Origin of the sequence: Mastigocoleus testarum BC008 (genome assembly GCF_001456025.1) — a bacterium.
GTDB lineage: Bacteria > Cyanobacteriota > Cyanobacteriia > Cyanobacteriales > Nostocaceae > Mastigocoleus > Mastigocoleus testarum.
This window is the reverse complement of sequence record NZ_LMTZ01000149.1, coordinates 1-57,671: the sequence shown is the minus strand read 5'-3', so window position 1 is coordinate 57,671 and position 57,671 is coordinate 1. Positions and strand designations below refer to the sequence as shown.

The following is a 57,671-nucleotide window of genomic DNA, read 5'->3' as shown; positions in this document are numbered from 1 at the left end:
ACTTACTCCCAATTCCCAATTATTAATCTCTAATTGCTACTAAAAATAAAAAGGCCATAAACAAAAAATTAACTATTTAACGTCCTACTAATTTATCACGCAATTTTTTAATTCTATCCCTGAATTTCGCAGCTTCCTCAAATTCTAGGTTTTTTGCCGCTTCTTTCATTTCTGCTTCCAATTTATTAATCAAATCAGGAATATCTTCTAGAGGTAATTCATTAAGATTTTCATCAACAGTTTCTAAATCCTGTAGATTTACTCTGCGGGAAACTTCTAGGAAAGATAAAATAGCATTATTTGATTTTTTAATAATTGGTTGGGGCGTAATATTATTCTCTTGATTATGTTCAGTTTGAATCTTACGGCGACGTTCGGTTTCTTCAATGGCTTTTTTCATGCTATCGGTTAAGCGATCGGCATACATAATAACCTGTCCTCGGATATGACGCGCCGCTCTACCAATGGTTTGAATTAACGAACGTTCGGTACGTAAAAATCCCTCTTTATCTGCATCTAAAATTGCAACAAGAGAAACTTCTGGTAAGTCTAAACCTTCTCGTAATAGGTTAACACCAACTAAAACATCAAAATGGCCTTCCCGTAAGTCTTGAATAATTTCTATTCTTTGGATGGAATTAATCTCTGAATGTAGATACCTAACTCGAATATTTTTCTCTTCTAGATATTCAGTTAAATCTTCTGCCATCCTCTTAGTTAAGGTAGTAATTAATACTCGTTCATCCAGGTCAATCCGGTCTTTAATCTCACCTAATAAATCATCAATTTGACCTTCGGTAGGACGTACAAAAATTTCAGGGTCCACTACACCTGTAGGTCGAATAATTTGTTCGATAACATTACCATCAGATACTTCGATCTCCCAATTCCCTGGAGTTGCAGAAACAAAAATGCACTGATTTACTTTTAACCAGAATTCTTCAGCTTTTAAAGGACGATTATCAGCAGCACTAGGGAGCCGAAAACCATGATCGATTAATACTTTTTTCCGAGCTTGATCGCCATTATACATACCCCGCAATTGGGGAACACTAACATGGGACTCATCTATGACTAATAGCCAATCCTTAGGAAAATAATCAATTAAACACTCTGGTGGTTCTCCCGGTTGTCTTCCAGCTAAGTGTCGGGAATAATTTTCCACTCCATTACAATAACCGACCTCCCGTAACATTTCTAGGTCATAGCGAGTGCGTTGATCGATCCGCTGTGCTTCGAGTAATTTACTGACTTCTTCTAATTGGGCTTTGTGTTGTTTTAATTCAGTTTGAATATTAGTGCAAGCTTCCTCCAAACGGTCTTTGGGAGTGACAAAGTGACGTGCGGGATAGATATTTACTGCTTCTAAACTCTGAAGAATTTCTCCTGTGATTGGATCGACATAACGAATCGCATCAATCTCATCACCAAAAAATTCCACTCGAATAATTCTATCTTCGTATGCTGGTCCAATTTCTAAAACATCCCCGCGAACTCGAAAGCGTCCCCGTCCCATTTCTAGATCGTTACGGTTATATTGAACTGATACCAAACTTCTAATAACTTCGCGTTGGTTTACTTCCATTCCCACCCCAAAGGGAATAGCTGCATTGAGGTATTCTGTTGGCATTCCTAAGCCATAAATACAACTAATTGACGCTACAACAACAACATCTCGACGTTCAAATAAAGAACGGGTTGCAGAATGTCGTAACATATCAATTTCATCATTGATCTGTGCAGTTTTTTCAATATAAGTATCGGTGACGGGAATATAGGCTTCTGGTTGATAATAATCGTAGTAACTGACGAAGTATTCGACGGCATTTTTTGGGAAAAATCCCCGTAATTCATTACAAAGTTGAGCCGCAAGGGTTTTATTGTGAGCTAATACTAAAGTTGGCTTACCAATATTCTCAATTACTCTTGCTACTGTGTGAGTTTTTCCGGTACCAGTAGCTCCTAGCAAAGTTTGAAAACGATTTCCAAAGTTAATACTATCAATAAGTTGGTCTATTGCCTTTGGTTGGTCGCCTGTTGGTTGAAAAGGAGCTTGCAAAGAAAAGTCTACCATCGAATTTCTAAGACGCTTTTAGTTCTTCTCATCGTAACGAATACTGTTACTCTTTAGAGCAAAACTGAATCCTGACTTCTTTCCTATTCTTAACTTTCTAACCTCTGACTCCCTTAAAGCTGATTTTTTCTAAGTGAAGCAATTCATTTAGAATTGGTATCGACAGTCTGAAAATAGTAGAAACAGACAATAATCTTTACAAATATTAATCATTAAGTTTGACTTATGTATCAAACTTGAAGATACTTATATATAGTCAAGGATTTTTAAAGTTAAAATTTAATAAACTAAGTAAAATTTCAATCTTTCAAAATTTTCATTTTCAAAACCTAAGTAAAATTCATTTATCAATTTTGAGGTATTAGCTTATGAGCGTTAGCAGCAATGAAGAAAAAGCAAGTTCTAGGCAAAAACCGACTCAAAATAAGGAAGAATTAAAAGTGGAAGTAGAAAAGAATTCAAGTGAAGCTTTGAATAAAGATGATGAGGGAGGAAAAGCTGCTAACATGTCCGCAAACGAAGAATCTAAGCCCAAAAACGAAGAAAACGGTAAATTAATCGTTGCTGGGACTCGCCCAATTGCTTCGAGCGACCTCGAAGTCGCTGGAACTATGGCCATCGCAGGAGCGCGTCCCATTGGTACTAGTTCCTTGGAAGTAGTAGAAACAGTTAACCTAATGGGAGTTCGTCCAATTGCTGCGAATACCATTCAGGTTGTGGATACAATGAACCTTTCTGGAATTCGTCCAATTGCTGCGAGTAATATCCAATTATCAGAAACCTATTCTGTGATGGGTAACCGACCAATAGCATCAAATGAAATTGATGACAGCTATAACTTAATGGGTTTTCTTGACTAGACTTTTTTTATTGGTTTTTTCAAACCTATGTTCTCAGAAAACCCTTGAACGGTAAATAAATTTTTATTACCCGGTTACTTATTAAAACCGGGTTTTGTTTATTTATGAACGTACTCATTCTCGAACTGGAACTATAGCCAAATAAGTTTAGTCGCAACAGCAATACCAAACAAACTGGTGAGTACAAGCATTTTTTGTTAGCAATTAACAATTGGGAGTTAACCACTATGACACTCTTGTGCTTCGGTGAAGTAAAAGCACTGCCAGTGGAAAATTAATTTTTAATCCTAAGAGTCGTCATTGAAATAAATGAAGAAAAAAGGAAAAAACAAATCTCTTTAACCACTTACTTATTTATCTTGAACTGTAGTTCTGAGTGAAGAATCCTGGTTATCAATGGATGCGGATTATTTATGAATAGAGGGCTAAATTAATTAACTCTCTACTGGTACGCACCGCACACCCCACAGCGATGACTGAAAATTTATTTGTCTTTAATTTCTACAGTGTTTAGTATCTAAATATACATTGCAGACAACTATAAATAGCAATTTCGGCTTTTGAGGGGTGGATAATATATTATTTTACAACACTCCACAGTAAAAAATAAGTAATTTAACTTAAGCAATTCTCTGTTCGCTACTTACAGGATAGTAACTTTTACTTTTTCCTAAGCCTACGAGCAAAACATGAGATTTTTGATAAACCCCTATTTTATGATTCCTCACAACGCTGCAAAAATTTGCTGCATTCATATACGATACCCCGCCGTGGATACATAAGAACCTGGCACAAGATCCCCTATAAATTTTTCACTCTTGGTTGCAGTTTTTAGAGAAATGATAGGTCATAGGCTAACTTCCAGGTTCTTTTTGGATTTCTCCCTTAATATTCTCCAAGTCAGTGTAAAAATCAGCTACTCTGATCAAACTTTCACTTGTCATAGAAGATAAGCTAACTACCTCAACATGAACACCCTGATACGTGATGTTATCTACTACATAAGTTAAGTCACCGTCTCCACTCAGCAATATCAAAGTATCGCAGTATCTAGCAAAGTTCATCATATCTATGGCAATCTCTACATCAAGATTTGCCTTCTTAGAACCATCAGGAAACTGGACAAGTTCTTTGGTTACAACCCGATAACCGTTACGACTCATCCACAACAAAAAACCTTGTTGTTTTTCATTGGTCCTATCTACGCCAGTATAAAAATAAGCTCTCAACAGATGGCGTTCTCTGGTCAAACAACGTAGTAGTTTAGTGTAATCAATTTCTAAACCAAGATGCATTGCCGCATAAAATAGGTTAGCGCCATCAATAAAAATCGCTACTCTTTGACGCAGTCTTGAGTCCTCAGGATAACCTAAACCCGGAGCTGGAGCCGGCATCATGTTAGGACTAGTTGTAATCTCCGGCTTTTCAATGACTTTTAACATTGGTTGTTCCAAACGTTGCTCAGTGTCCAACTTTTCGGATGGTTGGCTATCATTCTGAGGTCGTGGAAGTAGTTGCATAATAATTTACGACTCCTCAGTACATCATTGTCATTTTAAGTAAAGTAGCAAAAGTTGCTCTAATCGAAAATAAGTGATTAGAGACAACTTTGGAAGGACTGTCATCTACACAAAATAATAAATTCATTAAGTTAAGTGAAAGAGATAAACCAAAAGCTTATTGGCTAAAATGTTTCGTCTTTCTTGCTTGTATTTACTCAAGTCCCCGTTCACCATAAGGTACATCTTTATTAACCGTAAGGTGCATTTTGGAAGAATTTGCTTAAAATCTAGAAAGATCTAATTCGAATTCTCCAAATCTGGATTGTTTTAACATTCGAACTAATAAAGCCCAATATTAACCCAGCTAGAAGGAATTAACTAGCCAGCAAGAATGATGGTAGATAATTATTCAAAAAATTAATATTTTTTTATTTTTTACATTTTTGCCCCACGAAATGACCATAAAATTCAAAATGCTTTACAAAAGTTAAATCAAATTAATATTTTGTCATGTATATTTAATCAAACTTTCACCGCCTAAGCATGTAAGTAAGGGTACATGAGAAAAGAATTTTAGGATACCAAGGTGTTTTTAACATTTTTCATGACGAGTAATTTCGTAGATTTTAACCGTTGTCCTTAAATAAAGGCACCAGTACTTGAAAAAAAAGATGATTTCTAAATTTTTGTACTTAAGACTTACAGTTTAATTTTATTTCAGTGAATGGGCTGGAATTTGTTGGAAACAGCCACATTGTACCTATTCATCTCCTGCACCTTACTACACAATTTCTGCTTCTCCAGCAAAAATATGAGGTTTGATTTAGAGAGTTGACGTAAGTCTTGATATTTCCAAGGAACATAAATCAGTAGCAGTTAAAACAAAAGATAATCTTGTTAGCTTTACGCGAACGTACGTGACTATACGGCATGGACGTTGTTGAGTTGCATCTAACTAGGAACTATTTCTGTAGCAAATCACCTATAGAAATCGGGTTACAAAAAACAGTCATCAAAAACTGAATTTTTCCGAGATTGTGTGATTCCTTTGTCTATGACCAAGCGTTAACACATATCTGGTTGTAAACATTGCAATCTGCTCTCGAAATAAATACAGGTGCAAGTGCGAGGAAAGGCTTACCTTTAAAAAGAACAGAGTTTAGAACGACTATTGATATTAATTATAAGTAGGTCTTCTTTATTCTGCCTTTCTTCGCTCAATTTATCACATGAAATGGCTTTAAGTATTAAAAACAAAGTTCCTAAATACGGTGCAACTACTAGAGGAATGATTTTTTGCGTTTCAACTTGAATTAGCAAAATAATTGTTAGAGAAGAACGATATCAAAAATTTTATTTTAGTGAAAAAAGTAAATTAACACAATTAATTGATATTTTCTTCCAAAACGATTAATCACTATATAGTTTGACTAATAATCGATGTCTTATATCAAGATAAATATGTATTTGTAATAATTCAGTTAAATATAGCATTTAATAATCATAATTTATTCCGTAAAGTTGTACATTTCAGGCTGTGAATTTTCATATCCTCCTAAATCCCCCCAAATCCCCCTTGTTAAGGTAAACTTCAGGTTCTATTCTCAAGTAGTAATAAAAAGAATAATTGATAAAATCTAATGTTATTCATATTGAGACAAGTTAATTCTTAAACAGGCCGGTAAAATTATCACCTTATGACTTGAGTAAACAGCCCGATTAAAATTATGTCATTAAAATTGACTAACACTCAATTAGTCGGCTTTATTGGATACTTGCTTAAATAACCCCGAATAAATTTTATAGATAAATATAAGTACTCTTTAAATGGCACTACAGTTAGGTGATATGATTTTGTTTCTGAATTCGCTTTTATTCTATTATTCTTAACTGAGAACGAATATTGTAAGTATTTTCTAAAAAAGTGGCTAATCAAGTTTAGTAAATATATTGATTAAGTATGCAAAAGTAAAATATTCACAAAAAAGTGCTTTGTTTTGTAAACATATGTTAATTTTAGAGACTGTTGGTATTACAGGATAAAATATCAACCACAGATTTTCTGTAAATGCAAATATAAAAATGATAACTTATGTTTGAATTTTTTTGAGTTTTATTATATTGAATATACTTCACTATATTAAATAGATTTATTATTTTTGGATTAGACTAATATTTAGAGCGTGATACCTTAAATCTAAAAAATATTTTTATAGTTTATTTGCTAGTTTTTCACAAAATAACGAGCTACAGCTCATAAAAGATAAAAGTGATACTCCGAATGAAAAGTATAGAGAACAACATAGTATTAGGCTCGTCAGAAGGGGTTATTCCCTCATCTCCTCCTGGATTCAAATCTGGATTTATTGGAATTATTGGTCGTCCAAATGTTGGTAAATCAACTTTGATGAATCAATTGGTAGGGCAAAAAATTGCGATTACATCTCCAGTTGCCCAAACAACACGTAATCGCCTTCGTGGCATATTAACTACACCTGAAGCGCAACTGATATTTGTAGATACTCCAGGAATCCATAAGCCCCATCACCAGTTGGGAAAAGTTCTGGTACAAAATGCCAAAATAGCGATTGAATCTGTTGATGTTGTTTTATTTGTCGTTGATGCAGCAGCTTCCTGTGGTACAGGAGATCGTTATATCGGAGAATTACTAAGTCGCAGCACGACGTCGGTAATTTTAGGGTTAAATAAGATTGACAAACAAGAACCGGATTTATCTTCCCAACAGGATGAAAGTTATTATAGTTTGGCGCGCTCGCAAGAATGGCAGACCACTAAATTTTCAGCTAAAACTGGAGTAGGACTTCCGGAACTACAAAATTTATTAATACAAAACATAGAGCCAGGACCACTTTATTATCCACCCGATTTAGTGACCGATCAACCAGAGCGTTTTATTATGGGTGAATTAATTCGCGAGCAAATATTATCATTGACGCGTGAAGAAATTCCTCACTCGGTTGCGATCGCAATTGAAAAAGTTGAGGAAACACCAACGATTACTAGCGTCCTCGCAACTATTAACGTGGAACGTGATTCCCAGAAAGGCATACTCATTGGTAAGGGTGGTAATATGCTTAAGGCTATTGGGAGCGCCGCTCGAGAACAGATTCAAAAGTTAATTGCAGGTAAAGTATATTTAGAACTATTTGTAAAAGTACAACCTAAGTGGCGTCAGTCTCGGATTCGCTTAGCAGAATTAGGATATCGTGTTGAAGAGTAGAAGTTTTCATAATCAATGAATTAATTCCCAACCCCAAATCATCACTGGGGGTGGGAATTTTTATATCACCTAAAATTATGTTTTTCGAGCGACAGTAGATGAAATTTACTGTCGGATTTTCTTAATTTATATCCGACTGACGGGTTTTATTTAGCGCGGAGACTACGGCAGTTTACCAGCTAATAGGTACGGAATAAATTTGCTGGAACTTGGAGTGAAATACTTGTAAATATAGGATTTTGGATTCTTAATTCTGTTATATGGTTTGCATATAGTTTGTACGAAGATGTAATTTATTTTGACTATAAAGGTATCACATATCAAGCCTCTGGAAGATTTTTGCAAGCATAAATTCATCTAGAATTATTATTATATTTTGCTCGTGTAAAAACATTTTATGAAAAAAGTTTGGCAATTTAGTTTAAATTGAGAGCAATATAAGATAGCTGTAGTTCCCATACATAAATTAAAGATTCTGTAAAGTATTTCACAAAATGACTATTACATTGCAAAATCTGACAACAGATACACCAAATTAACGGAGTTGATGCCAACTTAACCTGGGGAAAAATCTGTGAAATTTTCAAATTCTACTAAATTCTTCTTTTAGGAAAGTTTTGCATAACTCGTAATTAAAATTTAGCGTAAATAATTATACTTAAAAACATAATACCAACAAACGTCTGAAAACTAACTTCAAAAACATTGGTTTTTAACTAACATTTATTTTTATTACCAACTGGATATTAATGAATATGCAAAATCCAAAACTTGAAATGAATGGGAGGTATAAGTCGTTACTTCCTCTGTCTTTATCAGTAGCAGCTAAGATATCAAATAATCTTCGTTTATCTTTGGCTAATTTGCCACCATTAATTAAGCGTGAAACTTTGTTTGCTAATCCAGATAAATTAAATCTACAAATTTCACCGGATGGTAAATATATAACATACATGGCACCGGATAAAAATAATTTACTGCAAGTATGGATTAGGAATATTGATAAACCAAACGATCAAATTTTAACTACCAATAAAAAATATTGCATTCGAAGTTATTTATGGAGTTATAATTACGAGCAAATAATTTATAGTCAAGATGTAAATAATAATGGAAATTTCCAGATTTTTGCGCTAAATATCAAGACTAGAAAAATTACAAATTTAACTCCCAAAAAAAATGTCCAGGCACGAATAATTGCTTTAGATCGTAAATTTCCCTATCAATTATTAGTAGGTCTAAATATTAGGGATAAACGTAAACATGATGTTTATCAAGTTAACCTCAAAACAGGTAAAACAACCTTGAGGGTGAAAAATACTGGTAACTTCATTCACACAATTGCGGATGCGGAGTTTAAAGTACGTGCGGCGATAGGAATGACTCCCGATGGTGGCTCAACTTTATCGATTAAAGATAACTATCAAAAACCCTGGAAAGTCATTCGTAGTTGGGGTCCAGATGAGAGCGGTACAGCCTTAGGATTTTCCGAGAATGGGAAAGTACTTTATATTTTAGGTAATCACAATGCTGAAACAATTAGACTTTCGGCATTGAACTTGAAAACCAGGAAAGAAAGTATTATTGCTCAAAATTTACAATACGACGTTAATGCTACTTTTATTCACCCAACAAAGCGATACGTCCAGGCTGTTGGATTTTATAAAGATAAATTGCAATGGCAAGTATTAGACAAAAGTATTACTGCTGATTTTCAGGCTCTATCAAAAATTCACGGCGGTGAGTTTCGCATACTCGACCGCGACCTTGCAGACAAAATATGGTTGGTAGCTTATAACGCAGATAATGGACCAACACATTATTATAAATACAACCGAGTTACTAAAAAAAGTCAGCGGTTGTTTAGCAATAAGCCCGCTCTAGAAAATGTCAAACTTGCACAAATGCAACCAATATCCTATCGGTCCCGCGATGGGCTCAGGATTCGTGGTTATCTGACAACACCCGTTGGAATTTCACCAAATAAACTACCTACAGTATTGCTAGTCCACGGAGGACCGTGGATTCGAGATACCTGGGGTTACAATCCCATGGTGCAATGGTTGGCAAATCGTGGCTATGCAGTTTTACAAATTAACTTCCGGGGTTCTACTGGATACGGGAAAAAATTTCTCAATGCTGGTAACAGAGAATGGGGAAGAAAAATGCATGAAGATTTGATTGATGGAGTGAACTGGACAATTCTTCAGGGTATTGCAGATCCAAAAAAAGTCGCAATCATGGGTGGTTCTTATGGTGGTTATGCAACTTTAGTTGGCTTAACATTCACACCCAACGTGTTTGCTGCTGGTGTTGATATGGTTGGTCCTAGTAATTTGCTGACTTTAATGGAAAGTATTCCTGCTGAATGGAATATGGTCAAAGCCAGATTCTACTATCGTGTAGGTAATTTAGAAAAAGAAGCGGATTTACTCAAATCTCGTTCACCATTATTTTTTGTCAACCGTATCCAAGCTCCATTGCTGATTGCACAAGGTGCTAAGGATCCAAGAGTTAAACAGGTAGAAAGCGAACAAATTGTTGTTGCGATGCGAAATGCTAATAAGAATGTTGAATATATTCTCTATCCTGATGAAGGACACGGTTTTACGCGTCCTCAAAATCGACTGCATTTCTATGCAAAGGTTGAAGAGTTCTTGGGGAAGTATTTAGGCGGAAGAATTGAACCAATGACCAATACGTCAGGACATTCTGGAATTATTAAGTAATATTCTTGAAAGTCAACTATAAATCACCGAAACAGAAACGGTTGGAGATAATAAAAAGTTTGATTTAGGAACTTAACAAATCCAAAAACATCGACCTACAGTGGTACAAAATTCAATATGATATTTAACATCATAATTAAGTACTTCTCACAGTGAAAACTTCTCCCTTTCCAAGGAAGTACAACATTACAGAAAATTTGGCTGCCTACTTTTTTATGGCACCAACTATTCTAATACTAGGAATTTTTGTAGTGTTGCCGATTGTATTTGCTGTTTTTCTTTCCTTGCATAATGTAAAATTACTGGGCAGTATTGAGTATCAGTTTGTTGGCGTTCGTAACTTTACTCAACTTGTTGATGATGAACGAATTTGGATCGCCCTAAAAAATACAGCAGAGTATGTTGTCATTGTTGTCCCCGCACAAACAATTTTGGCAGTCATTTTAGCTGTTACCCTTAATTCTGGGATTCGCGGTAAAAACTGGTGGCGCATTCTTTACTTTTTACCCACAGTGACTTCTTCCGCTGTACTGACTCTCATCTTCATGTGGATTTATAACACCAATGGCTTATTAAATGATTTGCTTACTGCTTTAGGACTACCCACTTACAACTGGTTAGGCGATCCTGGCGTAGCCCTCAAAGCCATCATGATGATGAATATTTGGTCAACTGCTCCTTTCTATATGGTTATTTACCTAGCAGCATTACAAGATATACCTAGGACATTATATGAAGCTGCAGAATTAGATGGTGCTAATTGGTGGGAAAAGTTTATTCATATCACTATTCCCGTGCTCAAGCCAGTGACATTTTTTGTGGTGGCGATCGGTATCATCGGTACTTTCCAATTATTTGACCAATCTTATATTTTTTCTGGTGGTACGGGTGGTCCTAACAATGCCACATTAACAATAGTTTTATTAATATACCAAGCTGTATTTCGTCACTTGCAAATGGGGTACGCTGCAGCGATCGCTTTCTTATTAGCGATATTAATCATCATAGTTACTTTATTTGGGAGACGGTTATTCGGAGGTGAAGGCGTGTGATTAAGCGTCTGAGTATTTCCTGGGTACAGATAATACTTTATTTAGTATTGGCTCTATATGCAATTCTCACCCTCATTCCTTTTTTGTGGGCATTTTCTGCTTCCTTTAAACCCCTGTCGGAAATAGTTGGTGGGGAACCCAATTTTTTCCCAAAACACTTCACTCTCAATAATTACAAACAAATTTTTCTCCAAGAACCTTTATTTTTTCGTTGGCTACTAAACAGCGTAATTATAGCTATTAGTATTACAGTTTCTAATTTACTCTTCAACTCAATGGCTGGTTATGCCCTAGCTCGACTGAGTTTTACTGGAAGACGTTTTTGGTTTCTGCTAATTTTGGCAGTTTTAGCGGTACCAGTCCAGGTAACATTAATTCCTACTTTCTTGATTTTAAAAGCCTTTGGCTGGCTTAATTCCTATCAGGGGATGATTGTTCCAGGGATGGTCAATGCTACTTTTATTTTTATGATGCGACAATTTTTTGTGAATTTTCCTCGGGAATTAGAAGAAGCTGCAGCACTTGATGGCTTGACAACCTTCGGAATTTTTCGCCACATAGTTCTTCCCCTCGCCAAACCCGCATTAGCAGCCCAAGCAATTTTTGTTTTTATGAATAGCTGGAATAATTTTTTATTACCTGTGGTGATTCTGTTCGACCCTGAAATGTTTACCCTACCTTTGGGGCTTAACACTTTCAAAGGTCAATATATCAGCTATTGGAATTACATCATGGCGGCTTCAATGGTATTCACATTACCGGTTTTAATAATCTATAGCTTTTTCAATCGGTATTTTATTCAAAGTGTAAAATTTACAGGTGGTAAAGGTTAAAATAAGACGCAAATTACTGAGAGAAAAAAGTAACTTAAAAGCAAAGCAATAAGAAAAATACTGTTAATCTAAGTTTTTTTACTCTCCCTTACCTCCCCATCACAGATACTTAAGACAAGATATCCTGGTAGTTTGGGCAACAAATTGCACTATTCACGTGATAATTGTATAAAAGCAGCTTAATCTGAATTAATCAGTTAATAAAGAATCAGTCATCGATCGATTAGCAGTTAACAAGAATAGTTAACACTCAAAAGATTAAGTCTCGCTGGTATTCATTGCTGTGTTGAGAGTCGAAATCCTTAAGGGGAAATATGTTTAGAAAACTAGTTGGCATTTTTGTAGCTACTTTATTATTAACATTTCAGTTTTGCCTGGGTAGTGCAACAGCAGTAGAATTAGATACAGCTACACGCACGGTACCTTTAAATGATAAGGGTGATGATGTTGTCCTAAGTCTGAAACAGATTAAAGAAGGTAAGCGGTTGTTCAGATTCGCTTGTGCCGATTGTCATCTTGGTGGTGTAACCAAAACTAACCAGAACGTTGGGCTAGATCCAGAAACTCTGGCTTTAGCTACACCTGCTCGGAACAACATTGAAGGGCTTGTGGATTATATGAAAAATCCCACTACCTATGATGGTGAAATTGAAATTTCTGAATTGCACCCCAGTATGAAAAGTGCAGATATTTTCACAGAAATGAGAAACCTAAATGAAGAAGACTTTGAAGCAATCGCAGGTTACATCCTTTTGCAACCTAAGGTTGTTGGTAAAAGATGGGGTGGTGGCAAAATATACTTCTAGGTTTACAAAGGTCAAAGTACATTTATAAACTTTTTTGATTAAGCCTAGGTATATTCAATAAAGCAGCAGGAGGTAATATCTTAACACAGATTTACATTCTTCTGCTTTTCTATTTGGGGTTTCTGTTAGCGGCTAGTGGCTAACGGTTAGCCCGGCGTGACGTTAGTCAGAGGCTCTGCCGACGCCCTTCTGCTCCAGCGTAAAGTATTTATATTTATTGAGTTTAGTCAAAAGCTTCTTCAACGACATCTTACTCTAAAGCGATACCTCAACTGCCAGGTTGTGAACTTACCGCTATGTTCTGACTTTTGAACCCCGATCCCCGAGCATCCACTCCCAATTCCACGAGTTTAGGATCGCGATCTCAGCTTCACAATTGTAGGCAATCATTAAAAAAAAATTTCTATCTATGACAAAGCGTCATATTTTGGTCAATTTTATTTACAATGAATGATATTGAAAAATTTAAATTTTTCCACCCTGCTTCCAAGAGTTAGGATTTCAACACTTCCGAGAGGTTTTATGAAATTATTTGCAGCAAATCTACAACGTATTGGTTTAGCTATTTGTGCTATCTTCTTCTTTGTCAGCAGCTTTGTTGTATTCGTAGATAGTGCTGCAGCCGAAACATACACAATCAAGCTTGGCAATGACAAAGGAATGTTGGCATTTGAACCTTCCAAACTAACAGTCAAGCCTGGTGACACCATCAAGTGGGTAAATAATAAAGTTCCTCCCCACAATGTGGTTTTTGACAAAACCCAAAACCCTGCGAAAAGTGCCGATCTAGCAAAAGAACTTTCTCATAAGCAATTACTAATGAGCCCAGGTCAAGAATTTGAAACTACTATACCTGCTGATGCTCCTGCTGGCGAATACACTTTTTACTGCGAACCCCATCGCGGTGCTGGTATGGTTGGTAAGGTCGTAGTTGAAGGTTAACAGTTATTAATGCTTACTTCTTGACCTTAGTGGTAACTTGTTTAGTCCAACAGAAATAATTTTTGTTTGCACGTAATAGGATTGGGATATTCGATACCTCATCTCCGATTTAAGTGCATACAAAAAAATTTGGTAAGTGGTTCCGAATTCTATTTTTTATAATGCTTTACCCTAACGGTACGGATAATAAAGAGATGGATTTGGAACCACCACATGACTAACTAATCAAACTTAATAATCGAACCCTATGACCTGAGATTATTGAAAATCTGAGGTTTTTGTTTTTATTTGTCTTTGCTCTCGTAGTTTGCGAAGCCGCAAAATCAAATTTCTCTGGTTTTCTTTGGAAGAAGATGAGACTTGGGTACGGTTTTCTAAATTACCTTTACTATTCTCTGGAATAATTAGTGAACGCTGAGATAAAAACCCCGGCTGAGAAGTTTGATTATAAGAAGTTTGATTATTTCCAGGATTATCAGTAGCTTTGTCTGTTCTAACTACCGATTGAATAACAATTGGTGATGAAGATAATTTTTCTGTGTTAGTAATTCTGCTACCAGGGACTGCACCACTTGGTGAAGGACTAACTTTTAAACCCCGTTGGTCTTTAATAGCACGCAAACGTTCGCGGAGATTTAGGGTGTCACTAGGTTCGAAAACAGCATTAAAAGAAAAATACTTAGGTTTTCCAGTTGCCTTGATTGGATTTTTCTGGAAGTAGTTTTTGAAGTAGTCTCTGATAGCAACTTTGAGATTAGATGATACTGATTTGTCTAATAACTCAAAGTAATTAATTTTACCATCACCATCAACAACTAAACCTCCCTTAACATTGGTAGCCTTTTCACCTGTTGGTAAGTCAAGACTGGGTTGCAGTGGAACCGCTTGCATTTGAATGTTGGGAGTAATCTGTTTTGCCCTAGCAATAAGTTCGGGTTCAGTAATGACTTTCTTCCGAGATGGAGACTTAACTTTGACCTGGGCTGTTTGAACGTTATTTACCTGTGGTGAATTTGTTACTCCCGTAACCAATCTTGTTCCAGAAGTCAGAGGATTAGTATTATTTGTGACATTAAATCCCCTTGACGAGTCATTTAAAACTTGGTTACCCCGAGGTAAAGCACTAACAGAAGTAACATCCCCAGAAACCGGAATTGGTTTTCCTGGTAACCCAGCAGGCATTGCAGCTGGATTTACCTTAGGTAAACTAGCTTGTAAATCTTTTTGAGTGTTATTCCTAGTATTAGTTCCAGTGGCTACTTTTGCTCTTAGCTTCTGATTCGCTCCAGCATTGGAATTCTTAACAGGATCCTCAAAATTAAGTTCCGGTCTACTAGCACTCCAAGATTTTTTAGCTCCAAACCTATCTTCTGGACGTATACGAAAGGGATTACTTTGTCTTGTTTTAACTTGCCGATTTTTGGGTAGTGGATCTATTCCCAATTCACTTCGTGATACAGGCAAAGGTGGCATGATTTGATTCGAAGCAACTGGAGGTGTTACCAATGGAGGAGGAGCTAATCTTGGTAACGGAGTGGCTTTTGTTGCAAATTCAGGCAATTGGACAGCCGTTTGGATATTGGGCTGTAGATTAGGCGTTACGTTTGTCGAATTTGTTTGAGGAATACGTTGCCGATCGGCTTGGTCGAGTTCAACAAGTCCAACAGTTTTCGGAATTTTGACTTCTTTGGTTTTTTTTGTCTCTACCGGCATTAAGGGCAGCAGAAAAGCAATGACACCATGAATACCAACGGATGCTAGTGCCGCTATCCCTACAGGTTGACTAAAAAAATCTGGTATGGTTTTCAGCAATGAGACGTAAGACATAGTAACTTGTTTTCGTTCACTCGGCTCTATGGAAATTGTGTAATTTTATTGTCTAAAGTTCTTAATTATTTCCAACAATGGCTGAGGAGGAGCACCCCTCTACAAATAATAACTTCTTATAAAGATACTGAAAACAGAACACGTTTAAGAGTATTTTGGTCGTTATTTTATTAGTTTAATTTATATACTACTGGGATTCAGTCTACATGGATGTGATTTTGCTTTCAAAATCATGAATCTTAAAAATATCCAGATTGTAATTGCACAATCAAAATTGAAAAATAAGGTAATTTCAAGTTACTTAAATTGGTTAAGTCGGGATGCAATACCATTTCCTCTGAAGTTGCTTTTTCTACTATGAAGCTTGATTTTAGCAGGTCGTGTTGTTGCAAAATCTTCCAAACTTTAGCGTATACAGAGCTAACTTTCATCAGTACAACAACCTCAGCCCACTCCAATGCAGTTTCAAAATCGCTCATTGAATAGATGGCTGGTAAAACTGCTAATTTTTCATCTTTGACTGTGAGAGGTATACCTAATACAGCAGCAGCAGCCATTGGAGAACAAACTCCTGGTATCACCACAACTGTTACATCAGGATAGAGTCTTCTCAATGTTTGCGCTAAGTATGTAAATGTACTGTAGAAACTGACATCCCCAACACAGGCAAAAACCACATCTAGACCAGTTTTTAAACATTCGTAAACAAGTTTTGCTGCTTCTTCCCAAGCATTTAATAGGATTTGTTCGTCTTGGATATAGGGGAAGTTCAGAGGTAACAGTATTTGTTCTGGTTGCAACCATTGACTAATAATTTTTTCCGCGATTCCGGGTTTGCCTTGTAAACCAGAAGGAAATGCTACCACTGGAGAATTTCGTAAAATTCGTAATCCTTTAACAGTAATTAATTCTGGATCGCCGGTTCCTACGCTCAGACCGTAAAAATTGCCTATTGGCATTGGCACACGTTAGTAAAATTAACCTATAAGTTTATATTCTTAATAAAGAAATACAAAAAATAATACAAAAAAATCAAGCTTTCAAAATAAGACTGCAATGCCACTACCAACAGTTATTTTGCCGGGATATTTTGAGTCTGCCAAATCCTACCAAAAATTAGAACAATCCCTCAAAGAAATAGGTTTCCCTGCTGTAACTGTGCCCTTGGGAAGAAGGGACTGGATACCGACACTGGGAGGAAGATCTTTCATTAATATTCTCCAAAAATTAGATCAAACGGTCAAAAATGTCCTTTTTGAATTTAATGTTCCCCAGATTAATTTAATCGGCCATTCCGCAGGAGGATGGATATCCCGAATTTATTTAGGAGAATTGCCTTACTCCGGAAGAGGTAATGACAAATCTTTACTATGCAATGGGCATAAACTGGTTGCAAATCTAATTACTTTAGGTACACCCCATTTTAGTCAAGAACGCTGGACGCGCCGGACTATTGATTTTGTTAATCAAAACTACCCTGGAGCATTTTATAAGGATGTAAATTACATTTGTGTGGCGGGGAAAACAGTTTTTGGTAATAAAAAGTTAGGTAGTTGGTTAGCTTATAACAGTTATTTATTAACTTGCGGCAAAGGAAATACGTGGGGTGATGGCATCACCCCCATTGAAGCAGCCCATTTAGAAGGCGCTCAAAATATTGTGATTGAAGATGTTCGCCATTCCCCCAAAAGCCCGCAAAGGTGGTATGGCTCCCCAGATATACTTAGTACCTGGGCTAATTATCTAAGTTAAGTTATCCTGTTTACATTCTGAAACATTTCTTAACGATTATTAGTTAAAATTGTAATAAAACTATAATTTTTTTGGTAAGGAAGCTTCAGTAATGCAAATCAATCAATTCGATTGGGTTATTAGGAGAATTGCAACAATTTTATCGGTCGTAGTCTTAACTTTGAGTTTAATCGCTGCTTTTAGTGGTATTTTGCTATCTTTTTACTACGAACCAACCGCAGGTGGGGCATATACATCATTGGAGGCGATAACTCTCCAAGTTCCTTATGGTTGGTTTTTTCGTAAAATTCACAGCTTGGCTGGGAATGGAATAATAGCGATCGCTTTAATACAAATCGTGGTGATGTTTTTAGGTAGACAATTTCGCCGTAGTTGGTTGGGTGCATGGATTAGTGGTATTCTCTTAGCTCTTACGGCAATTGGGCTTTCCTGGACAGCAATTATTTTGGCTTGGACCCAGGAAGGATACTGGAGATTTAATATTGAGCTCGGTACAATTCAGGCGATTCCCCTGGTTGGAGTTTGGTTAAAAAACATTCTTACTGGCGGTGGAGCAATTAATTCAGTAACAATACAACACCTTTACACTATCCATAGTTATCTCCTCTCTGTAGGTGTAGTTGTGCTGGCTGTAGTTCACCTATCAAGTTTGATTTGGCAAGAAAAACAAATGAGGGCCAAAAATGGAGTTTCAGTAGAAGAACGAGAAAGATTAAATCAGGCTGTTGATGTATCGCTAGCTGAAAGTTGAGATAGCTTTGCCAGTGGAAATTCTTCTACTTCAGGTAGTTTGTCTAAAGATAGACGATTTGATTGAGTTCCTCCGGAAAGACGCTTAAGTAAAGTTGGTCTGGGATCGTGTAGCAGATAAATAATCCGATCACCAATCTGCCATTGCTGGGAGGCGGGCATAACCATAAGATGTTTTTCTCGCTCTATAAGTAGGGGTACTAAGTCCCCTCCTTCCACCAAGCCTTTGAGAGATTCTTTTTGGTTTTCAATATCCGATTGGCTAAGTGTAGTAGTTAGCAATTTTACTTGTCCATTATTTAGGTATTCATTCCATCGCTTAATTGCCAAGTCGGATACAAATGCTTGATTGACCTTCTGACTATTATTTGCAGGAACTTTAGCGGTAGGATCTCTCGGATAAACAGCCAAAACCCTTGGAGGATCGAATTCTTCTGCTGCTCTTTGTGCCAAGACAAAATTGACTTCACCATTATTGGTCGCAGCCAAAAAAGTTCCTATCGATCCCAGACCCGCTCCTTCTAATACTTCTACATCAAATGCACTGCTAGCAATGACCTGAATGTTTCGATCTTGGGCTTGTTCGCAGGACTCCGGGTTGGTGTCAATCATTACGACTTTTTCTCCCCGCTCTTGGAAGAAGCGGGCAATTAACATACTCAAGGGGTTACAGCCAACAATTACAACTCCCGTAGCTTCTTTAGAAGTGATTTGTAAACAATTAGCTAACCAACCTGCTGTTAGTCCTTGACAAACTACCGTTACGATAATTGTCAAAAACACCAAAGCTTTAATGGCATCACCACCGTTGATACCATGCTGAGTTAGCAAAATTGCAAACAAAGAAGCAACAGAGGCTGAAACAATTCCCCTTGGTGCGATCCAACTTAAAAATAGTTTTTGTCGCCAATTAAAATTGCTATTCCAAGTACATAGCAAAATATTTATCGGGCGCACGATAAACATTAGTGCTAAAACACTAAATAAACTACCCCATCCTAAGGCTAATAGACTGTCAATTGATAGATCTGCGGCTAGTAATATAAACAGCACAGATACACTTAGTATGGTTAATTGACCTTTAAATTGACGTAGTTGGCGCTCTTCAGGGACTGAAGAATTGGCAAATACAATCCCTGCAACTACGGTGGTCATTAGTCCAGATTCGCTGCGAATATTTTGGGATAGCGCAAATAGACCCCATAATCCTGCCAGCACTAGTAGGTTTTTTAACTCGAAGGAGAGGAAATTCGCACGCTTGAAAACTAAGCTCATGACCCAACCACCAACACCACCAATTACTGCTCCTACTCCCAAACGCAGTAACAAACCAATGGCGGCGTTAATTGGACCAGCATCACTGTTCAAAATTGTGTCGAGGACGACAACGGCAAGAATAGCCCCAACAGGGTCAATTAAAACTCCTTCTCCTTCCAGTATTGCTGCTACTTGTCGGTCAACTTTTATATGTTTGAGTAAGGGAGTTACTACTGTAGGTCCAGTTACTACAACTAGGGAGGCATATAGGAAAGCGATTGGCCAAGGGAACTCACTTAGCCAGTGTGCGGCCATGCTACCCCCGAGCAGTGTCACCAGAGTCCCTAAAGTTACCAGTAATTGCAAGGTTGTAGAAACTTTACCCAACTCACGCAGGTCTAAATCTAATCCACCCTCAAACAAAATAATCGCTGTGGCAAGGGCAACAATTACCTCTAAGCCAGTTCCTAGCGTTTGAGGATGTAGTAGCCCAATGCCATCAGAGCCAAGCAAAATGCCAAAGAACAATAAGAATACAATGCCAGGCAATTTAAGATAGGCAGCAAGCACTTGAGCACTAATGCCCGCGACGATGGTTATCACCATCTGCAAAGTGATTTCAAAAGATTCTTCCATATTCGAGATTTTGAGCCATATATTTCAAAATCTTTTGTTAAGAATAGTAAAGACTAACTGCACTGGCTGCAATACTATACCCTTGCTAGACGGGGAAATACAGATAGTTTTTATACTCATGTTTAGGGAAATAAACAAAATTTTACCCCCTTTGTCAAACGTTAGGCAGAAATATTTGCCCATTAGGATTTAATTTCCCATCGATTGTACATAAGCTCTAATCCTTGATATACGGCAATTAAATGTAATCTGTTTTGACGTTTTCATTTAACATATACATCTATTTTAATTTAGTAACACTAAAGGTTTCCTATAGTATACTTTTGTCTTGCGTTGAATTGTCTTAAAGATTAGCCGGGTCTCAAAGTCTATATACTTATAAATGATGTCAAATCAACTTTGGCAGAAGTTAAAATTGGCGAATGTAAAACCTAGAGCTTGAGGCAATATTCCCCTAGTTACTGACTGTATCCTCACTTCTGTTTTTCAAAGGTAATATGAGACATTTTTAATCAACAGGTTGATATTCCTTTCTTGACATAATACTAGGATACTCCTTTGAAGTTGAGGATTTTGTATTTTGAGCCGCTCAAAAATTTGCTCAAAACTGTTGACACAAATAAGAAACTCCGCTAAATTATTAAAAGTCTGAGGCACGCGCCCCATCGCGCCCCCATCGTCTAGAGGCCTAGGACACCTCCCTTTCACGGAGGTAACAGGGATTCGAATTCCCTTGGGGGTATACAAAGACAAATGACAAGATTATAAAAGCTGTAACCTAGTTTATTGGGTTACAGCTTTTATATTTTGTTAGGCTAGTAAAAATTTAAAATCCTCAGGAATTTATCGGAAATTTAAAACACCATAAACGTAATAGCAAACCTTACTGTTTTATTTGATGTTTTAGTTTAAATCTAAAGCTTCCGTAGACCTTGTTTAAAGTTAAACTATTAGTTTTTAATCTCTTGCTATTTTTTAAAGAGATTTCATTCTAAATATGTATTTACTAATAATTTAAAATATAAGTTTAATTTATTAGTTTGATTTTATATAGTTATTGGTTTTAAAAATCTGTAAATCAAGCATAAAAATGCTCTTTAAGGTAGAGAAGTATTGACTTTCTCTACCTGAATCATAGCAAATTTTAAGCGTAGCTAAATAGGTTTTCTGTGCGTTGGCGAACAGCTAGCAAATTTGAACGTAAGTCATCACTCATTCGACGTTCAATTAATCCCACTGGCATTGTTAGTCTGGGTAAGATTTCGATGGTGTAGCACAGACTTGTTGCAACTTCCCCTTCCAAATAAATCGGTGCTAGCAGCCAACAGCCGCAGAAAACTTTGAAATCTCCTTCAACCATCTCGAAACAAATCTTGTCAGGAAAATATTCTTCCAGATCGAGAACAACTCGTGCCGAGAAATTCATCCGTAATAATTGCCCAGAACCTATTTGTTCCAATCGAATACCCCCCGTAGGATGTGGTAAAAGGCGACTTTTTACAAGGTTAGGGACGAACTGAGTCAAAGCCTCATAATCTGTAAGTACTTTCCAGACCTGTTCTATCGGGCGGAGAATGTGGATATTAGCGCTAATGCGTCGTTGTCGCTCAGAAATTTTTTCAACTTTGACATCAACAGCTTCTGAATTAACCGCGTCTGCAGTCAAATTCTCCTGATTTGTATTGCTGTTGCTAAAAGCGGAAAAATTGATTTTTTTAGGCGCGTAATGTTTTTCAGTTACTTTCATTTGGTGGTTCAGTTTCCTCAGCAAATTGTGGCAAAGTCAAAGTAAAACAAATTTTGCTTAATTCGGAGTTGGGAATTTCAGAACTGTCAACAGCGATCGTTCCATTAAGATGCTGTACATAAGATTTTACCAACGCCAATCCTAAACCAGTACCGGGAGTCCACCGACCTTTACCCCGACGGAATTTATCAAAAATATATGTGGCTTCTTCTTGAGATATACCCCTACCAACATTAATGATTTTAATCGATATTTTATCTGTGGAGTCGGAAATTTGGTGTTCTGCTTGCAATTCTACTTTTGTATCAGGTTCGGAATATTTACAAACATTTGATAGTAATTCAGTAAGAATACGCTCAAAACTTTCTATTTCCGTTTGCAGTTCAAGTGAATCTGCTGGTAATTCAAATAAAATTTCTAATCCTTTATCTGAGAGCTTTTTCTTAAAACGTTCTGTAATATCTTGAATTTTAGTATTTAAATCAATGCTTTCTAATTGGGGACGCTCTTGATGGGTTTCTAGTTTTTGCAGCGTGAGCAGATCGTTAATCAAGTCAATTTCTTTAGTACATTCTTCTTCAAGAATATTTAAGTATCTTGCTTGACGTTCAGGATCTATTCCCTTTTGACGTAGATTACGCAACGCCATCCGCATATTCGTCAAAGGATAACGTAGGCGATCGCTCATATTGCTGAGAAATTCATCTTTAAGCTCGTTGAGTTCTGCTAACTGTTTTACGTATTGGCGAGTTCTTTCATACAATTTAGCTTGAACTTCTAAACTACCCTGTAATTTATCGGTACGTTCATCTACTAAAGCTCGAACCTGTCTTAAAGTTTGATTTTGGATGATCGCGTTACTTAATTGAGCACATACCATTTCCACCATATTTAATTCAGCAGGCTTCCAACAGCGGGCTACAGACTGTTGTAGCGCCATAAATCCTAAGACTCTCCCTTGACTTTCCAAAGGAACTAAAAGCAATGCTGGTAAGACATCTAATGCAAACACTGGTGCAATTCCAGATGTGTCACCACGGCGACGATCAGAATTATTATTAATGACTACTGCTTTTCCAGAATCAGAAAAAGCACGCCGGGATAAACCACAATCTTTTAGCCAGTAAGAGCCATCTTCGGCAGATTCTGACTGTTCGATGACAATATTGTCTAGGTTTTTTGACCATTTACCGACTATTCTCGCTTTGGCTTTAGGAATATTTTCCTTGGAACGATTCCAGCGAAATAAGGGGTTAGTATATTTTAACGATATCAATAAACCACGATCTGCTTCCAATGCTTCAGCAGTAGCTGCTATCGCAGATTGGAGCATTTGATTTAGCTCCAGGTTGCTGCGACTCAGAATTGTTAACTGCTGAATTAAACTTTGATGAAGAGCACAAGTTTCCACATACTTTTTCTGGGAAGCAATCAACTGGATTTGCGCTACTTGTGAAAAAGCGATCGCACATGATGATTCAATCGCCCTGAGCAGTTCTTTTTCTGAGTCTTTCCACTCATAGGGCTGGGATTTAATCAAAAAGACTACACCGTCAATTTTTCCGCCAAATCTTGTGGGAATTACCAGTACCGATTTGATTGGTAAGGGTAAATGCCCGTGAGCGATTGCCAAAGTATTATTAATTGAATTAATGTCTTCAATTTTTGGCGGTTCAGATGCAAATACTAACTCATGTTTTTCCCATTGGTCGCTGGATAATATTTCGTTTGCTTGTGGTAAATCTAAGTCTTTAGGGGCACACCAATTTGCTGTAATTGTCTCTCCCGTACTTCCATTAGTAACTGTAACCAAGCAGCAACAATCGACTTTAAAAGCCAAGCCTAATAACTCGGCAATCTCTTGCAGCATCTCTTCTGGAGTTGGGCTATTGGCAATACTTTGATTAATTTTTTGTGCTAACTGGTGGGCATCATATTGCTCATGCAGCATCAGCTTAACCCGGTACTTGTGTTGTCGATCTATATCTAATTCATCAGAGTATTGCGGCAAGGACGATAAACGCTTTTTTCTTCCTGGTACACTCTTGGATAATGACCCCATTTTATTTGTTCCCGACTCCTGGAATTTCCGTAATCCTTGATCGCTTTGTCTGCACCCTGATGAACTCATATATTTCTGAGCAATATCTCTCACTTGTTATAGCTCTTTTATGTTTCAGATGACCAAATAATTTGGCTACATAATCTGAATAATTTTTAACATGTTGTATAAACACGTTCATACTGAGTAAAAGTACTAACCCATGCTTATACCTAAGAAGCTACAAGGGAAAAATTTAAATTAGGTTAGAAAGATGATGAATTTACCACTTCCTAACTTTGATTCAGAATATCCTTTGAGTAAATCTACATAAACCGTAAATACTCTATAATTCAGACCAAGATACGCCAAAAAGAATCCGCGTTAACACTGATGAATTTAAATAAATATGATACTTTTAGTTTTGGTTTTATTTTTACTTAAGTATTATGATTAAATGTGATAACACCTCAAAGTCTAAACTGCCAAATTTACTCAAAGATGAAGTTGAGTGAACTTACTTAATATTCTTCAAATTTTCCAGCAAAACAAATGCTCAACCCAATATTCTCAAGTCTCACTACATATTAAGTGGTGACGATGAACTTTGTGGTTAATTTGGCAATAGTCTACAGGGTTTATACTCAAATAAAATAAATTATAATTTAAATTAATATAATTAAAATTAATTATTGCTATAAGTTTTTTGATTAAAATATTTTACATTGGAATCAGAAACTGCCAAAAAATTTCTACAACTACAAATTCTGGTTGCAATAGCAGCCCAGCCGTCCCAAGATTTCAATCTTAAAGATAGCTGGGCTGCACTTTGCCGGACCGTATAGTTATCCGGCTAAACTCTCAACACTCAAAGGTACCATATCGCCATTTCTTGTTAATCCTAAAAGCATTGGTTGTTGGGGTTGAATTAAATGACCAGTGAGAACACAACGTTCTTCTTGTTGAGCGGTTGCAGCGATACTGGCTCTAATATCAGTTTTGGAAAATCGCGGCTTCCAATCTCCCGATTTTTGCTGAACATAATTCCACAGAATATTTCTGATCAGGGCTTGATATCCCTGATTGCCCGCAAGTTCTTTAAGTTTATCTTTGAGTTCTCGCTCCAAGCGAATGCTAGTAACTTCCATGTCGGTGGTGGGAGTGCGAGTAATTGTATGCATGATTTTTGCTCCTTTTATGTACAAAACTATAGACAGGATAGTAATACAAGTGTAGTATGTTTAAAGAAAGGATCAAACAAACAATTCTTATATAGGTGAAATTTTCTGTGATATTAACTCAACCCACCTCTACTTCCTCGCGTTATTCCCACGGCTTTTACAGTCGGGAATCAGGCGTAATGGGAGTGGAGTTTTTATGTGTGGGTGTAAATAGCCTTAAAAGGCGGTTAATTGCAGAATTTAACAAACATCGTGAATATACCAATTTTATATATACAAAAATTCGTGGGCGAGATTTAACACCCCAACGAGAACGAAAACGCGGGAGGTACAGGTTGAGAAATACTGTACCGATAAAGGACTAAAAGACTAACAGTCAATTCCAAGCCCCCGCTTCCGACCATGTTTGAAGCGGGGGTTTATTTATGAGGAGTCAAGCTGTGACGAGCGCAAGACAAATCTTAGAGCAATCTGTGGTGGTATTTTCTCAAAATTACCTGCCATTGTCTCGTATAAACATTAAGCGAGCAGTTGTACTGCTTGTTACAAAGAAAGCAGAACCCATCGAATTAATAACAGAAAAAGGATGGCGAGTTCATTCACCAAGCTTAGTACTTTACGTACCCAGACAAATCCGTTTAAAAACTGCTTCTGGCGAACGGATATGGAAAGTTCCCTCCGTTAATCGTCGAGAAGTATTGCGGCGAGACCACCATAGTTGCCAATATTGCGGTAGCGTTAAAAACCTAACATTAGACCATGTGATTCCTCGTTCCAGAGGCGGTCAACATACTTGGGATAACGTTGTTACTGCTTGCGAAAGGTGTAATTTCCGCAAAGGAGATAAAAGTCCCCGAGAGATGGGGATGAAGTTACGCACAAAGCCCAAGGCTCCAATCCACCCAGCGATTTTATTTGCTGAAGAATTCTGGAAGAGCGTTGCGCAAGAAGCAAACCTGGAATAACAGGAGAGCATGAGGAATGCTGAAATTAACTTATATGGAAACTAACTTTCACCTTGAATACCTCACTCAGTCCTTGGAGGATTGGGTACAGTCTAGAGTGATTTTAGCGCTGCGAGTTTGTCAACCTCTATGCGTGGAACCAAGTACTGCATCTTTTTTGCTTCCTGTTGATGTATTGGGATTGGAAACACTTCAAGCCGAAGCCAAACGCGAAGATAGAGAAGTCTTCAGTTTCTGTGTTTGTGATTCTGAATGCGTAGAAGTAAGTCTCAAGGGTGCTTGGTTATCAAATGGCTGTGAAGATGCAAATGGTTTATTTGTAACTGCAATTAACGATCGCACTGAATTTTTCCTGCACAAACTATGGTTGGAAGCACAGAGTTGTGCGTCAGTTGTGAGTGATTAAGAAGCTAATGGGTTTGCTTTTGGCGACCCATTAGTTTTTTGGCGATTAGGGATTAGGGATTAGGGATTAGGAATTGGCGATTAGTGAAAGCGTCATATGGTAATTGGTGATTATTAAATTTAAAATTTAACTCGTTAGGGTCATAAACTGATAAATAAAATAAATTACTAAAAATAATCTATTAAAAACTACTTATTAAAATTAAAATAATTTCTTCTGTAATACAATTGTAGTATCATGTAGGTAAGAGGGATGCAACAAAAAATAGGTTAAAGAGAAAATGCTGAAAGTTCACTTAACCTTAAAGTTAGATATATCTTTTAGAGCTTTCCAATTTAGAGCTTTTCAAAGCCACAATAAACAAGTAAAAAATATCAAACTTTCTCAAGCCAAATCCAATTTAAGGAGGAATGTAAACTACAAAACACCTGAATATCTGAATAAAGTGCAATCGATTTATTATTTAGAGCGTCAATGTTTTTGGTGATGATATGAAAACTCAAATTGAGATGATTCGAGCAGATATTACTACCCTTGAAGTAGAGGCGATAGTTAATGCTGCGAATAATTCTCTTCTGGGAGGTGGCGGCGTGGATGGAGCAATTCATCGTGCCGCAGGACCCGAGCTACTAGAAGAATGTCGTTTGCTAAATGGTTGTCCGACAGGAGAAGCAAAAATTACTAAGGGATATCAATTACCAGCAAAATACGTCATTCATACTGTCGGTCCGATTTGGCAAGGTGGGACACAAAATGAGGCAGAATTATTAGCTTCTTGTTATTTTTCCTGTTTGCTATTAGCAGTCGAAAATAAGATAAAAAATATTGCTTTTCCTGCTATTAGTTGTGGTGTTTATGAGTATCCACTTCAAGAAGCTTGTAATATTGCCCTTGAGTCAACTTTGAATTTTATTAAGGGCAGTGATGATTTAGAAAAAATTATATTTGTCAGTTTTAATAATTCTGTTTATCAAATTTATCTTGATGCTCGGCAAAAATTAGGTTTTGAATAAATAAGTTTTAGAAGATTTTAAGCATGATTTTTAAATAAAAAAATTTCATACATAAGTTTATATCAAAACATCTGCCTTGATTAAGTTGCGTTACGGCGTGGCGATGAAAGTAATCTTAAAACATATTTTTTTGCACGTCTAATATACCCTACTATATTTTTTTAAGAATATCTAAATATTTAATAGAGCAATATTATGACAATTTATTTTTACAGTGCTCGTGAAAAGATTTATGGCTGTTTTTCTAATTTTTCTCAACATGGTTTTAAGTTGGATGGAGATTGGTGGATAACTAGCGAACATTATTTTCAAGCCCAAAAATTTGTAGAAACCGATCGCCTTTGGTTTGAGAGAATACGGGATGTCACAACTCCAAAAGATGCTGCAAATATGGGACGTTCTCGCAAACACCCACTACGGAATGATTGGGAAAGTGTGAAAGATGAAATTATGTGCCGAGCAGTATTGTGTAAGTTTCAAAATCATCTCGAAATTCAAGAAATTTTGTTTGCTACTGGTGATGAGTTAATTGTTGAAAATGCACGAAGTGATTATTACTGGGGTTGCGGTGCTGATGGTACTGGAAAAAATAAGTTAGGAAAAATTTTAATGAAGGTGCGTGGAATTTTACGAGAACAATAATTCGGGTTTGGGTAATGGGTAATGGTTAGTTTTTTATTCGTATATGTCTTATGGAAAATAATACTAATAATATAAATATGCGTCCTTATGCAGGGGAAGTAGATTTAGAAGCCATCGCTAATCTAATTAATTTTTGTGATGCGACTTATCAGTTAGATCAAAAAACATCAGTTTCTGAACTAAGAGATGATTTCAATACTCCTAGTTTCGACCAAGAAAGCGATATATGCTTATGGGAAAATATTGATAAAAAGCTTATTGGTTTCGGTTCTTTATGGATAACTGAACCAAGCGATTCTATTGACGGTTATTTATCAATTTACGTTCATCCTAATCTTAAGAATAGTGCTCTGCAGTCTGAGATTATTCGATGGGGTGAATCAAGAATGCGTCAGGTAAGACAAGAGCGTGGTTTTGAAGTTAAGCTGCGTTCTCGCTGTCGAGATTCTTTTTCTGAACGCATTGTGACTTTAAAAAATCGCGACTTCACTATAGATCGCTACTTTTTACGGATGGAGCGATCACTATCTGAGCAAATTCCTCAACCAGATTTTCCGGAAGGTTTTACTTGGCGTCAAACAAACCCAGAGCAGGATGTAATCAAGTGGATGGAGCTATTCAATGATTCTTTTCAAGACCACTGGAATCATCATGATGTGACATTGGAAAACTTGCAGCACTGGCTTAAGAGTGAAAACTATAGATCTGACTTAGACTTGATTGCAGTTGATTCTAATGGTAAATTCGTTGCCTGCTGTTATGGTGAAATCTTTCCAGAAGACAATCTACATAAAGAATATAAAGAAGGGTGGATTAGTATTGTAGCAACGCGACGTGAGTTCCGTCGTATGGGAATAGGAAAAGCGATTTTACTGAGCAACTTGCATCAACTTAAAGCTGCTGGGATGGATGTCGCCAAGTTAGGGGTAGATGCAGATAATCCTAATGGTGCATTGGGACTCTATGAATCCATCGGTTTCCGAAAAATCTATACAACTCTTTGTTTTGTAAAAGATGTTTCCTATGAAGATGTTTGATTCAAGTTCAGTTAATTAGTTACTATCCCCCTAATAAGAAATTACCAATCACCAATCACCTATTACCCATCACTTAAATTGGCAAACGGTTAATATCCTGATTGCAGCCAATCACAACAATTGCTGTACCTGCTTCTAGACGTTGACTTGGTTCCGGATTAATTTGAAATTTACCATCGTGGCTGACTGCAAGAACATTTATACCGTAACGATTACGAAGTTGCAGTTCAGCAATAGTTTTATGATGAAAATCTTCGGGAACAATACATTCAATGATGCTATTATCTGGATCGAGTTCAAATCTATCCAGAATTGATGGTTTAGTCAGTGTTCTTGCTAAAGCGCAACCTGCTTCATCTTCAGGGAAAACAACATGATCCGCACCGACTCGGCGCAATAATTTGCTGTGAACTTCACTAGAAGCTTTGGCTATTACCCGGGATACTCCCCCTTCCTTTAAATTAAGAGTAGTAATGATGCTTTCTTGGATATAATTACCAATGGCAATTATTACGGTATCAAATTCAAAAATTCCTGCTTCTTCTAGAGCGCTGGCTTCTGTAGAATCTAATTGTAAAGCATGACCGGTAATTTCGTCTGTCAGGGCTTTTGCAACCTGCTTTTCATCTACATCAGTGGCTAGTACTTGGTAGCCCATCTTATGTAAACTCGAACAAACAGAACGACCAAAACGACCTAATCCAATTACAGCAAATTGCTGATTGTCTTTACGCAAGCCGCGAAAAAACGCAAATGATGACAGACTCACTCTATAGTTCCTTAATTATTGCTGTTTAGATTAAAGACATAAAATCGGACATTTAAAATCAGTTGTTGATTTCATTCTTGATTGAGTCCGATAATATCTAGTTTAAATAACTCTAACCTTAATTGCACTAGTTAAATCATGCTTCATACTAAAACTACTTTTCAACTTGAGTGAAGGACTTTATAGGAATTTGTTCTTTTTTAGTTAAACATACAGCAATACCTTTTTCATAATAAGCAGCTTCATTGATAAAAACCGGATAAACTGTTGATTCACCTTCGTAAAAAATGGTTTTTCCTTCAAAGTTGAGAAACAGTGGGTCGCCAGGATTAAGAGGTGCGTAATCTTTAAATTGTAATTGTGGATGAATCATTGCTTGTATCCCCTCTTCATCTCGTGGATAGTCAACAATTTCGGTACATCGATAAATGGTTAGTTGGGAAGGTGCTGTTGGTGCTTGACCTCGGTTATAAGCATCGATGTAGTCGAGAATCATACAAAGTAGTTTTTCTGTTTGCTCAAAAAACCATGCATTCAATACTCCTTGAGCAATTGGTCCAATTTCAATGGTCAATCCCAGTTCAAATCTTGATCGCAAAAAGCAGCGATCGTGACTTTGCTCCCACTGGTAAACTTTAATTGTTGGATCGATATTGCTTAAATAAGCTGCTAATTGTAGATTGAATGGACTATCGCTAACTGGAATGATGGTCAATCCCATATTAGCGGTCGTACTGTGCAAATCGAAAATCGCATCAACCTTAGAATTTTCTTCTGCAGCTAATACTTGATGAATTACCTTGGCTTGTTTATCTTCATAACTGGAACGCTGAGGATTTTCAAGGTCTTTAATAGAAAAACAACGGTTTAAGTCCCGATCTACATAGCGTCTTGCAACTGCGAATGCTTTGGGATTTGCTAGCAGAGTTATGGTTTCGAAACTGGAGCGTTTTACTAAGTCGGGAAAACGTTCCAACTTTTTTACTAAATAAGCTCCCGTAAATTCGTTACCGTGAGTTCCACCAATGATTGCAAGTCGTCTAATATGATTTGCACCCATAAAATATATTTCTCCTTTGTTTGAGAGAATTTTTTAATCTTTTTGAAGAACCTTTAATTCTTGTTCGCTCGAAAAACTATCTTCTCAGGTCTTTAAATGAAGTTTCTTGATAAATATTTGCTTTATTAGCCTTTTCAGCTTGTTTATAGTTTATCTGAATAAATGTATCTTCTTGTTTAAAAAAAACAGTATCAATCGACAATATACGTAAAAATTGTAACAATAAAATAAATGTACAAAGATAAGTATGATTTTTCTTGTAGGTAAGTATTAACTAGTAAATATAATTGCTAGAGTTAAATTTTCTATGGGTAAATACTGACAAGAATAAAGTTAAATACTATGACTATTGTCAATTCTTATTAATATCTATACCTATTACACTAAATCTAGGAGTTATAACCATCGTGAAAGCAACGAGTTTTCCTAGTTCTAAACTAGAAGCAACAGAAAAAGTACTCGATATCAATTATGTCTTTGCTCGTCACGAGACATTTCATCCTCGCCATGGTTGGTTGACACTCCCTGGTCTAAAGACGCAGAGATTCTTGGTTCGGTAACTCGCCGTTAGACAGCAGACTTGCGCCAACTGACTGCATAGGGCAAATCTCCCCAAGCGTAAGTACAAGCCATTGAATTGAGTTCGTCCGCAAAAGGAAACTCAGCAGATAACACTGCACAATATTTATTCAATGCATATTTATTGACTTTTTTATCCTTGTTGTCCATCCAGTACCCTAAACATTTGTTACGCACAAATTGACTTGTACGAATAGCATCGTCGACACAGCAAAACTGCTTTTCTCTTCCTTTTAGCTTGAACTCAAATATTTTCATTGACCCGACCTATCAATATTTATTAGTAACTATTTTGTTATCATACACGATAACTTTTTATTCTGTTTTAGTTAACATTTAAGTAAACGTGAATGTTAAAATACCACCTGCTATTTAATCACTGGAAGTATGGGAAAAGCAGGTCGAGCACTAAGGAAAGTATTAGAGTCTTACAACATTAGTCAAAGCCTATTAGCTAGAGAGTTGGGTGTTGAACGTCCCATTGTCTTTCGTTGGTTTCATGAACGTACAGACCCTACAGCGGAAAGAGTGGTGGAGATTGTTCAAACTTTACGACATATCAACATATCTGCTGCGACAGATTTTGTAGAAGCATACTTAGGAAATGTGACACACACAACTCAGATAAATTCAGAACAAAAGCTACCTCAATCAGAACGAGTTAATGTCTCAATATTGTCTCAAGTTTTTCACAATACAACTAACTCTTACAAGTATCTATTTTTTCTCTCAATATTAGATATCATCGCAAGAAGAAAATTTGATACATTATCACCTATTAGCTTTCGAGAAATAGTTGTAGAGATGTTGGCAAATGCTTGGTATCCTCACACTTACTTTAAACTTTCCTTTGGAAGGCAAGACCAAGTTACAAATAAATTAGATTCTCTAAACTTAGAAATTAGCGGGCCAATCTTAAAATTTAGAGATGCTGATAAAAAGTTTTTACGAAAAACACTTCATTATCAAAACATTGATGACATTATTAATTTTATAAGTAGGTATGTTCCCTTTCGCCTTATTCGTCCGTTTTTTACCTCAGAAACTAAGGGTTTAGCAGATGCAAAAATAAATCAAATTCTTGTCAGTCTAACCTATGATAAATTTGAATTAACAAAACCTATTTATTGCTTTGACTCTCAAAAATTAAAAAATTGTACGGCAATTGTTTTACATCAAGACTGGGTAGAATATATTGCAGAAAACTATTCAGTTATTAGAGGCTGGGTATCTTGGAAATGGCTTTGCTATATGCAAAGATGTAATCCAAATGTACCAGCGATCGCAAATAAACTATTTCCCCCACAGCAAAGAGAATCATTAACAAGTCAGACTAAATTCTGGAAACTTGTTTTAGAAAATACAGAGGCTCACTGTATTTACTCTAACTTTGCTTTAAATACAGACAATTTATCTCTTGACCATTATTTACCTTGGTCTTTTGTTGCTCACGATCAGCTTTGGAATTTGATTCCGACAATTCCATCAGTTAATTCTAGTAAATCGAATAATATCCCATCAGTAGATAAGTATTTTATTAAATTCGTTGAACTTCAGCATATTGGTTTGATGATTTCTTCTGAGCATCTTCCAGAAAGACAATGGAATAAATATATTGAATCATATCTAACTGACTTAAAAATATCAGATCAAAATAACTTGCTTGATTTAGAGATTCTTCATTCTGCATATAGAAATACATTTCTTCCTCTATTATCTTTGGCTACTACACAGGGCTTTATGGCAGATTGGTCATATCAGAATACATAATTGACTAAATTAAGTACGTCAGATGAATAACTCATCCGGTATAGAAACTCCCTCCCACGTGCTCAAAGTAATGGATTTACCACTGGAGGTGATGGAAGGAGCGCTGCGAATTGGTATCGGTAAATTTACAACAAACGAAGAAATTAAATGTGCAGCAGAAATATTATCATCTGCGATCAATTTAACTCGTAAGGCTATGCATCGTAAAGCTTAGAATTTGTTATTTCTCTGTTTATTAAATGTATAGCACTACGTAATTAGTTTAGGACATTGCTAAATGCTGTTCTTCATAGACGTACTAAAACCTGTATAGCACTACATCGCGAGGTTAGGACATTTATAAATCCTAAAGTCTATATATAGTAAGTTTATGTCCTACGGACACGCGATGCTAATGACTTTTTACTTGCACGTAGCGCTATATCTATCCCACAAGTAAATTTTCCTCAGGATAGTGGATACTAGTAGGTCGGGGATCGCCAAGAATCGCAGACATTAATAGCAGCACCCCAACTCTACCAATATACATGGTGACAACTAAAATCAACTTAGCTGGAATTGATAAAGCAGCAGTAATACCAGTTGAAAGACCAACTGTAGCAAAGGCAGATACTACTTCAAAGAATATTTCTAAAAATGATAAACTCGAATCAGTAAGGGAAATAACAGTAGTAACAACAATCACTGTTGCAACTGAGCCAACTAAAACACCAATGGCTTTGAGGACCAAAGGAATTGGGATTCTACGTTTATACAGCAAAACCTCCTCTTTTCCCTGCAAAATAGTTTTGGTACAACTAGTTAACACTCTCAAGGTGGTTGTTTTCATTCCCCCACCAGTACCACCAGGACATGCACCAATAAACATAAAAGCTATTGTGATAAATAACCCGGTATTAGTCATGCTACCAATATCAATACTGTTAAAACCAGCAGTTCTAGTAGTAACTGATTGAAACAAAGCTGCTAAAAACTTTCCGTCAAAATTTAAGCTTTTTAATGTTTCAATGTTTCTTAATTCCACACCAAAAAATGCAACAGTTCCAACTGCTAACAAAAATACAGTGGTGCTAATAGCTACTTTAAAATCTAAAGAAAAAATTTGATTTTCTCTTCTTCCCTGAAATCGATCGCGCAACCAAACAAAAGTTTCTAAAATTACTTGATAACCAATACCGCCAAAAATAATTAACCCACTAATAGTCAATATCACTAGTTTTGAAGACTGATATCCCGACAAGCTATCAGCAAACAGGCTAAAACCAGCATTATTCCAAGCGCTAACGCTATGGAAAATAGCTAGCCATAGTCCCTTAGCCCATCCATGTTCGGGTACGAATCCCCGAAGTAATAATAATATGCCTGTAATCTCAAAAATTAGGGTAGTAGCAATAATCGAACGAATAATTTTGGCGCTACCTTGCATCCCCCTACGGTCTAAAGCTTGCTGAATAGCCATCTTCTGTCTGAGGTCAAATCTACGCCCAGTTAGCAGAATCAGAAAGGTCGTAGTGGTCATATAACCCAAACCACCAATCTGAGCTAGCAGCAAAATGAACAGTTGACCCCAAAATGAAAAATATGTGCCAGTATCCACCACAGCTAAACCAGTAACGCAAACAGCCGAAGTAGCCGTGAATAAAGCAACAATAGGGTTATTCCAATTACCGCTGCTGGTAGAAAAAGGCATCATCAATAAAATAGTCCCAACAGCAATAACTGTGAGAAAACCAAAACAAATTGTACGAGAAACAGTCATTTAAAAATACAAAAACAAATGATTATACAGGATGATTTAGTTGGTACTATCCCGACGGAGAAAAACACCCTAATTCAAATAAAAACACATGGTAGCCTAACTTTATGTAGTTTTAAATTCTAACTTTTCTTAACATTGCTTACTTCATGAGTGCAACAATATACCAACAAATCCAGCAATTTTACGATGCTTCTTCTTCATTATGGGAAGAAACTTGGGGCGAACATATGCATCATGGTTTCTATGGTGTAGATGGTAAAGAGGAAAAAGACCGCAAACAAGCACAAATAGACCTGATTGAGGAAATACTTAGTTGGTCGGGGGTAGAACAAGCAGAAAACATTTTAGATGTAGGTTGTGGGATAGGAGGTAGCAGTTTATATCTTGCAGCAAAATTATGTGCTAAGGCGACAGGTATTACTTTAAGTCCGGTACAAGCGAAACGAGCAAACCAACGCGCTCGTGAACTAGGTTTTGCTGCTAGAACAAATTTTCAAGTTGCAGATGCTCAAGAAATGCCATTTGCAGATAATTCTTATGACTTGGTATGGTCACTTGAAAGTGGCGAACATATGCCAGATAAAACCAAGTTTATCCAAGAATGCTATCGCGTGCTCAAACCTGGCGGAAAACTTATCGTAGTAACTTGGTGTCATCGACCTACGGATCGATTACCCCTAACAGCACAAGAAGAAAAACATTTAGCTGAAATTTATCGGGTTTATCACTTACCTTACGTGATTTCTTTACCAGAATATGAAGCGATCGCTCGGAATATCTCTTTAAACAATATTCGTACTGCTGATTGGTCGCAAGCTGTAGCGCCATTTTGGGATTTAGTGATTCAATCAGCCTTCAATCCCAAAGCAATTTTCGGTTTGTTGACATCTGGTTGGGACACAATACAAGCTGCTTTGTCTTTAGGTTTAATGAGCGAAGGTTACAAAAGTGGGTTAATTCGCTTTGGCTTACTTTACGGGACGAAGTGAGTAATAAGTAATGAGTAATAAGTAATGAGTAATAAGTAATGAGTAATAAGTAATGAGTAATAAGTAATGAGTAATAAGTAATGAGTAATGAGTAATGAGTAATAAGTAATAAGTAATGAGTAATGAGTAATGAGTAATGAGTAATGAGTAATGAGTAATGAGTTATTCATTTCCCAGTCGCTATATGCTGCGCTAACGCCAATCTCTAATCCCCATGGCGGGCACGCAGTGCTATCACCATATGGCTAACACCACGTTACCGCTAACGCTAATCCCCAAATCATGAGTCAAATAACTAAACAATTAAGATCTCAAAGTAATTGGTTTTATTCTTTGTGGAAATTTTCCCGCCCACATACGATTATTGGTACAACCTTAAGCGTATTAGGCATATATTTGATAGTAATTTCTTTACTACCAGATTCTGAATTAAAGTTAGGAGTGTTTTTTGGTACTTGGATTTCTTGTTTGCTTGGAAATATTTATATTGTCGGATTGAATCAGCTTGAAGATGTGGCGATTGATAGAATTAACAAGCCACATTTACCACTTGCTTCGGGAGAATTATCGCTGCGTACAGGTAGGATAATTGTTACAAGTACAGGTATTTTATCTCTGCTTCTTGCTTGGTATCTGAGTCCGTTTCTGTTGGGAATGGTATCTATTAGTTTGGCAATTGGTACCGCTTATTCTTCACCACCAATTCGCTTAAAACGTTATCCTTTTTTAGCTGCATTATGTATTTTCTCAGTGCGAGGAACCATTGTAAACTTGGGTTTATTTCTGCACTTTAGTTGGGTATTTAAACAATCACAAATTATTCCACCACCAGTTTGGGCACTAACTTGGTTTATCCTAGTTTTTACCTTTGCGATCGCTATTTTTAAAGATATCCCTGATGTTGATGGCGATCTTGAGTACAATATCACTACTTTTACTATTCAATTAGGAAAAGAAACTGTTTTTAATTTGGCACGTTGGGTTTTAAGCGTCTCTTATGTCGGCATAATTTTAGTTGGGTTTTTGGATCTTGAGTTTGTTAACTCCTCTTTTCTAATGTTTTCCCACTTAACTGCGTTGATTTTAATGTGGTTTAAAAGTAGAGACCTAGATTTGCAAGACAAAATTGATACAACTAGTTACTACCAATTTATTTGGAAGTTATTCTTTGTTGAATATTTGATTTTTCCTTTTGCGTGTCTTTTGGCTTAAATCAACTAACTTCTTAGTAGTTATTTCAATCGCTACTTGTTATTAATTTAGTTCTTTAATTCCTAAATTTTGGGAAAACAAAATTTTTTACCCTTACTATCAAGACGTAATAATTGAAAATGATGCTGGAAAATTTACAATCAAATAATATTTTTGCGGTTGCTGTAGTTGCGGGTAGTATAGTTCTCTTAATTTACTTTGCTATTAAGACTTTAATCACCTCTAATCGCTTTCAGAAAGGCATAGATTTATATCAGCAACAAGATTATAAAGGTGCAGAAGCTGCATTTCGTAGAGTAATTGCAATTAATTCAACAAATGATGTTGTTCATCTATTCTTAGGTGATAGCTTGATGAAACAAGGTAAAGTTGCAGAAGCTGCTACTGAATTTAAAGAAATCATTAATCGTGCACCGAAAAAAGCTGAAGCTTATTTACGTTTAAGTAATGCTTTGATGGAAGAAGAAAAGAAAGAAGAAGCAATTAGTAATCTCAAAAAAGCCCAGGAATTATTACAAGCACAACGCCAACCAATAAAAGCTAAGAAAGTTGAAGAATTATTGCAGAAAATTAGTCAGAAGTAGGGGATTGGTAATAAGTAACAAGTAATAAGTAATAAGTAATGAGTAATAAGTAACAAGTAACAAGTAATAAGTAATAAGTAATGAGTAACAAGTAATAAGTAATAAGTAATAAGTAATAAGTAATGAGTAATGAGTAATAAGTAATGAGTAATAAGTAATAAGTAATGAGTAATGAGTAATGAGTAATAAGTAATAAGTAACAAGTAACAAGTAATGAGTAAATGATAACTGAGAACAATGTCTACATACGAGCGGATATATGAAGTAGTGCGCCAGATTCCTAAGGGAAAAGTAACTACTTATGGTAATGTTGCTGATTTAGCTGAACTCTATGGTAAAGCGCGCTTGGTAGGTTATGCTCTTTATCAAGTTGATAAGGATTCAGATATTCCTTGGCATCGGGTAATCAATGCTAAAGGTGAAATTTCCTATTCTCCACTACGTCGAGGTATGGACTATCTGCAACGAAATTTACTTGAAAATGAAGGTATTGAATTTAGTGCAGAAGGCAAAATTAATCTCAACAAGTATAAGTGGTAGTTGGGGATAGCACTGCGTGCCGCCTTGCGGCATATAGCGACGGCGACTGAGGATTGCTAATGGATAATTGGTTATCGTTAATTGCTAACTGAGAACCGTTAGCGGCTAGTGTAAGCGTACCGGTTTGGACGCGTCTAAAGACGAATGCACGCGGCTTGCGCCGTTAGCGTAGCAATAGCAATGCCTTACCTGCGGATCTGCCGTCGCCATAAAAGCTCTAGGTATTGCGTGCGCAATCTAGTGTAAGGGTACTGTAAGTATTGCGCATTAACTGTAGCCCGTAAGGGCGTGGCGCAAGCCATAAACTGTTAACTGACAACTTTAACTGACAACTGGTGATAGGTGAATGGGAGAACATAAGGGTAAGGTTTACCTTGTAGGTGCTGGACCAGGAGATATAGGATACTTAAGTTTGAGGGCTTATCAGCTTTTAGATCATGCTGATGTATTGGTATATGACGCCCTTGTAGATGCTAGTTTACTGGATTTGGTACCAAATAATTGCTTGAAGTTGGATGTAGGTAAACGCGGTGGAAAACCTAGTACTCCCCAAAATATAATTAATCAAATATTAGTTAAGTATTGTCAAGAAGGTAAACAAGTCGTTCGACTGAAGTCAGGAGACCCATTTATTTTTGGACGCAGTGCAATTGAAATTAATGCTTTGCGCAAAGAAGATTGTGAATTTGAAGTCGTACCTGGAATTTCCTCGGCTTTAGCTGCACCTTTATTGACAGGGATTCCTCTCACTGATAAAGTTCTCAGCCACTGTTTTGCTGTATTTAGCGGTCACGAACCAAATAACCTTGAGTGGGAAGCACTATCAAAAATAGACACATTAGTAGTTTTGATGGGTGGACGCAACATTACTGAAATAGTGAAGCGACTACAACAACATGGGCGTTCACAAAATACACCAATTGCTATTATTCGTTGGGCTGCAACAGCACAACAAGAAGTGTGGACGGGAACCTTAGAAACTATTCTGAAAAAAGTATCCGGAATAAATCTCTCACCAACAGTGGTTGTTATTGGTGAGGTCGTGGGGTTACGCTCGTTTCTAGAATTTGAGACTATGTATCTAAGGAATCCACTTAAGCGAGCATTACACTCGAAGAAAATGGCTATTCATGAAACAGAAAAACCCCGATCTACCGGTTCACAAGCTGTTACTTCTAAAAATTCGCAGCTTCCCCTTAATGGTAAAACAATTCTAGTGACCCGTGCCACTGGACAGTCAAGTGAATTTAAAAAACTTTTAAGTACATCAGGTGGCAATGTTATTGAAATGCCAGCATTGGAAATTGCTCCACCTTCTAGCTGGGAGGCTTTAGATGCTGCGATCGCGAATTTAGCTGATTTCCATTGGTTAATTTTGACTTCTGTTAATTGTGTAGATTATTTCTTTGAAAGATTGATCGCACGGGGTAAAGATATACGCGCACTTGTTAATACTAAAATTGCTGTAGTGGGGGAAAAAACTGCTCGAAGCCTTAAAAAACGTTGTTTACAACCAGATTTTATTCCACCAAATTTCATTGCTGATTCTTTAATAGAACATTTTCCAGAAGAACTAACAGGTAAAAAGATTTTGTTCCCCAGAGTTGAAAGTGGTGGTAGGGAAGTTTTAGTTAGGGGATTGACTGCACAGGGTGCACAAGTACTAGAAGTTGCAGCTTACCAATCTTGTTGTCCCCAGGGTGTTCCTCCTTCCGCTGAGTTGGCTTTGCAAAGTGGAGCGGTAGATGTGATTACTTTTGCTAGTTCTAAAACCGTAGCATTTTTCTATGAATTAGCAGAAAAAATATTTGCTGAAAATACTGGAGATACCCAATCATCTTTGTTGTCCCATTGTTTAGAAGGAGTTTGTATTGCTTCTATTGGTCCACAAACTTCTAAAACCTGCAATTCCTTAATTGGGCGCGTTGATGTTGAGGCACAAGAACATACCCTAGATGGGTTACATCAAGCACTCATTGAATGGGTTACAAATTACTCACACAATTAGTAATCAAAATGTAGAGACGTAGCAATGCTACGTCTTTATCGATAGTTTATTTGCATTTCATAAAAACTACGCAAAATTGTAGATTTATATATATTTTTGAGGATGGGTACCAACACTCAACAATCGTTAAATTCCCATCATAAAACACTGGTTTATATTCAAAAGATATCATGCAGAAAGATTACTCCGAGCTACCTGGTCAGCGGTAATAGCAACAGGTAAAAGTGGGCTGTGGAGAAAATCAAGGTTCCAATTGTGCTTTCAATAGTGCTGAATCAGTTTCTCCCGTCATCGGATGATAATTTGAGTCTTCTTCGGGGTAAAAAGGAACTTCGACTAACTCATCCTTTTGACACATTTCCTTACGCATGTGGTAAAACTCTGCTTCAATATTTTGAGTGTAATTTAGCAAAAGAGGTTTGTATTTTGGAGAGGTGCGTTTTTCTATCTGTTCAAATAAGATTTGTTTGGATTTATCTATCATTTCCCATCTCACTCCAACATTTGGCATAACCATTACACACAAGCGTACCAATTCCTGTTTTACAGATTGCTGATTTCCCTCTAGTACACATAGCCACAAGTAAGCTTGGAACATGTCGAAGTCACGAAGACAAGAGTGTGCTACATCTGGATTGCCCAATCCTCCTCTTGCACTACGATGAGCGGGAAACGATTCTAAAAGTTTCCAGTAAACTGTCGAGCTAATTTCAGAGGTTTGAGGAAACATTTGTTCAACTAAAGCTAAAGGCTCTGAGTCTCGTTCATGTTGGGCTGCTGCTGCACAGATTCGTTGCCAGGGAATGGCGACATGTTCTTCAATAAATTTAAAGTAAGGACATACCAATACTTTTTCAACTGACGTCAACTGGTTGACAAGAAATTTGTTTGTAAAATTGAATAATGTTGTAAGAAAGCCAACCACACGCCAATTTTTTGCCATCAAGTGTAAGTCTTGATATTTAAACAGCAAAGCTTCTAATTGATTTGCTAAATCTTCTACTTTTGGGATTGTAGATAAGGTAAGATTAAATTGATCAGAGTCATTGATTGTTGCTTTTAGATTTTTTGTAGTGTTGACAACAACTCCATACTGCTGTTGATAGGACTCTAATAATCTTTGATAAATTTGAAACGCGAATTCAGTAATTCGCTGCCCCATATGAAATTCACCAATAATCTCGGGGATATAGTCGTATAGAGATTGTGCTTGAGTGGCAATCTGATTGGTTGTGCGATCTAAGGAATTATTCAATAATTTAGCAGCTGTTAGAGATCGAGATTCCGGCGAAGCTGCATTTATCAATTCTCCATAGAATTTAGGATTTTGGGAGAGAGAAGATATGTCAACTGTGTAACGCTTTCCCCAAAGTTCAATCATGCGCTCAGACGAAGGAGTTCTAGTAATATCAACTATTTGAAACATGCAGATATTTAAAAATTTAAGGTAGGGAACATTTAGTAACAATATACATCCATCAGATGACTAAAAAATCTAATCTTCTGTCATTTTTTTATACTGATTCAATTTAGCTAGGATTAAGTTGTTAAATGTAATACCTTGCAATTAAGATGTATTAATTTAAGTATCGTAAAATTTAAAACAATTTCCCCAAATATTAACTATCAAATAGATTCTGAAAAGTGTGGACGTAATAAAACGACAATAAAGAATTAAAATAATTGATTGTTTTAATAATATCAAAAGTTAATGTTAAAACTATGTGACATTTTTGACTGCTTTGTCGTACTGACGGGCTTAGTTACAGACTAAAACTGAGCAAAAAAAGCACAAAGGTAAATACATTTAATTTTACTATAAGTAGTATAAGAATTTAAATAAAAATTAGACAAAGAAGGAATCACAAATTTTTTTCAATTAAAACATAAATAAGAATTAGCTTTTATATTGATATTACTTGTATAGCAATCCTAAATCATTCGTGTTAGCCGCATCAAAGATGAACGCGTAAGCGTACCGTAGGTAAGAACCGATATTGTAGAGCTTTTAATGAACTAGTAAAATATTAACTAAAAATTAAATTAAAAAGTTCCACGATTTTTACATACAACTGATTTCATTTAAGTGAAGTACACATATTTTTTATAATGTAGGGAACAGGGGAAATGTACCTCATTTACTTGCAAAGTGCTGTATAAACAAAATAAATAAACAAAAACGGAACAGTGAATGCGTGTGATGGGGCTTTGAAAACCCCCACCAACATTTACCATCAACGCTTGTGGGGGACTTAAACCCAATATTTTTATTTATTAGGGACCAGGAAAAAGGTGATGTCTACCTGTTCCCTGCTTTTTGTTTCCCATTATCTTCTTGTTTACTTAAATTTTCATCCGTTTCTGAAGACTCAATAGGAGTATTAGCTGGAAATAAAGCAACTACATGAGGAACTGGACGGGGTTTGTATCCCACCAGCGATTCACCCTTATAAGCTAAGGAAGTACTTGCACCAGAGTCCAACATCACTGCTTCTTGTAAACCAGCTTCAGCTAATACTTTTCCTAGTCTTACTGAATCAATTGGTTTTGCACTAACTCCAATAGTTGGTTGTCCATTTTGATTAATACCCCAAAAAGCCCGGAAACGTATTGCGTCAAAACCATAAAGGTCACCAAATGTTTCTCTAGGTTGAGGTTCTCCGTTTTTGACTAACCAAGCAGCAGCGACAAAAGCATCATTAACAGAATTTAGTTCCGATTGTATCCCTTCCAAGGTGTTATGTTTCTCGGAATTAAAAAACACAAATTTTGCCATTTTGTTGTTAATCAAAACTAGAGGACGACCTGTTAATTTGGGAATTTCTCCAGGATTCCCAGGAATAAAACCTTCACCTCGTTGGCTTAAAACTGGTCCAATCATCACATTGGAGTTGAGGTATTTAAGAGAGAAGAAACCACCATCTACTGCAGCAACAGCACCTGTATTTTTGATAATGTCTGGAACCTGATAGCGAGTATCAGCATGAATAGTTTCAGGTTTACCGCCAGAAATTAAGATTAGGGGAGTTCTACCAATTCTAACTTTTTCTTTGTGGATTGTTGCTTGGAAGTCGAAACCACACTTTGGTAATGATGGACCACCTGAAGCTTGCTTAACAATTTCCTCTAAACTAGACTGACCAAAACGACCGATTGCAAATAAGTCTTTAGACTCACCAGCAAATATTTCCTTATTGTCATCCATTGCTAATGCAGCTACATACCTGGCTTCTTTAACAAGCTCTTTTACTCTATCATTGTGCTTCCCGGCTGGATAAGTAAAGTAATCAATAGATTCCCCTAATTCCCTTTCCAGAATATTTTTAGACTCTACGATTTCTTCCTGGAGTTCCTCATCAGACATCTTTGTCAAGTCTTGAGGGTGGGTTTTACTGTGACTGGAGATTGTAACTAATGGAGACTTTGACATTATTTTTAATTGCTCCCAAGTTACATGGGAACGACCTGTATCGATCCCCATATTTTTGGTGTAAACAGAAAATACAGCTGGATAGTTATATTTTTGCAATAAAGGATAAACATACTCGTAGTGACCCCCATAACCATCATCAAAGGTTAATAGAATCGGTTTTTCTGGTAAGGGATTTCCAGTACGTAAATGAGTAATTAGTTGATGTAAGCTAATGGGGGTTAACCCTTCTGATTTAATTAGTTCAAAATCCGCTTCTAATTCTTTAGGGGTAACGTCAAAAAATACTTCCTTCTTCGGTAGGATGTCATGATACATGACTACCGGAACTTTAGCTTTTTGCGCTCGCTCATGGATATTTGGGAAAGGTGCAGCTGTCAAAGTCAAAGTATCGGGGTAATCAGTACTTTTGAAGGTTATTTCTGCTGCAACTGATGTTTTATCGTTATCGGGCTCAAAATTCCTCCCGACAGTTTCGTATTTATCGCAAAATTGCTCTAATGCAAGTGGCTTTTTAATATAATTATTAACGTTTAAAGTCTTAGGTACTTCTAATTCATTTAATGATAAAGAAAAATTACCAATTCGACTAATAAATAAACTTAAAGGAAGAACTAAACCTGGAACTACCAATGCAAGACCGAAGAAAGCAACGTATCTGTAACGTTTATTTGGTCGGGAAGATTTATTATTTTTAGGCACCATGTTTATAGCTAAAAAATGTTAGCAAATAAGAACCAAACTCAACCGTTGCAAACACATGCAATTATATTATTCTCGTAATAAGATTTCGCTGTTAGGCGATAAAGAAGAGAATAAGGAGTAATTAAGAAATTATTGATAAATAATAGGGAATCGTTTATAGAAATCTTAAGTGTCAAGAAATCTAACTTAAAACTCTGATTTAAAACTATTTAAGCTGTCGCCTAATCTTTAGATGCAACACACCAAACTGAAGGATAGGTAAATGTAATGCTTTACAGCATATGTATTTGCCTCCTAGTATGTAGCAATTAAATTGAGATTGAATTGAAATATATTACAGAGCAAAAATAATTTGCGATGAAATCATTAATTAAATTCCAATCGCATTTACATATAATTTGACTTGAATTAAAAATTCAAGTTTTCAATTTTTCAAGTTTTCAATTTTTTAAGTTTTAAGCTGAACGTTTATTAGTAGCATTTTTAACAATCCAATTATACCAACTTTCTAAACCATTGCCAGTATATGCTGACAACTGAAATATTTTAATTTGTGGGTTGATTTGACGTGCGTATTCTATACAACTTTCCAGGTTAAATTGTAGATATGGGATTAAGTCAATTTTCGTAACAATCATAACTTGGCTGCTACGAAAAATATGGGGATATTTGATTGGTTTGTCTTCTCCTTCAGTTACAGAAAGTATGGTAACTTTGAAGTTCTCTCCTAAATCAAATAAAGCAGGACAAACTAAATTTCCTACATTTTCGATCGCCACTAAGGAATTATTGGGCGGTTGGAGTTTTTGCAAACCCTTCTGTATCATTGTCGCATCTAGATGGCAACCTGTTCCCGTATTGACTTGTATTACAGGACAACCAGTTTCTTGAATTTTTTTTGCATCATTGAAGGTTTCTTGATCCCCTTCAATCACACTAATACTCAAATGTTGTTTTAAATCATTAATAGTACGAGTTAAAAGGGTAGTTTTCCCCGCACCAGGAGAACTCATTAAGTTTAATGCTAGGATACCTCTGTGATTGAGCCATCTGCGATTTTGGGCTGCAATTGAATTATTCTTAGCCAGAATATTTTTTTCTAAAGATATAGTTGTACCATGCTGCTGAGCATGAATTTCTGAAGCTGGTTTGGCATGGTACTCGTGGCTGTGAGAATGGGTAATGACTGTACCATCACTTAAAGTATGAGAATGAATTGTCTCTACTTCACCTTTGTGGAGATCGGTTATTTTTGTATTTCCATTATCAGAACAGCCACAAGTTACACACATATTTCCTCCACTTCTATTTCTTTAATTTTTAATTCTTCACCGGCAACTACGTCTATTTTTGAGCTTCCACAATTACATCTAAAAACATATTGCTCTAAAGTAAATTCCGCTCCACATTCACAACAGTGTCCTACACCGGGAGTTTCTAAAATCTCCAGTTTAGCTGAGGCTAAAACAGTACCTTGAGACACCACATCAAAGCAAAATCGTACAGATTCAGGCATAATTGCTGAAAGTTGACCAATTTCTAATAACACGCGATTTACTTTCTTTCCTTGAGCGTGTTCTGTGACAATAGCCACAATGTTTTTAGTGATTCCAAGTTCGTGCATTATTAGGGATTAGCGATTAGCGACTGGGGATAGCCCGCCCGCCGCCTTGCGGCATATGGGTATTAGGGACCAAGGATTGGAGATTGGTGACTGGTAATTATTAAGTAATTCTCATTACTCATTACCCATTACCAATTACCTATTAACAATTAACAATTAACAATTAACAATTAACAATTAACAAATTCTCGGTAGTTGCTCGCCAACAAGCATATCCAGTATGCGATCGCTACCGAAACTAGTTTTTAATAGGACTACACCGGTCGGTGAGGAAATGACTTCGCCAATAATCCGAGCATTTTTCCCGAAGGGGTGGGAGTGCATTGCAGCTAAAACAGTTTCGGCATTTTTAGATCCGACGACGACTACTAATTTACCTTCATTTGCAAGATATAAGGGGTCTAAACCAAGAATTTCGCAAACACCTTTGACTTCTTCACATACGGGAATACATTCTTCCTTTAAGCGAATTCCCACATTAGAACTCAGAGCAAATTCGTTTACAACCGTTGCTAAACCACCCCGAGTAGCATCCCGCATTGCACGAACTTCAGGACAAATATCAAGGATTGTTTTGACTAAATCATGTAGTGGTTGACAGTCACTTTCAATATCAGTTTCTAGAGCTAACTCCCCACGGGCAATTAAAATAGCAGCACCATGATTCCCTAGTTCACCATTAATAATTACCGCATCTCCAGGTTGAATATTGTTGGCAGAGATACAAACATCAGGGCGAATTATGCCGATTCCGGTGGTATTGATAAATAGTTTATCTGCCGCACCACGGTGGACAACTTTAGTATCACCAGTAACTATTTGAACGCCTGCTTTTTTTGCCGCACTTTTCATACTTGTGGCGACACGTCGTAAAGTTTCTACAGAAAATCCTTCTTCTAAAATAACGCTGCAAGTAAGATATAAGGGTTTAGCACCACTAACAGCTAAATCGTTAACAGTTCCATTAATAGCTAACTCCCCAATATCAGAGCCAGGAAAAAATAAAGGATCTACAACATAGGAATCAGTGGTAAGAGCCAGTTTATCCCCATGTTCCATTAAACTTGCGATATTAAAACTTGCTTGGTCTTCTAACTGGGAAAGAATCGGATTATCAAAAGTATCAACAAAAATATCATCAATTAAATCTTGCATGGCTTTCCCACCACTACCATGTGCGAGGGTGATGTTACGCTCGCGTACTTTACCTCGGCGACGGCGGACTCTTTCTATATTTTGAAATAACGAATTATGTGATGCATTATGTGAAGTTATTTTCATATTAATTTCCTGTTCTTAAATACAGAGTAAAACTACTTAATAGGATTAATTTGTTTTTTTAATGACTTTGATTTTGACCGCTTACAACTTATGACTTATTTTAATCATTTGTAAATTAGAAAATATTCATTTCCTAGCATTGAGAACAGTACTAATGAATCATATTAATTCTCTCACTTTACAGATTCCCGTAATATTCCTTCTTCCTTAAAACCAAGAGATTGATAAATATTTATAGCACGCTGGTTGTTTCAATTATGTCCAAATATAAGCTATGGGCTTTGTGCTCTTCAAATATTTTTTTAGTATGAGTATTAATGCTTTTTTCCCATATCCTTTTCCTGGCTCAGTAATAATAATTCGAGTTAATTCAATAAAACTATTAGAAGATGTTAAACCAGATATAATAGCATAACCTTTTGTTTCGGCAGAACTATTTTCAATGATGAAATATTGCTTGTCAGGATGATTTAAGTTTCGTGTATATTCTTCCTTGGTCCATTAAAAAACAAAGTTAATGAATTCATCTCGGTTTTCTTGCTTAAGAATAAATTCAATATCTTTTAAGTTAGCAGCCCGTAATTGCATTTGCTATAATTTTAGGTTTTCAAGGTACATTAATTTAAAAACTAATGCACCTCAAATTTAAAATATTTTACAGTTAATATTTTGATTAGTTCTAAACACCTTTTCCAATTAAACACCTTTTTCAAGGTGTCTACCTTTGTGTTTATCCGAGTGGAGCGTACCGCCAACAGCCCAATTATCTCGTTCAAACTCATCAATGTGAACGGTTACCCATTCAGGCTTTGTACCCATAGTCGCAACCAAAGTGTCAGTAATTGCTTTTGCTAATTCTCGCTTCTTTTCAATGGAGTGACCTTTAGCAATTTGAACTGTAACAAATGGCATAATAAATCCTCAAATAATAGTTCTTATTAAGATAAGTAGGAAGATTTTTCAGCGATTTTTTTAACTTAAATTTATTTTATTTGATTAATTTTTCCGGAATGGAGCGATCAGCATTACGAATTTGAGATAATCGCCCATATTTGTAATAAGCTGCACAAGCACCTTCGGAAGAAACCATACAAGCACCAATTGGGTTTTCTGGAGTGCAAGCAGTTCCAAAAACTTTACACTCCCAAGGTTTTAATACTCCCTTAAGGATTTCCCCACATTGACAAGCTTTATGGTCAGCAACTGTAAAATAGGGAATAGTAAATTTTTGTTCGGCGTCGAATTGATCGTATTCGGAACGAATTTTTAACCCAGAATGAGGTATTTCACCTAAACCTCGCCATTCAAAAGTTTCTCGAACTTCAAATACTCGATTAATTGCTTCTAAAGCTTGATGATTTCCAGTTTCTGTTACTAGACGGTTATATTGGTTTTCAACCTCACAACGTTTTTCTAAAAATTGCCACAACAACATCCAAATTGACTGGAGAATATCTACAGGTTCAAAACCGGAAACTACAACTGGCTTGTGATATTTCTGGGGAATAAATTCATACGGTTGAGTTCCTATAACCATACTCACATGACCGGGTCCAATAAAACCATCGAGCTGTAAGTCAGGGTTATTTAGTAATGCTTTTAGAGCAGGAATCACAAGTACGTGATTGCAAAACATACTAAAATTTGGAATATGTTCCGCTGCTGCTTGCAAAATAGTTAAAGCAGTACTAGGAGCAGTAGTTTCAAAACCAATGCAGAAAAATACTACTTCTTTATCGGGATTATCTTTAGCAATTTGCAGACAATCTAAGGGTGAGTAAACCATACGAATATCTGCACCCTTCGCTCTCGCTTGTAGCAAACTATTTTTAGAACCAGGCACTCGCATGGCATCGCCAAAAGTTGTTAAGATAACATTAGAATTTTCAGCAATAGAAATAACATCATCTAATCTACCTTTCGGCATTACACATACCGGACAACCAGGACCGTGAATTAATTCAATTGTATTTGGTAAAATCTCCTCAATTCCATATTTAAAAATCGAATGAGTGTGACCCCCACAGACTTCCATAATTTTTAGGGGTCTACCTATCATGTGAGATAGTTTTCCTATTTGCCACAATAAGGCTTCACATTTATAATTGTCGCGAAATTCATCAACATATTTCATATTTATTAGAAGTCAGGAGTTAGAAGTCAGGAGTCAGGAGTTAGAAGTCAGGAGTCAGGAGTCAGAAGTCAGAAGTCAGAAGTCAGGAGTCAGAAGTCAGAAGTCAGAAGTCAGAAGTCAGGAGTCAGAAGTCAGAAGTCAGAAGTCAGGAGTCAGAAGTCAGGAGTCAGAAAAATTAATTCATCACTCATCACTCATCACTCATTACTTATTACTTATTACTTATTACCAATTACCAATTACCTCTTCAATAATCAACCATCAATTCCGCCATTTCTTCTAATAGCTCTAATGTTTCTGCTGCTTCTTTTTCGTTAATACGATTCATAGCAAAACCAACATGAACTAACACCCATTCCCCAACACAGGATTGAGGAGGATGTTCTTCATCTACGATGCAAGCAATGTTAATTTGGCGTTTGACTCCACCGATGCTGACAGTTGCTAATTTATCGTTGGTGTCATTAATTTCTATAATTTGACCGGGAATTCCTAAGCACATTTTTCTGTTCCCCGTTAACTTTTTTCTTTAACATTTCTTGCTGCTGCAATTACTATTTGTCCTAAAGACAAGTTACTATCATTTGGTGGAATCAAACTATGAGTTAATATTTTTATTCCTAAGGAACTGAGATATCTGGTTGTTTGTTGTAACAAAGTTTTGTTTTGAAATACTCCTCCTGTGAGTGCAACTCGATCTATAGGATATTTTTGGCGGAGTAAATCAACGATTCGTGTAATAGCGTTCGCTAAACTTAAATGAAATTTTGTCGCAATTATTTGTTGACCTACATGAAATTGGAGATCATTTAGTAAGGCTTTCCACATGGGATGTGGGTCCATATAGTAAATTTTATCTAAGTTTTTGATTTGGAAAGGATAAGTTTGATTTTTTTCACAATTCTCTAAATTTTTATTGTTAATTAATGCTTCCATTTCTATAGCAGCTTGTCCTTCATAGCTACATTCTTCTGGGCAAATACCGATAGCTGCTGCGACCGCATCAAATAAGCGTCCTACTGATGAGGCGAGGGGAGAATTAATTTGTTTTTGTTGTAATTGATTCAGCAAGAATAGTGGTTTTGATTCTAGGAAATTGATAATTTCTAAGTTGCTATATTTTTGTTCTAATTCTTGCCAATTGAAATCAGATATTAAATGAGCATAGGTATTACGCCAAGGTTGATAAATAGCTTTTTCTCCACCAATCATTGCTATAGGTTTAAAGGTTGCAAGGCGGGTAAATTGGCGGTAATCTACTAATAAAAATTCTCCACCCCAAATAGTTTCATCCTCGCCGTAACCTAAGCCATCTAAAGCAATACCTAAAATCGGAGAAGTATTTAAAGGGATATTATTTTCTGCCATACAAGCAGCAATATGAGCGTGATGGTGTTGGATATTTTCTAACTTTATTTGATTCGCATTCGCGAGTTCTTTTCCCAGTTTACTGGAAAGATATTCTGGGTGTTTGTCTATAGCTATGATCTTGGGGTGATGTTCGAATAGATTCAAATATAAATGTAATGCTTCTTGATAGGCTTGAAATGTGGCAGCATTTTCTAAATCGCCTAAATATTGGGATAAAACTGCTCGTCCATTTTGTAATAAACAAAAAGTATTTTTTAACTCTCCACCCATACCGAGAATTGGCGCTACTTTTTTAAATCCAGGTGGTAAATTAAGGGGTGCTGGTGCATATCCCCTAGCCCGACGCAGAGTTAAAAGTCTTTTACTTTGTGTATTTCCCTTTGAGTTATCGTTAACCACTCGAACAACTGAGTCATCTACGCGATTGAGAATATCTCGGTTATGGAAGATAAAATAATCAGCAATTTTATTTAATTTGGTTTTTGCTTCATTATTATCAATACATTGTGGCTCATCAGAAATATTACCGCTAGTTAAAACAATTGGACGCTCCATCCGTCGCAATATTAAGTGATGTAAGGGCGTATAAGGTAACATAAAACCCAAAGTGTTTTGACCCGGTGCGACGGATTTAGCGATCGCAGGAAACTTTTCTTGACTACTAATTTCCCGATTTCCATTCCCCAATCCCCATTCCCTAATCCCCAATAACACAATGGGTGCTGCAGGACTTTCAAGTAATTCTCGTTCTTTTGGATTGAGAATACAGTATTTTTCAATTATTTTTATATCTCTTGCCATTAAAGCAAAAGGCTTACGAACGCGTCGTTTGCGATCGCGTAGTTTTTGCACTACGGCTTCATTGGTCGCATCACAAGCTATATGAAATCCACTTAAACCTTTAATTGCTACTATTTCACCTTTCTGCAACAGGCTACAAACAGCATCAATGTCATCTACCATTGAAAACATCGCTGCTGTAATGGGTTTACCATCAGCACGCTCCAACCAGACTTGAGGACCACAAGTATAACAAGCAACAGGTTGGGCGTGAAAGCGACGGTTTGTCACGTCGTTATATTCTTGCTTACATTGCGGACACATAGAAAAGGCTGCCATGCTCGTGTTGTCACGGTCATAGGGTATAGCACGAATAATACTCAGACGCGGACCACAATTAGTACAGTTGGTAAAAGGATAACGATAGTAACGGCTGAGTGGATCGAAGACTTCTTTTTGACATTGGGGACAAGTTGCTGCATCGGGAGCTATTTCTGTTTTGACTTTTGTAGTGATGCTGTCAGAAATGACAAAATCATCATAGTCAAATTTTCCTTGATAGGGAGTTCGTTTGAGTCGATCAATTTTTGCTAATGGCGGACATTCTGCGTACAACCTATGGATAAATTTTTCTATAGATGTTTTACTACCAGATGCTTGAATTAAAACCCCTTCACCATCATTGCAAATATTTCCTTTTAATTCGCAAGCTTTAGCAAGACGATAGACAGTAGGACGAAAACCTACTCCTTGGACTGTACCGCAAATTCTAATTTCTTCTATAGGCATATTTTATTTTGATTAATTGTGTAGGATGTGAAGCGCATAAGTTTAAGTATTTACAAAAGGTTTAAGCATTATAAACAAATGTCAATTCAGTAACATAGGAGTCAGTGTATAGGTTAGGACATCATATCTTGCTTAACAACGAAAAGGGAACAAGAGTAATATGTTTATTTTATTCATTGTTGGTTGCTATAGGTGCTAAAGTGCCGCAGTGAGGCTATTGTGTCCCTTGAGTATTAACATCTCGCATCATAAAACATTAATTACTTTTAATATCTCAGTATTAATTTCAATATTCTTAATGTGTTAATCAAAGCCAATAAGCAATGTAAATTTTTCAAACATATGGTTATTTTTTATGCTTTTATCTTATTAGTGCAAGATTATGGGATGATTCTATGCGCCGAATATTACCCGTTTTAATATGCATTGTATCTGTAGGTTGCGTTGCAAAAACTACTACTAAGCTAGAGAAAACCTCAGAAATACCTCAAGCATCACAAGTATCAAAAACAAAAGAAACATCAGAATTAACGCCAGTAAAAGAAACAGTTATAGCTCAAGGACTTAACTGCGATGATGCTGGAAATTTAAATCAGCAACAAATGAATCAATGCGCTCAAATATCTTATAAGGAAGACGATAAAAAATTGAATCAAGCCTATCAAGAGTTGCTACCAAAATTACAGGAATCAAGACGCAAAAAACTGGTCGCAGCACAGCAGGTATGGATAAGATTTCGCGATACTAGCTGTGATTTTGAAAGAAGTTCGGTTGAGGGAGGTACACTGGCTCCTACTATTTATTATGGTTGTTTAGGAGAAACTACACAAGCACGGACAAAAAAATTAAAGCAGTACATAACCGAAGCTGCTAATTAATTTGCACTTATTTTAGGTGCTCAAGTATGTCGTCCGTGGTCTTCCCAATACATCCTCTTTAGAGAAAAGAAAGAGGGGAATATATTAAAATGCGGTTGTTGCCTGAATCGCTGATTACTGTCTTGTTACCACATGTACTAATTCCGTATGACCAATTAAGACTATTTCTAGTTGGTAATCCATAATCTCGGTTTTCTCCTTTGCTTTGAAAGTTGTTTTGTCCGATCGCAATATCAGCTGCTTTTCCCTGCAAAGATTCTATCAACGAGGGTTTTTTCCAAGCTAATAATCGAGAATTTGCCGTATCTGCAACTAATAACCAATCTTGGTTTTTATTTTGAGTTTGACTTTGAGTTTGATTCTGAATTACAGCAACTCCATAGGGCATACTTAAACTACTAGCATTAGGAAAATAAACCCCTTGATTCATTTCTACAGAAATAAAGTTTTTTTGTCCCAAAACTACTTTGCAAGGAGTATTGTTTGCTGTTGGTATTCCTTCCCAGATCATAACGCGATTATTGCCTGCATCAGTTACAACCAGATGCTCTCCCCATAAGGTAATGTCATGACACCAGCGCATACTTGATGCTGAAGGGCGATCACCACCATTCTCATTGTGAGAAATCATATCAGGTTGTCCTAAGACTAAGTCTGCAGATTGACCGTTTTCTTCCGGTAACTGATGCCAAATTAATACTCGTCGATTCCCAGTGTCGGCAACAAACAATTTATTGTGAATGGAAAAAACACCATAACACCAATTTAAGGTATTGGCGGCAGCATCTTTTTGACCTCGGTTAGCCTGGTTATCAGTAAAATTAGCTTGACCTAAAACTAGATCAGCTGGAACATTATTATCTTCTGGTAAGGTTCTCCAAATCAAAACTCTATGATTCCAAGCATCGGCGACTGCTAAACCTTCTCCAAATTTACATATACCTGTGGGAACACTAAAAGTTGTTTTTCCTGCTATACCTTTAGCATTTTGTCCCTCATGGCAAAAATCTGGTTGTCCGATTACCCAATCAGCCGGTTGATAATCGGTAGCCGGAATATTTCGCCATCCCAATAGGCGATGATGTCCTGTATCTGCAACCCACAAAGGACCATTTTCCGATATTAAACAAGCTCCTCGAGGTCCAAACATATTTATTTTGCTTGGTGCGATCGGAATAGCTAATTCCCCTGGCTTAATACTATGTCCTAAAATAACTGCCGCACCTTTAGGTGACATTAGAGGGGTATGGGAAATAGGTATAGAACATGGGGAATCGGACATAGGAAATAAATCAACGAGCTAAATTAACTGTCTAAATTAACTGTGAAATTCTTGAGGGTTGAAAATCCTCCTTTTAAGGAGGAACAGTAAAAAACCTTAAAACTTAAATCTTGTTATGGAGGGAGAATGAGATTTAAGTCGTTTCTTTATCGAACTGCAATAACCTGTTTGATTTCAGGACAGTGGTCTTGAATAGATTCTTCAACAAGTTGGGATAGGGTTAACTCAGAGGCAGAACAATGACTACAAGTTCCAGTCAATCTGACTTCCACTGTATCTGGTAATTTGATTGAAACCAATTCTACATCACCATAATGGCTTTGTAGGCGCGGTCGAACTTGATCAAGAGCTGTTTGAACCCGTAGCTGTAAGGGAGATTTAACTAGTCCGTGGTATAGCAACACTCCGTAGACAACCTCATCTTCAACAGCTTGACGTAAAACTGGCATTGATTCTTGTTTGATATTCTTAATCAATCGTGTCAATGCTTCTTTATGCAAGTCTTCAATAGCCCTTTGTATACCAACTACCACACACCGTTGGCTTTCATCCCATTCAGAAATAATAGTTTCAAAGCGATTGATTTCCTTTACCAATTCATCAATGCTTGCAGGTTCCAATTCAGTATCATTCATTTTTGTTCGGTATGATAAAAATTCATAAGAGATATTTTGGGAAGAAGAGAAAACCCGTGCTTTTGAATCGGGAAAGGTAATGAGTTACCCGTAGAAAATGTTTGAGACCTGGAAAGAACTATTTGTTTGATGTGTAATATTCAATTCCCAATCCATAATCCCCAATACCTAATAATTACTTAATTTTGAAATCCTTAAGTAAGAATGGCATCATGCTCCCAGGAATGAAACTAGATATTGCGATTGTACCCCAAAAAGGAATTGAAGTTTGGGACAACCACATTAGTAATAACAGGGAAATACTAAAACCAATTCCAATCTGTTGGAAAAAGTAGATTGGATCTCTTAGCATTTTGCCTTTAAAAAATAACTTGGTAGAAAACCAGCCAATCTCTAACATAAATCCTCCTATAAATCAGCTAAGAAATTGAGAACAAATAAACCTACAAGTGTTGCGGGAATTACGCTAGCAGTACCAAATATTCCACCAAGAATAGCGGAGAACTTATAGCCCAAATCTTTTCCGGCTAAAATCATTCCCCCAATAGCACCACCAGTTAAAGATACAAGTGCTGCCAATATTAACCACACTAATCCTGTAGTTAAATTGATTTCACCAGCGGCTAAATTCGTCACTAATTCTTGTACTGTTGGGTTAGCCAAAATTTCAGACATATTTTTTCTCCTTTTGAATAGCAACTACAGAATAAAGATATTTACTTCTAGGAGTTACACAAAGAAAAACTAAAACACTATATAGAATTAATATTTATTTAATTTCTTTATCACCAATTACCAATTACCCATTACCCGTTACCCGTTACTGTGCGCTGTGTACACTTACGTGTCCCGCTAGACCGCGCCGCGAGCGGCGAATGCTAACGCGCCTCACCTACGTCAACATTACTCATTACTTATTACTTATTACTCATTCCCGGCTTCCAATTCTTGTAATGCTTGACTGACAACTTGTGCCTGTTCATCTTGTTTATTTTTAATAAAAATCTCAAATGCTTGTTGATAATAATTAATTGCTTCTTGGAGATTTCTACTATTTCCTGATTCCGGTTTTTCTGGATTATCTGGTAAGTTAATTAGAGCATTAGCTTTATTCGCAATTGTATTTGCATATTCTAAAGGTGTATCTTGAGCGTTACGTATTTTTAGCGCCTCGTCATAAGCGGTAACAGCCCGCAAATTATTCTTGAAGGGATGGGAAGATGGTAAATATTGCAGTGCATTACCCAGATTATTTTGCAACATTGCATATTCTTTCGGGTGTTCGATCAGGTTAATGTGCTTCAATGCAGTTTCAAATGACTGTACCGCTAAACCTTCATATAAATATTGTTGTTGCGAACCTGTAGACATAGAAAGATATGCGATCGCAATATTATTATGCAAAATAGCGTATTCCTGGGGGTACTCTTGATAGGTAAAGACTCGCAAAGCTTGTTGATAAATTTGGATGCATTCCGTAAATTGAGCTAATTTAAACGGTATAAGTGATTGCAATACCAAACCCAAATTCATTTGTGCTTCTGCTAATTCTGGGGGTGAAGCTAACTCTTGTAAAACTGGTAAAGCCTCTTGGTAATTGGTTTTAGCTTGTAAAAGTAATTGTGTTCCATTATCTGGAATTGTCCTTAAAGCATTGGCTTTACCTAGTTTAGCTCGAGCTTTTAGAAGAGGATGTTCCCCTTGACATAGTTCATCAGCTTTATCGTACAGTGCAACTGCATTCCATACATCATTAGCAGTTTTGGGCTTTTTAAGAACCCCCTGTGCGATCTCAATCAGCATCTCAATTTTTTCTGATGTGGTTGCTGAAGTTTCGGTAATAGCTTTCATCGCTGCTTTAACAGCTGAATCTGTCATACTGGGGATCATTACCAATTTCCTCGACGCAGGTGAATTAATAGCAGTAAGGTTATGTAAAGGGAACAGGAAACAGTAAACAGGGAAGAGAGAAAAATTTTCCTAACCCAAAAATTGGTTGCTGTATGGCGTTATGAATTCTATAAATGAGTATCTTTTTTACCTAAAACAACCAATAGTTCTAATTCAACCTTGGTATTACAAAATCAGGAATTAAAACAAACTCTAATCTTTATTATAGCAACCGCCAGGTTAGCTAGGACGCTAAAGTCAAGACATGCTCCATGGCTTCTCGCAGTGTTCCAAAATTCTCGAGTTGTT

General features: G+C 36.6%; 51 protein-coding genes, 1 tRNA gene and 1 pseudogene. 26 read left to right on the top strand and 27 right to left on the bottom strand.

The features are described from left to right. Positions 1-76: 76 nt before the first annotated feature. Positions 77-2,074: an excinuclease ABC subunit UvrB gene (uvrB, locus tag BC008_RS40060; protein ID WP_027841750.1), complete on the bottom strand. Its 1,998-nt coding sequence runs from the start codon at positions 2,072-2,074 to the stop codon at positions 77-79. A 368-nt stretch (positions 2,075-2,442) separates the two neighbouring features. Between uvrB and BC008_RS40055 the strand changes: the two genes are divergently transcribed. Next, positions 2,443-2,934, top strand: coding sequence for a hypothetical protein (locus BC008_RS40055; protein ID WP_027841749.1), 492 nt, complete (start codon positions 2,443-2,445; stop codon positions 2,932-2,934). Between the two features lie 620 nt (positions 2,935-3,554). On the opposite strand, the gene BC008_RS52380 is transcribed toward BC008_RS40055, so the two are convergent. Continuing rightward, the gene (locus BC008_RS52380; RefSeq protein ID WP_268768285.1) at positions 3,555-3,689 is read right to left on the bottom strand and encodes a hypothetical protein; all 135 of its coding nucleotides are present in this window, start codon (positions 3,687-3,689) and stop codon (positions 3,555-3,557) included. Positions 3,690-3,788: 99 nt separating this feature from the next. Further along, positions 3,789-4,454, bottom strand: a complete 666-nt coding sequence (locus BC008_RS40050) for a LabA-like NYN domain-containing protein (protein ID WP_027841748.1) — start codon at positions 4,452-4,454, stop codon at positions 3,789-3,791. 2,263 nt (positions 4,455-6,717) lie between these two features. On the opposite strand from BC008_RS40050, the gene era reads away from it, so the two are divergent. The 6 genes from era (at position 6,718) to petE (ending at position 14,039) form a co-directional block, all read left to right on the top strand. Then, on the top strand, positions 6,718-7,677 hold the full coding sequence (gene era / locus BC008_RS40045) for a GTPase Era (protein WP_027841747.1): 960 nt from the start codon (positions 6,718-6,720) through the stop codon (positions 7,675-7,677). Between the two features lie 755 nt (positions 7,678-8,432). After that, complete coding sequence (locus BC008_RS40040; protein ID WP_235596009.1) at positions 8,433-10,406, top strand: S9 family peptidase; 1,974 nt, start codon at positions 8,433-8,435, stop codon at positions 10,404-10,406. Positions 10,407-10,621: 215 nt separating this feature from the next. Further along, on the top strand, positions 10,622-11,458 hold the full coding sequence (locus tag BC008_RS40035) for a carbohydrate ABC transporter permease (RefSeq protein WP_153009741.1): 837 nt from the start codon (positions 10,622-10,624) through the stop codon (positions 11,456-11,458). Beyond that, positions 11,458-12,291 (top strand): carbohydrate ABC transporter permease, encoded by an 834-nt coding sequence (locus tag BC008_RS40030; protein WP_027841744.1) that lies wholly within the window; start codon positions 11,458-11,460, stop codon positions 12,289-12,291. Before BC008_RS40035 ends, BC008_RS40030 begins: the two co-directional genes overlap by 1 nt. A gap of 314 nt (positions 12,292-12,605) precedes the next feature. After that, positions 12,606-13,097 (top strand): photosystem II cytochrome c-550, encoded by a 492-nt coding sequence (gene psbV / locus BC008_RS40025; protein WP_027841743.1) that lies wholly within the window; start codon positions 12,606-12,608, stop codon positions 13,095-13,097. A 522-nt stretch (positions 13,098-13,619) separates the two neighbouring features. After that, a complete protein-coding gene (gene petE / locus BC008_RS40020; protein WP_027841742.1) occupies positions 13,620-14,039 on the top strand; it encodes a plastocyanin in 420 nt (139 codons plus the stop codon). Positions 14,040-14,297: 258 nt separating this feature from the next. Here the strand turns inward: petE and BC008_RS40015 are convergent, their stop codons facing one another. Further along, positions 14,298-15,866, bottom strand: coding sequence for a hypothetical protein (locus BC008_RS40015; protein WP_027841741.1), 1,569 nt, complete (start codon positions 15,864-15,866; stop codon positions 14,298-14,300). Between the two features lie 239 nt (positions 15,867-16,105). Continuing rightward, positions 16,106-16,825, bottom strand: coding sequence for a precorrin-2 C(20)-methyltransferase (locus BC008_RS40010; RefSeq protein WP_027841740.1), 720 nt, complete (start codon positions 16,823-16,825; stop codon positions 16,106-16,108). Between the two features lie 97 nt (positions 16,826-16,922). Between BC008_RS40010 and BC008_RS40005 the strand changes: the two genes are divergently transcribed. Together BC008_RS40005 and BC008_RS40000 are read left to right on the top strand one after the other, a co-directional pair. Next, entirely contained in the window at positions 16,923-17,618 is a 696-nt protein-coding gene (locus BC008_RS40005; RefSeq protein WP_027841739.1) for an esterase/lipase family protein, read from the top strand. 91 nt (positions 17,619-17,709) lie between these two features. Further along, on the top strand, positions 17,710-18,369 hold the full coding sequence (locus BC008_RS40000) for a cytochrome b N-terminal domain-containing protein (RefSeq protein ID WP_027841738.1): 660 nt from the start codon (positions 17,710-17,712) through the stop codon (positions 18,367-18,369). On the opposite strand, the gene BC008_RS39995 is transcribed toward BC008_RS40000, so the two are convergent. Then, positions 18,336-20,261 carry a cation:proton antiporter gene (locus BC008_RS39995; RefSeq protein WP_027841737.1) on the bottom strand — a complete coding sequence of 642 codons (1,926 nt, stop codon included), beginning with the start codon at positions 20,259-20,261 and terminating at the stop codon, positions 18,336-18,338. The two genes, BC008_RS40000 and BC008_RS39995, sit on opposite strands and share 34 nt — an antisense overlap. A gap of 669 nt (positions 20,262-20,930) precedes the next feature. Here BC008_RS39995 and BC008_RS39990 point away from each other — a divergent pair. Beyond that, positions 20,931-21,003, top strand: a tRNA-Glu gene (locus BC008_RS39990). A 402-nt stretch (positions 21,004-21,405) separates the two neighbouring features. Here BC008_RS39990 and BC008_RS39985 read toward each other — a convergent pair. The 3 genes from BC008_RS39985 to BC008_RS39975 form a co-directional block, all read right to left on the bottom strand. Next, positions 21,406-22,008, bottom strand: a complete 603-nt coding sequence (locus BC008_RS39985; RefSeq protein WP_036264855.1) for an SRPBCC family protein — start codon at positions 22,006-22,008, stop codon at positions 21,406-21,408. Further along, positions 21,995-24,070 (bottom strand): GAF domain-containing sensor histidine kinase, encoded by a 2,076-nt coding sequence (locus tag BC008_RS39980; RefSeq protein WP_027841735.1) that lies wholly within the window; start codon positions 24,068-24,070, stop codon positions 21,995-21,997. The genes BC008_RS39985 and BC008_RS39980 overlap by 14 nt, the downstream gene beginning before the upstream one ends. An 824-nt stretch (positions 24,071-24,894) precedes the next feature. Beyond that, positions 24,895-25,230 carry a ribbon-helix-helix domain-containing protein gene (locus BC008_RS39975; RefSeq protein WP_027841734.1) on the bottom strand — a complete coding sequence of 112 codons (336 nt, stop codon included), beginning with the start codon at positions 25,228-25,230 and terminating at the stop codon, positions 24,895-24,897. A 107-nt stretch (positions 25,231-25,337) separates the two neighbouring features. Between BC008_RS39975 and BC008_RS48985 the strand changes: the two genes are divergently transcribed. The 6 genes from BC008_RS48985 to BC008_RS39945 all read left to right on the top strand — a co-directional run bounded on the left by BC008_RS48985 (position 25,338) and on the right by BC008_RS39945 (position 29,293). Continuing rightward, positions 25,338-25,595 carry a hypothetical protein gene (locus BC008_RS48985; protein ID WP_153009740.1) on the top strand — a complete coding sequence of 86 codons (258 nt, stop codon included), beginning with the start codon at positions 25,338-25,340 and terminating at the stop codon, positions 25,593-25,595. A 75-nt stretch (positions 25,596-25,670) separates the two neighbouring features. Further along, a complete protein-coding gene (locus tag BC008_RS39970; RefSeq protein ID WP_027841733.1) occupies positions 25,671-26,195 on the top strand; it encodes an HNH endonuclease in 525 nt (174 codons plus the stop codon). A 16-nt stretch (positions 26,196-26,211) separates the two neighbouring features. Then, positions 26,212-26,601 (top strand): alr0857 family protein, encoded by a 390-nt coding sequence (locus tag BC008_RS39965; protein WP_027841732.1) that lies wholly within the window; start codon positions 26,212-26,214, stop codon positions 26,599-26,601. Positions 26,602-27,092: 491 nt separating this feature from the next. Further along, positions 27,093-27,614 (top strand): O-acetyl-ADP-ribose deacetylase, encoded by a 522-nt coding sequence (locus tag BC008_RS39955; protein WP_027841731.1) that lies wholly within the window; start codon positions 27,093-27,095, stop codon positions 27,612-27,614. A gap of 195 nt (positions 27,615-27,809) precedes the next feature. Continuing rightward, complete coding sequence (locus BC008_RS39950; protein ID WP_027841730.1) at positions 27,810-28,256, top strand: NADAR family protein; 447 nt, start codon at positions 27,810-27,812, stop codon at positions 28,254-28,256. Positions 28,257-28,306: 50 nt separating this feature from the next. After that, on the top strand, positions 28,307-29,293 hold the full coding sequence (locus BC008_RS39945) for a GNAT family N-acetyltransferase (protein ID WP_027841729.1): 987 nt from the start codon (positions 28,307-28,309) through the stop codon (positions 29,291-29,293). A 73-nt stretch (positions 29,294-29,366) separates the two neighbouring features. Here the strand turns inward: BC008_RS39945 and BC008_RS39940 are convergent, their stop codons facing one another. Together BC008_RS39940 and BC008_RS39935 are read right to left on the bottom strand one after the other, a co-directional pair. After that, a complete protein-coding gene (locus tag BC008_RS39940) occupies positions 29,367-30,062 on the bottom strand; it encodes a potassium channel family protein (protein WP_027841728.1) in 696 nt (231 codons plus the stop codon). A gap of 154 nt (positions 30,063-30,216) precedes the next feature. After that, on the bottom strand, positions 30,217-31,122 hold the full coding sequence (locus BC008_RS39935) for an aspartoacylase (protein ID WP_027841727.1): 906 nt from the start codon (positions 31,120-31,122) through the stop codon (positions 30,217-30,219). A 407-nt stretch (positions 31,123-31,529) separates the two neighbouring features. On the opposite strand from BC008_RS39935, the gene BC008_RS50070 reads away from it, so the two are divergent. Further along, entirely contained in the window at positions 31,530-31,682 is a 153-nt protein-coding gene (locus BC008_RS50070) for a DUF4007 family protein (protein WP_161938217.1), read from the top strand. Between the two features lie 67 nt (positions 31,683-31,749). Here BC008_RS50070 and BC008_RS39930 read toward each other — a convergent pair. After that, positions 31,750-31,959 (bottom strand): annotated as a pseudogene (locus tag BC008_RS39930) (RNA-guided endonuclease TnpB family protein); the annotation flags it as partial. 129 nt (positions 31,960-32,088) lie between these two features. On the opposite strand from BC008_RS39930, the gene BC008_RS39925 reads away from it, so the two are divergent. Further along, entirely contained in the window at positions 32,089-33,471 is a 1,383-nt protein-coding gene (locus BC008_RS39925) for an HNH endonuclease domain-containing protein (RefSeq protein WP_027841725.1), read from the top strand. A 22-nt stretch (positions 33,472-33,493) separates the two neighbouring features. Further along, positions 33,494-33,685: a hypothetical protein gene (locus BC008_RS39920; RefSeq protein ID WP_027841724.1), complete on the top strand. Its 192-nt coding sequence runs from the start codon at positions 33,494-33,496 to the stop codon at positions 33,683-33,685. 210 nt (positions 33,686-33,895) lie between these two features. On the opposite strand, the gene BC008_RS39915 is transcribed toward BC008_RS39920, so the two are convergent. Next, complete coding sequence (locus BC008_RS39915) at positions 33,896-35,230, bottom strand: TrkH family potassium uptake protein (RefSeq protein ID WP_027841723.1); 1,335 nt, start codon at positions 35,228-35,230, stop codon at positions 33,896-33,898. Positions 35,231-35,376: 146 nt separating this feature from the next. On the opposite strand from BC008_RS39915, the gene BC008_RS39910 reads away from it, so the two are divergent. The 5 genes from BC008_RS39910 to cobA all read left to right on the top strand — a co-directional run bounded on the left by BC008_RS39910 (position 35,377) and on the right by cobA (position 40,563). Next, positions 35,377-36,219 (top strand): methyltransferase domain-containing protein, encoded by an 843-nt coding sequence (locus BC008_RS39910; protein WP_027841722.1) that lies wholly within the window; start codon positions 35,377-35,379, stop codon positions 36,217-36,219. Positions 36,220-36,501: 282 nt separating this feature from the next. Beyond that, positions 36,502-37,431 carry a homogentisate phytyltransferase gene (locus BC008_RS39905; protein ID WP_027847005.1) on the top strand — a complete coding sequence of 310 codons (930 nt, stop codon included), beginning with the start codon at positions 36,502-36,504 and terminating at the stop codon, positions 37,429-37,431. 122 nt (positions 37,432-37,553) lie between these two features. Next, positions 37,554-38,015, top strand: coding sequence for a tetratricopeptide repeat protein (locus BC008_RS39900; protein ID WP_027847006.1), 462 nt, complete (start codon positions 37,554-37,556; stop codon positions 38,013-38,015). A gap of 237 nt (positions 38,016-38,252) precedes the next feature. Then, the gene (locus BC008_RS39895) at positions 38,253-38,555 is read left to right on the top strand and encodes an MGMT family protein (RefSeq protein ID WP_027845269.1); all 303 of its coding nucleotides are present in this window, start codon (positions 38,253-38,255) and stop codon (positions 38,553-38,555) included. A gap of 346 nt (positions 38,556-38,901) precedes the next feature. Next, positions 38,902-40,563 (top strand): uroporphyrinogen-III C-methyltransferase, encoded by a 1,662-nt coding sequence (gene cobA, locus BC008_RS39890; protein ID WP_027845270.1) that lies wholly within the window; start codon positions 38,902-38,904, stop codon positions 40,561-40,563. A 241-nt stretch (positions 40,564-40,804) separates the two neighbouring features. Here cobA and BC008_RS39885 read toward each other — a convergent pair whose 3' ends face one another. The 7 genes from BC008_RS39885 to hypD form a co-directional block, all read right to left on the bottom strand. Further along, the gene (locus BC008_RS39885) at positions 40,805-41,989 is read right to left on the bottom strand and encodes a hypothetical protein (RefSeq protein ID WP_063800855.1); all 1,185 of its coding nucleotides are present in this window, start codon (positions 41,987-41,989) and stop codon (positions 40,805-40,807) included. Between the two features lie 873 nt (positions 41,990-42,862). Next, complete coding sequence (locus tag BC008_RS39880; RefSeq protein ID WP_058184588.1) at positions 42,863-44,698, bottom strand: polysaccharide deacetylase family protein; 1,836 nt, start codon at positions 44,696-44,698, stop codon at positions 42,863-42,865. Positions 44,699-45,153: 455 nt separating this feature from the next. Continuing rightward, on the bottom strand, positions 45,154-45,990 hold the full coding sequence (hypB, locus tag BC008_RS39875; RefSeq protein ID WP_027845271.1) for a hydrogenase nickel incorporation protein HypB: 837 nt from the start codon (positions 45,988-45,990) through the stop codon (positions 45,154-45,156). Continuing rightward, entirely contained in the window at positions 45,981-46,322 is a 342-nt protein-coding gene (gene hypA, locus BC008_RS39870; protein ID WP_027845272.1) for a hydrogenase maturation nickel metallochaperone HypA, read from the bottom strand. The genes hypB and hypA overlap by 10 nt, the downstream gene beginning before the upstream one ends. 177 nt (positions 46,323-46,499) lie before the next feature. After that, on the bottom strand, positions 46,500-47,603 hold the full coding sequence (gene hypE / locus BC008_RS39865; protein WP_027845273.1) for a hydrogenase expression/formation protein HypE: 1,104 nt from the start codon (positions 47,601-47,603) through the stop codon (positions 46,500-46,502). Between the two features lie 696 nt (positions 47,604-48,299). After that, positions 48,300-48,515 carry a tautomerase family protein gene (locus tag BC008_RS39860; protein WP_027845274.1) on the bottom strand — a complete coding sequence of 72 codons (216 nt, stop codon included), beginning with the start codon at positions 48,513-48,515 and terminating at the stop codon, positions 48,300-48,302. Between the two features lie 76 nt (positions 48,516-48,591). Then, on the bottom strand, positions 48,592-49,737 hold the full coding sequence (hypD, locus tag BC008_RS39855) for a hydrogenase formation protein HypD (RefSeq protein WP_036267181.1): 1,146 nt from the start codon (positions 49,735-49,737) through the stop codon (positions 48,592-48,594). Between hypD and BC008_RS50915 the strand changes: the two genes are divergently transcribed. After that, a complete protein-coding gene (locus tag BC008_RS50915; protein ID WP_153009739.1) occupies positions 49,709-50,020 on the top strand; it encodes a hypothetical protein in 312 nt (103 codons plus the stop codon). The two genes, hypD and BC008_RS50915, sit on opposite strands and share 29 nt — an antisense overlap. Here the strand turns inward: BC008_RS50915 and BC008_RS39850 are convergent. Continuing rightward, positions 49,985-50,239, bottom strand: a complete 255-nt coding sequence (locus BC008_RS39850; RefSeq protein ID WP_027845904.1) for a HypC/HybG/HupF family hydrogenase formation chaperone — start codon at positions 50,237-50,239, stop codon at positions 49,985-49,987. The two genes, BC008_RS50915 and BC008_RS39850, sit on opposite strands and share 36 nt — an antisense overlap. 14 nt (positions 50,240-50,253) lie before the next feature. Then, positions 50,254-52,677 carry a carbamoyltransferase HypF gene (gene hypF, locus BC008_RS39845; protein ID WP_027845903.1) on the bottom strand — a complete coding sequence of 808 codons (2,424 nt, stop codon included), beginning with the start codon at positions 52,675-52,677 and terminating at the stop codon, positions 50,254-50,256. A gap of 395 nt (positions 52,678-53,072) precedes the next feature. Here hypF and BC008_RS39840 point away from each other — a divergent pair, with 395 nt between their 5' ends. Next, on the top strand, positions 53,073-53,555 hold the full coding sequence (locus BC008_RS39840; RefSeq protein ID WP_036267712.1) for a lysozyme inhibitor LprI family protein: 483 nt from the start codon (positions 53,073-53,075) through the stop codon (positions 53,553-53,555). A gap of 58 nt (positions 53,556-53,613) precedes the next feature. Here BC008_RS39840 and BC008_RS39835 read toward each other — a convergent pair whose 3' ends face one another. The 5 genes from BC008_RS39835 to BC008_RS39815 form a co-directional block, all read right to left on the bottom strand. Further along, positions 53,614-54,837 (bottom strand): NHL repeat-containing protein, encoded by a 1,224-nt coding sequence (locus tag BC008_RS39835; protein WP_058184586.1) that lies wholly within the window; start codon positions 54,835-54,837, stop codon positions 53,614-53,616. A gap of 146 nt (positions 54,838-54,983) precedes the next feature. Further along, on the bottom strand, positions 54,984-55,472 hold the full coding sequence (locus BC008_RS39830; protein WP_027845900.1) for a NifU family protein: 489 nt from the start codon (positions 55,470-55,472) through the stop codon (positions 54,984-54,986). A 175-nt stretch (positions 55,473-55,647) separates the two neighbouring features. Beyond that, positions 55,648-55,872: a hypothetical protein gene (locus BC008_RS51895; protein ID WP_027845899.1), complete on the bottom strand. Its 225-nt coding sequence runs from the start codon at positions 55,870-55,872 to the stop codon at positions 55,648-55,650. An 8-nt stretch (positions 55,873-55,880) separates the two neighbouring features. After that, positions 55,881-56,147: a hypothetical protein gene (locus BC008_RS39820; protein WP_027845898.1), complete on the bottom strand. Its 267-nt coding sequence runs from the start codon at positions 56,145-56,147 to the stop codon at positions 55,881-55,883. A gap of 249 nt (positions 56,148-56,396) precedes the next feature. After that, on the bottom strand, positions 56,397-57,362 hold the full coding sequence (locus BC008_RS39815; RefSeq protein ID WP_027845897.1) for a tetratricopeptide repeat protein: 966 nt from the start codon (positions 57,360-57,362) through the stop codon (positions 56,397-56,399). Between the last annotated feature and the right edge of the window lie 309 nt (positions 57,363-57,671).

What these genes read in the sequence shown, in the direction of transcription:
- uvrB (WP_027841750.1), bottom strand. Translation starts at nt 2,074, where the DNA reads ATGGTAGACTTTTCTTTGCAAGCTCCTTTTCAACCAACAGGCGACCAA.
- BC008_RS40055 (WP_027841749.1), top strand. Translation starts at nt 2,443, where the DNA reads ATGAGCGTTAGCAGCAATGAAGAAAAAGCAAGTTCTAGGCAAAAACCG.
- BC008_RS52380 (WP_268768285.1), bottom strand. Translation starts at nt 3,689, where the DNA reads ATGAATGCAGCAAATTTTTGCAGCGTTGTGAGGAATCATAAAATAGGG.
- BC008_RS40050 (WP_027841748.1), bottom strand. Translation starts at nt 4,454, where the DNA reads ATGCAACTACTTCCACGACCTCAGAATGATAGCCAACCATCCGAAAAG.
- era (WP_027841747.1), top strand. Translation starts at nt 6,718, where the DNA reads ATGAAAAGTATAGAGAACAACATAGTATTAGGCTCGTCAGAAGGGGTT.
- BC008_RS40040 (WP_235596009.1), top strand. Translation starts at nt 8,433, where the DNA reads ATGCAAAATCCAAAACTTGAAATGAATGGGAGGTATAAGTCGTTACTT.
- BC008_RS40035 (WP_153009741.1), top strand. Translation starts at nt 10,622, where the DNA reads ATGGCACCAACTATTCTAATACTAGGAATTTTTGTAGTGTTGCCGATT.
- psbV (WP_027841743.1), top strand. Translation starts at nt 12,606, where the DNA reads ATGTTTAGAAAACTAGTTGGCATTTTTGTAGCTACTTTATTATTAACA.
- petE (WP_027841742.1), top strand. Translation starts at nt 13,620, where the DNA reads ATGAAATTATTTGCAGCAAATCTACAACGTATTGGTTTAGCTATTTGT.
- BC008_RS40015 (WP_027841741.1), bottom strand. Translation starts at nt 15,866, where the DNA reads ATGTCTTACGTCTCATTGCTGAAAACCATACCAGATTTTTTTAGTCAA.
- BC008_RS40010 (WP_027841740.1), bottom strand. Translation starts at nt 16,825, where the DNA reads ATGCCAATAGGCAATTTTTACGGTCTGAGCGTAGGAACCGGCGATCCA.
- BC008_RS40005 (WP_027841739.1), top strand. Translation starts at nt 16,923, where the DNA reads ATGCCACTACCAACAGTTATTTTGCCGGGATATTTTGAGTCTGCCAAA.
- BC008_RS40000 (WP_027841738.1), top strand. Translation starts at nt 17,710, where the DNA reads ATGCAAATCAATCAATTCGATTGGGTTATTAGGAGAATTGCAACAATT.
- BC008_RS39995 (WP_027841737.1), bottom strand. Translation starts at nt 20,261, where the DNA reads ATGGAAGAATCTTTTGAAATCACTTTGCAGATGGTGATAACCATCGTC.
- BC008_RS39985 (WP_036264855.1), bottom strand. Translation starts at nt 22,008, where the DNA reads ATGAAAGTAACTGAAAAACATTACGCGCCTAAAAAAATCAATTTTTCC.
- BC008_RS39980 (WP_027841735.1), bottom strand. Translation starts at nt 24,070, where the DNA reads ATGGGGTCATTATCCAAGAGTGTACCAGGAAGAAAAAAGCGTTTATCG.
- BC008_RS39975 (WP_027841734.1), bottom strand. Translation starts at nt 25,230, where the DNA reads ATGCATACAATTACTCGCACTCCCACCACCGACATGGAAGTTACTAGC.
- BC008_RS39965 (WP_027841732.1), top strand. Translation starts at nt 26,212, where the DNA reads ATGCTGAAATTAACTTATATGGAAACTAACTTTCACCTTGAATACCTC.
- BC008_RS39955 (WP_027841731.1), top strand. Translation starts at nt 27,093, where the DNA reads ATGAAAACTCAAATTGAGATGATTCGAGCAGATATTACTACCCTTGAA.
- BC008_RS39950 (WP_027841730.1), top strand. Translation starts at nt 27,810, where the DNA reads ATGACAATTTATTTTTACAGTGCTCGTGAAAAGATTTATGGCTGTTTT.
- BC008_RS39945 (WP_027841729.1), top strand. Translation starts at nt 28,307, where the DNA reads ATGGAAAATAATACTAATAATATAAATATGCGTCCTTATGCAGGGGAA.
- BC008_RS39935 (WP_027841727.1), bottom strand. Translation starts at nt 31,122, where the DNA reads ATGGGTGCAAATCATATTAGACGACTTGCAATCATTGGTGGAACTCAC.
- BC008_RS39925 (WP_027841725.1), top strand. Translation starts at nt 32,089, where the DNA reads ATGGGAAAAGCAGGTCGAGCACTAAGGAAAGTATTAGAGTCTTACAAC.
- BC008_RS39920 (WP_027841724.1), top strand. Translation starts at nt 33,494, where the DNA reads ATGAATAACTCATCCGGTATAGAAACTCCCTCCCACGTGCTCAAAGTA.
- BC008_RS39915 (WP_027841723.1), bottom strand. Translation starts at nt 35,230, where the DNA reads ATGACTGTTTCTCGTACAATTTGTTTTGGTTTTCTCACAGTTATTGCT.
- BC008_RS39910 (WP_027841722.1), top strand. Translation starts at nt 35,377, where the DNA reads ATGAGTGCAACAATATACCAACAAATCCAGCAATTTTACGATGCTTCT.
- BC008_RS39905 (WP_027847005.1), top strand. Translation starts at nt 36,502, where the DNA reads ATGAGTCAAATAACTAAACAATTAAGATCTCAAAGTAATTGGTTTTAT.
- BC008_RS39900 (WP_027847006.1), top strand. Translation starts at nt 37,554, where the DNA reads ATGCTGGAAAATTTACAATCAAATAATATTTTTGCGGTTGCTGTAGTT.
- BC008_RS39895 (WP_027845269.1), top strand. Translation starts at nt 38,253, where the DNA reads ATGTCTACATACGAGCGGATATATGAAGTAGTGCGCCAGATTCCTAAG.
- cobA (WP_027845270.1), top strand. Translation starts at nt 38,902, where the DNA reads ATGGGAGAACATAAGGGTAAGGTTTACCTTGTAGGTGCTGGACCAGGA.
- BC008_RS39885 (WP_063800855.1), bottom strand. Translation starts at nt 41,989, where the DNA reads ATGTTTCAAATAGTTGATATTACTAGAACTCCTTCGTCTGAGCGCATG.
- BC008_RS39880 (WP_058184588.1), bottom strand. Translation starts at nt 44,698, where the DNA reads ATGGTGCCTAAAAATAATAAATCTTCCCGACCAAATAAACGTTACAGA.
- hypB (WP_027845271.1), bottom strand. Translation starts at nt 45,990, where the DNA reads ATGTGTGTAACTTGTGGCTGTTCTGATAATGGAAATACAAAAATAACC.
- hypA (WP_027845272.1), bottom strand. Translation starts at nt 46,322, where the DNA reads ATGCACGAACTTGGAATCACTAAAAACATTGTGGCTATTGTCACAGAA.
- hypE (WP_027845273.1), bottom strand. Translation starts at nt 47,603, where the DNA reads ATGAAAATAACTTCACATAATGCATCACATAATTCGTTATTTCAAAAT.
- BC008_RS39860 (WP_027845274.1), bottom strand. Translation starts at nt 48,515, where the DNA reads ATGCCATTTGTTACAGTTCAAATTGCTAAAGGTCACTCCATTGAAAAG.
- hypD (WP_036267181.1), bottom strand. Translation starts at nt 49,737, where the DNA reads ATGAAATATGTTGATGAATTTCGCGACAATTATAAATGTGAAGCCTTA.
- BC008_RS39850 (WP_027845904.1), bottom strand. Translation starts at nt 50,239, where the DNA reads ATGTGCTTAGGAATTCCCGGTCAAATTATAGAAATTAATGACACCAAC.
- hypF (WP_027845903.1), bottom strand. Translation starts at nt 52,677, where the DNA reads ATGCCTATAGAAGAAATTAGAATTTGCGGTACAGTCCAAGGAGTAGGT.
- BC008_RS39840 (WP_036267712.1), top strand. Translation starts at nt 53,073, where the DNA reads ATGCGCCGAATATTACCCGTTTTAATATGCATTGTATCTGTAGGTTGC.
- BC008_RS39835 (WP_058184586.1), bottom strand. Translation starts at nt 54,837, where the DNA reads ATGTCCGATTCCCCATGTTCTATACCTATTTCCCATACCCCTCTAATG.
- BC008_RS39830 (WP_027845900.1), bottom strand. Translation starts at nt 55,472, where the DNA reads ATGAATGATACTGAATTGGAACCTGCAAGCATTGATGAATTGGTAAAG.
- BC008_RS51895 (WP_027845899.1), bottom strand. Translation starts at nt 55,872, where the DNA reads ATGTTAGAGATTGGCTGGTTTTCTACCAAGTTATTTTTTAAAGGCAAA.
- BC008_RS39820 (WP_027845898.1), bottom strand. Translation starts at nt 56,147, where the DNA reads ATGTCTGAAATTTTGGCTAACCCAACAGTACAAGAATTAGTGACGAAT.
- BC008_RS39815 (WP_027845897.1), bottom strand. Translation starts at nt 57,362, where the DNA reads ATGATCCCCAGTATGACAGATTCAGCTGTTAAAGCAGCGATGAAAGCT.